The organism is Macrococcus epidermidis (assembly GCF_003259695.1).
Classification (GTDB): domain Bacteria; phylum Bacillota; class Bacilli; order Staphylococcales; family Staphylococcaceae; genus Macrococcoides; species Macrococcoides epidermidis.
The window spans coordinates 692,059-749,729 of sequence record NZ_PZJH01000001.1 but is presented as its reverse complement, the minus strand read 5'-3'; the positions used below and the strand labels follow the sequence as shown (position 1 = coordinate 749,729).

Here is a 57,671-nt window from a genome sequence, read left to right as displayed (position 1 = left end):
TTGTAAGCTTGCAGGTAAGGCTTCACGTGCTTCACTTGTTTTTAGTTCATAGTTTGGAATAACCACCATAATCGGCCATTCAATGACAGGAACCTGCAATGTTCTTGTAGTATTGTGATGTGCATTATAATAGCCTACCACAACACCACCCAATACACTTGGTGCAACATTGTCAGGATGACCTTCAATTTCAGATAATAGACTTACTTTTTCCTCTTTCGACAAATCCAGCCCATAAAAATAATCAATGATTTCAAGGCTCGCAATTAAAGCTGAACCTGAACTACCTAAACCTCTTGCTAAAGGAATATCTGTATGCATAACAACAGTAAAGGATTTTGTTTGTAAATTAAATTTTTCCATAAAATATGAACAGTATTTACGTATATAATGTTCCTCATTATTTTCTAAACCAGCAAGTTCCTCACCAAAATGCTGGATATTCCACGCGTCACTTTCTGAAACTTCTAATTCTAAATAAAGATTAACTGCCATCCCCAATGAATCAAATCCTGGTCCTAAATTCGATGTAGATGCAGGTACTTTTATATATAACATTTAAATCACCGACTCAATATATTTTATGATAGCTTCTTCTTCATTTTTTAATACTTTAGGTTGTACTTCTATAGTATCTATCGCTGTTTGTGGATCTTTTAGTCCGTTACCTGTTAATACTGCGACGATTCTTTTGCCTTTCGGGAGTTTACCAGCTTTATGCGTCTTAATTAAACCTGCGATGCTTGCGTTACTACCTGGTTCAGCAAATACACCTTCTTTACTCGTAATGAGTTGATAAGCTTCTAAAATTTCTTCATCAGTTACTGCATCTATTAATCCTGAAGATTCATCTCGTGCATTTTCAGCGAGTTTCCAGCTTGCAGGATTTCCGATACGAATCGCTGTAGCAATTGTTTCCGGTTTGTCAATCACATGACCTTTTACAATAGGTGCCGCACCTTCAGCCTGAAAACCAAACATTTGAGGTAATGAAGTATTATGCTTTTCTGCATACTCTTTAAAACCTTTCCAGTATGCAGAAATATTTCCGGCATTCCCTACTGGAATTGCTAAAATATCTGGAGATGCACCAAGTTGTTCTATCACTTCAAAAGCTGCAGTTTTTTGTCCTTCAAGACGATATGGATTAACTGAATTTACGAGTGCGATATCATCTCTTATTTCACTCACTTTTCTAACGATATTTAACGCTTCATCAAAGTTGCCTTCAATCGATACAATTTCAGCGCCATAAATAATTGCCTGTGCAAGTTTCCCCATCGCAATCTTTCCTTCCGGAATGACAACGACAGTCTTTAATCCAGCACGGGCTGCATAAGCTGCAGCAGATGCTGAAGTATTACCAGTAGATGCACAGATAACGATTTCCTTACCTTCTTCTTTTGCTTTAGCAACAGCCATCACCATACCTCTATCTTTAAAAGAACCTGTAGGATTTGCACCCTCAACTTTTACATACACTTCATTTTCCAGTAATTCAGAAAGAAATGGCATATGAATTAATGGTGTTCCTCCTTCATTCAATGTAAGTGATGGTGTATTTTCATTTATCGGTAAATAGGCTTTATATTCTTCTAGTAATCCATTCCATCTTTTCATGCTAAACACCTTCGATTCTGTATATTTTGTATATTTCATTTAATTGATTTAAATAATCCTTAATCGTCTCATAATCCTGTGCATTTAATTCATTACATTCAAGTGCAACAATGCCGTCCTGAACGATATATCGAGAATGTTTGATATCCTTTAACAATGTATCGACCTTACTATCAGCAAATAAATCAATCATTAGCAGCATATTGTGAGAGTGATTAGATTGTACTGATTTAGTATTTACTTCAAGATGAAGCGGTAAATTATGGTTATCAGTGTCAAACATTTCAATAATATGCAGTAAATCACTAACTACTGCACTACCAGTGGCAAGACTACCAGCACCTTTACCATAATACATCGTATCGCCTACAGCGTTACCATCAATATAGATTGCGTTATATTCATTTTCAACATGAGCTAACTGGTGCGTTTGTGGAATAGCAGTTGGTGCAACAGATAACTTAGCTTGTTTTCCATCATATAAACCGTTACCGATTAATTTTATGCGATATCCAAGCTGTTTTGCCAGCTCTATATGACTTAATCGCACATCTCGAATACCTTCAACCGCACAATCCTGTAATTTGTTGAACTGATTAAACGCTAAGTAGCTCATAATCACTACTTTTCTTTGCGCATCGATACCATCAACATCTGCTGTTGGATCTGCTTCGGCATATCCTAATTCAGTAGCAATTTTCAAAGCTTCTTCATAAGACTGACCTTCATTGCTCATCTTACTTAAAATAAAATTACTTGTACCATTAAATATACCCATAAAATGTGTAATACCATTAGCACTTAAGCCATAGTTCAACGCATTGATAATCGGAATACCTCCAGCTACTGCTGCTTCGTATTTTAATGAAACGCCAGATTTACGGGATGCATTTTCTAATACTTCTAATCGCTCTGCAAGTAAATCTTTATTTGCGGTAATCACATGAATTTTATTCTGTAATGCTGCTTTAATTAATACATAAGTGTCATCTATTCCACCCATCACTTCAATAAGAATATCAATGTCGCTATTCACGATTGATTTTAAATCTGTTGTTAAGTGATATTGTTCTACATCTATATCACGTTTTTTATTTATATTATGAACACCGATTGCGGTGATAAGTAATTCTGTATTAAGCTTTTCTTTAATTTGTTCTTTATTTTCTTCTATGATACGAACAACACCTGTTCCTACTGTTCCTAGTCCGAGTAAGCCAATCTTTAATTGTTTCATAGCAACCTCCTGTTTTTCTCATAAATACAAATGTACTCTTGAAAAAGATTTATATTTATAGTATAACTAAGTCATTAATAAAGTAAAGCTTAAAATACAAAAAGAAGAGAGTGTTGTTAATGATCGTATGTAAATTTGGAGGCAGCAGTGTTGCAAATGCGCAGCAAATAAGGAAAATCCTAAATATAATAAATCAAAATGATCAACGAAAAATTGTAATTGTTTCAGCACCAGGGAAACGATATGCTGAAGATGTCAAAGTAACTGACTTATTAATTCAATTATACGATAAAGTACTGCTAAGTGAAAAATATGACAATAAATTAAATGATATTCTTCACCGTTTTGAAAGTATAGAAGATGAATTAGGATTAACGACATCATTAACCCCTCTTTTCAAGACACAACTTCTGGACTTTATACAAAAATATAATAATCAGCCATTACGATTACTTGATGCACTAAAAAGTTCAGGTGAAGATTTTAATGCACAGCTCATTGCAGCATATAATAATCAAAATGGTATAAAAACAACTTATCTATCTCCGAAAGCATTAAATATGATTGTGTCAGACGAACCAGGTAACGCGATTATACTAGATGATAGCTATGAAAAAATTTATAAGGTTATTCAAAATATCGAAGGAAAAATAATTATTCCAGGATTTTTTGGCGTAAATGAAAACGGAGATCGCGTCACTTTCTCCAGAGGCGGAAGTGATATAACAGGAGCAATTATTTCAAGAAGTGTTCATGCTGAAATTTATGAAAACTTCACGGATGTCTCAGGAATTTTTGCCGCCAACCCTAATATAGTGGAAAATCCAGCTTCCATACACAACTTAACATATGCAGAAATGCGCGAACTTTCATATGCCGGATTCAATGTTTTTCATGATGAAGCATTAATGCCATTATACAAAGAAGGTATTCCCGTCAATATTAAAAATACAAACGATCCAGACCATCCTGGAACGATGATTACTAAAACTAGAGCTTCAAGCGGTGTTGTCGGTGTAAGTTGTGATTCTGGCTTTGTTAGTATTAATATGACTAAGTATTTAATGAATAGAGAAATAGGTTTTACAAGAAAGTTATTAACGATACTTGAAAGCAATAATATTTCTTATGAACATATGCCATCTGGTATTGATGATATCAGTTTAATCATTAGAAAAAATCAGTTCAACGATAATTTGTATGCACTGATCACTGAAATAAAAAATCAACTCAATGTTGATGATATTTCTGTAGAAGAGAATATAGCAATTCTCATGATTGTTGGACTAGGTATGAAAACTCAGGTTGGTACAGCAAATAAAGCGACAGAAGCATTCAGACGGAATAATATTAACTTGAAGATGATCAATCAGGGGTCTTCAGAAATTAGTATGATGTTTGGGATAGATGAAACAGATGAAAGAAAAGCAGTACAAGCCATATATGATGCATATTTTACGGCATAAAAAAACAGCGCAAAACGCGCTGTTTTTTATTGCTCAATTTAAAATATCACTTTTTGATTATGTAACCAATCAATGGTCAATGTATTTAAATCAAAATGTGCTAGTTTTTGACGTTGTAATTTACCCTCAACAAATGAATCCAGATAGATATCATTATTAAAAATTTGATGATGAACATGATATATTTCATGCGTTTGTGAAAAATCACTAATGATTTCCATTAACTGTTGCTTTTTATCATCTGACCAATTTTTGGTCACATGAATATGAAATAAAATAACAGCTTCATCTTCTGGTAATGTCGCAAGTACATCTGGTAAAAGCGTAAGCTCATCGCCTTCTAATATTTCAACAGGATGTTCCAGAAATACTTTGCGTGCTTTCATAAAATGTTTACGTCGCTTCGTCTCTTCCGGATAATAAAGACTCATCAGCCAGAAATATTCATCATCCAGCGTTAAATCAATCTTATTTTTTGTGATACCCACTTTTTTATGTGGATGTGCAAGATTTGATATATCAAACCCTTCGTCATAGCCATTTAATTTAACTTTAATATTAAAATCTTTCGTATTACCAATTTCTATTTTTTTATTGAAAGTATAGCCATACCAATCATAATTAAGTAATAATCCACCCTTTGAACCAAGTTCTACAACATTAAATTGTTCCTGTCCACTTAACTTAATAATATGCTGAAAGACAGGAACTAACACAGAAGAGCGTTCAACAATATTCTTCTTCAAGTTAAATCGTTCAATGTCACCTAATAAATCAGAGAAATGTGATTCCTGAAAAGCAAGAAATGCTTTTATCATCTCTTTTGAAGGTTTCCTTGGATCATTCGTAAAGTTTAGATAATAATCACGTAATTGATCCTCGTAAATATATAGATGTTTTAACACAGAAGACAAGTATAAAGAAATAAAATGTGCATTAAAAAAATGAGGCTTAATCTTTATCATTAATTGTTCTTCTTCTGCGATTTGCTTAGTGATGTAACTATACAGCGGGCTGTCTTCTTTGACAGCTTCTGAATATGCAATAAATTGCTTTTTAATTTTTTCTGGCATCTTGCTGCCTCCATTTATTTATTTATAAACTATTAATTCTATATTTTTCATAATAAATATAAATAATAATTAGCCACATTCAACATATTCTATATTAATCTATGGATAGTTTCAATATGTATATACCCTTTTTAATCATTTTTAATAATATTATTATTTTTTTATAATTATCATACTATTTAATTGTAAATTTTATGTAAATACGACACATTAAGTGTAAAACAACATACCTTTTTTATATATTTACATTGTAAACAATAATTATTCTTTAAAGGAGCGTATAATTCTAAAAATTATTATCCATTAAATATAAAGGACGAAAAAGAAACGGATGTCACTTTAAATGAAGATGAAATATTAAATATACAAAATGCTGTGAAGGTAAAAATTGAAAAAAAGTAATAAAAAATAAACCGCCAACTTTTGTTGGCGGTTTAATCTATATTAATAATGCTTTAAGTACTGCTCAATTTCCCATTCACTTACTTGTAGGCGGTACATATCCCACTCGATACCTTTACATCTTACGAATTGACGGTAAATATGTTCACCTAATGCTTCTTTCATTAAGCCATCTTCACGCATTGCTTTAATTGCAGTGTATAAAGTTGATGGTAAATCTTCGATACCTACAGCTTCACGTTCTTCACGGTTCATTTCATAAATATTTTGATCCACTGGTGCTGGTGCTTCTAATTTATTTTTAATACCATCTAATCCAGCTTGTAAAATTACTGCTAACGCCATGTATGGGTTTGCTGCCGGGTCAACTGAACGTACTTCAACACGCGTAGATAAACCACGAGATGATGGAATACGAATTAATGGAGAACGGTTTTGGCCACTCCATGCAACGTAAACTGGTGCTTCATATCCAGGTACTAAACGTTTGTATGAGTTAACTAATGGGTTACATACCGCAGTAAATCCTCTTGCGTGTTTCATAATACCAGCGATGAAGTGACGTGCATCATCAGATAACTGCATATCACCACTTTCATCAAAGAACGCATTTTCTTTTGGTCCTTTGAATAATGACACGTTAAAGTGCATTCCTGATCCACTTAAACCGAATAATGGTTTCGGCATAAATGTCGCATGTAAATTATGTTTACGAGCAATTGTCTTAACTACTAATTTGAATGTTTGGATATTATCGCATGCTGTAATCGCATCTGCATATTTAAAGTCGATTTCATGTTGACCAGGTGCAACTTCATGGTGAGATGCTTCGATATCAAAGCCCATATCTTCTAATTCAAGTACGATATCACGACGGCAGTTTTCTCCTAAATCTGTTGGTGCTAAGTCAAAATAACCACCTTGGTCATTTAATTCTAAAGTTGGTTCGCCTTTTTCATCTAATTTGAAAAGGAAGAATTCCGGCTCAGGCCCTAAGTTGAAATCTGAAAATCCTAAATCTTGCATTTCTTTTAATACACGTTTTAAGTTAGAGCGTGGGTCACCAGCAAATGGTGTACCGTCTGGTTTATAAATATCACAAATTAAACGTGCCACCTTACCTTTATCAGATGTCCAAGGGAAAATAACCCAAGTATCTAAGTCAGGATATAATTTCATATCAGATTCTTCAATACGTACGAATCCTTCAATTGATGAACCATCAAACATCATTTCATTATCTAATGCTTTGTCTAACTGACTGATTGGAATCTCAACGTTTTTAATTGCGCCTAAAATATCAGTAAATTGTAATCTTAAATAACGTACGTTTTGTTCCTCAGCAAATCTTTTAATATCTTCCTTAGTGTATTTAGCCATAATAGCCTCCAATAAATTTATTTGAAAAATCTTGATAAATCTCCACGGTTAATAGGTATATCTGTCTTACTGTTTAGTTCACTCACATCATAATATAAAGACTCTTTCACTTCAAATGATGTCTTAATTGCACTTTCTTTCTCATATAATAATGTTTTGATACGTTTCATATTAAATCCTTTTTCAAGTAATAATTTAATATCTAGTAATGTATCAAGGTCATTCATTGAGAATAAGCGTTGATTGCCTTCAGTGCGTTCTGGTTTTATTAATTGTTGTTCTTCATAGTAACGAATTTGTCTCGCCGTTAGCTCTGTTAATTTCATTACTACACCTATAGGAAATACCGGCATGTTTCTTCTTACTTTATCACTTGCCAATTTTGCACCTCCACTAAGAACTATTTATAAATTAACATACTTTTTTTTAAAAAACAAATCCATGTAAGGAAACCTTACATGGATAATTTTATAATTTAATAACTTGCTTTTCAACTAAATTTTCAATCGCTTTAATGATGGCCAGTTTCACATGTTCATATGTTAATCCACCTTGAATATAAGCTTCATAAGGGGCACGAACAGGCCCATCTGCCGTTAATTCAATGGATGCACCTTGAATAAATGTTCCTGCTGCCATAATTACGTCATCTGTGTATCCCGGCATATATGCTGGCAACGGTAAGAATTGAGAATTAATCGGTGAAGCACTTTGTATCGCCTGACAGAATAATATCATCTTTTCTTTATCATTAAATGTAACCGATTGTATCAAGTCAGTACGATAATCATCAAATCGTGGTGTAGTTTCCATACCTAATTGTGATAGTATTGCACTTGTAAACACCGCACCTTTTAATGCCTGACTGACTACGTGCGGACTTAAGAAGAAACCTTGATACATTTCTAGCAGACTGTATAATGATGCACCAGCTTCTTTTCCGATGCCCGGCGCTGTTAAACGATAACCAATACGTTCTATTAAATCTTTTCGACCGGATATATAACCCCCTATTTTACATATACCACCACCAGGATTTTTGATTAAACTGCCTGCTATTAAATCTGCACCAACTTCTATAGGCTCCCTATCTTCAACAAATTCACCATAACAATTATCGACAAATATAATTACATTTGGATATTGCGCTTTAATCGCTTGAATGGCAGATTCAATTTGTGCGATGGTAAGCGACGGTCTTGAACTGTAACCTTTTGAACGTTGTATTGCAATCAACTTCGTATTTACACTCATCGCATCTAATACTGAAGGAATATCTATCTGATTTTCTTTCAATTCAATATGTTGATATTTTACACCCTGTTCAATCAAAGAACCTATACCGTTCCCTTCAACACCGATCACTTCAAGTAACGTATCATAAGGTTTCCCGGTAATATAGATCAGTTCATCTCCATGCATTAAGTTCGCTTGAAGTGCAAGTGTGATGGCATGCGTCCCAGAGATTACTTGAGGCCTAACAATCGTGTCTTCAGCTTTAAATACATGACTGTACACTGCTTCAAGATTGTCTCGTCCCATATCGTCATACCCATATCCGTTTGATCCTACTAAATCTCCCTCAGATATTTTCAAGGCACTGAAAGCGTCCAGTACTTTTTTCTGATTAAACAGTGCGCTTTGTTCAATTCGTTTCAATTGTTCAGCTATTTTTATATCTGTTTGTTCGATTAAATGCTGTAAAGCATCATTTTTAGTTATCTTCATTTTTACCCTCTGTTTCTGTAAATATTGTTTCAACTGCTTTGTGATTCATCAATTGTTCAGTTACACCATTTTCAGGATTTTCATATCCTTTAATTTCATATAACTGACTCATTTCATTAAATTCTAAATTTTCTACGAGCGTCGTTTCTTTTAGTGTAGAAATAGTTTGTCCATCATAATCCAGCATCTTAATATGATATGACTGCATTTCTGTTTTTATTAAATTGACCAATGCTGCTTTAAAGCGTGATACATCTTCAGGGTCGTTAACCGACACAACGAGTTGATGTGGACCAGTTGTATCAACAGACATTTCAAGTAAATCTTTTTTATTATATAAAGTGAGCATCGGGATATTTTTCATATCAAGTTCTGCAAGAATATTTTCGACCGTTTTAATATGATTCATATAATCAGGATGACTACGATCGACCACATGGACAATCACATCTGCATACTTTGCTTCCTCAAGCGTCGAACTAAATGCTTCAACAAGATGCGTCGGTAACTGCTGAATAAATCCCACGGTATCACTTAATAAAATATTAAAGCCATCATTTACCTTCATAATTTTACTTTTTGGATCAAGTGTTGCAAATAGTTTATCTTCCATAAATGTATTACTTTCGGTCAACTTGTTAAACCATGTTGATTTTCCTGCGTTTGTATAACCAACGAGCGCCACCTGGAACATTTGTTTTTTCTGTCTATTTTCTCGATATCTTTTACGATGTTCCTTTATTACTTCAAGCTGCGTTTTGATATCGTGAATTTTATTACGAATATGTCGTCTATTCATTTCAAGCTTTGTTTCACCTGGTCCACGTGTTCCAATACCACCACCAAGTCGGGATAACGATTGACCATGACCACTTAAACGTGGTAATAAATATTCCAGCTGAGCAAGTTCTACTTGTAGCTTACCTTCTCTGCTTTTTGCGCGTTGTGCAAATATATCTAGTATGACTTGCGTCCTATCAATAATTTTACAATCCAGCATTTCATTTAAACGCTTTGATTGTGAATTCGTTAATTCATCATTTACGACAACGACATCAAATTCCAGATCAACGCGTTCTTTTAATTCGATAATCTCCTCAATCTTTCCTTTACCGAGGTAAAATGAATGATCAGGACGATCTTTATTTTGTATTACAGTATTGACTACTTCAAGCCCAGCTGTTTCACATAATGATTTTATTTCTGAAACACTCGCCTGAAAGTCAAAATCTGATTCTTTTTTTAAGTGAACTGCTATAATAAGAGCACGTTCAATATTTATATATGTATCGTTCAAAATATCACCTCTTACAATAGTTTGCGGTAAAACAATAAAATAAACAAGTAGAAAGGAAGAAACAACATGTCAATTTATGATATTAATGTTACAAACACCAAACATGAAACATACCCATTATCACAATACAAAGGTAAAGCGATGTTAATTGTTAATACTGCCAGTGAATGTGGTTTTACTAAACAGTTCGATGGTTTGGAGAAAATTTATCAACAATATAAAGATCAAGATTTTATCGTATTAGGTTTTCCATGCAATCAATTTGGAAACCAGGAACCTGGTGATGGTGCTGAAGCAGAACAAAACTGCCGTTTAAATTTCGGCGTAACCTTCCCAATGCATGATAAGATTGAGGTCAATGGTGACAATGCACATCCATTATTTAAATATTTAAAACAGGAAACAAAAGGATTACTTGGTGATGGTATCAAATGGAATTTCACGAAATTTCTTGTAGATAAAAATGGAAATGTTGTAAACCGATACGCACCAACAAAGACGCCTGAATCATTAACTGAAGATATCGAAAATTTGCTTTAAGATATCACTTATTTAATGGAATAATAAATAATACTTAATAATAAACAAAAAAAGAACAAATCCATCTCTGGATTTGTTCTATTATTTTGTTTGCATCACATTATTCTACAAAAGTACTAATTGCATGTTTATAAATAAGGTTTTCTTTTTCTCCAACATTAAGTAAAATTACATACTTGTCAAAGTCTAATACTGTACCTTTCATTTGAAAGCCATTTGTTAAGAAAACAGTCAGTTCTGTTCCGCTTGTCTTGTACTTGTCTAAAAATGCATCCTGCAGATTACCTGAATTTGTCATAATAATTCCCCTCTATATTTGTCATTATTTGATCACCCATTTCCTGAATGGATAAATCACTACTGTCAAACCATTCAATCGACATTTGATTGTTAAACCATGTCAACTGACGCTTTGCGAAATTCCTAGAATTTTGCTGCAAACTTTCTACCGCTTGATTCAATGAAACTTCTCCATCTATATAAGGAATTATCTCTTTATACCCTATTGCAGTCATGCTTTGTTTATCTCTATAGCCACTGTCTATTAAGTTACTCACTTCTTGTACCAATCCCTGGTCAATCATAAGTAATACACGATGGTTGATTCGATTATATAATGTAGGACGCGGCATATTAAGTCCTATAATAACTGTATCATATTTTTCGTTGATTGTCTGACTTTTTTTTTGCGATGTAATTGATTTTTTATGCATTTCAAAATAAATAATCGCTCTAATTATACGCTGTTTATTATTTGGATGAATAACAGATGCCGCTTCAGCATCTATTTCCGTCAGTATTTGATAGAGTTCGTCTAGATTCATTGGATTATATTTTTCCTGCAATTGCATCTTTACAAGCTGATCTTCTTCAACAAATTCATATTGATACAATAAACTCTGAATATATAGTCCAGTACCTCCAACAACCATAGGTGTTTTTCCGCGTACATAGATATCTTCAATTATTGCTTCCGCATGTATTTTAAACTGTGCTGCTGAATATGGTTCATCAGGCTCTAAAATATCAATTAAATGATGTGGAATGCCATCCATTTCTTCTTCGGTAATCTTAGCACTGCCGATATCCATGCCCCGATAAACTTGTATGGCATCACCGCTAATGATTTCACCGTCAACGCGTTTCGCAATTTCTATACTTAATGCTGTTTTGCCAACTGCAGTTGGCCCTACAATTACGATTAAAGGTATCTTATTCATTTCGGTTTAACCACTTTCCAATATTATTTAATACTTCTTGTTGATTTTTTTCAAACAATACTTCATGTCTTGCATTTTCATAGAGCTGAACATATACATGATGAATGCCACACTTATGAAATAACTTCCCTGTTTTATCTACACCTTTTCCGAAATTTGAGAAAGGGTCATCGTGGCCAGCTACCAGAAGAATCTTAAGATTTTTATTCATGCGTTTAACATTCTTCTTACTACTTGTAAACTTTAATGATTCATTAATTGAATTTAAAGCACCTATCGACATATTAAATCCTGCATCAGGATCTGAGACAAAAGCATTGACATTATCCTCATTCAAACTGATCCAGTCACTCTCTGTTCGTAATGGTCTGAACTTACGATTAAAATCGTTCAGAGTCAATTTATTGACGAAATCTAGCTTTTTATTAGCGGGATGCAACTTTAATAATAGTTTAAGCAATAGCGCAGCTGCCTCAAATTTCTTATTATAGAAACTAGTACCTGACAATATAAGTCTATCGAATAAACCCGGATAATTAATAACATATTTTCTAGCGACGATACTTCCCATAGAATGTCCGAACAAAATAAATTCTCCTTTAAAATCAAATGTTTCAAATATTTCATATGCATCTTCAATTAATGTATCGATTGATGGAAAATGACCTTTTTCAGAAGGACTGATATGCTTTCCATGTCCTCTGTGATCATGAATCAAAACATCGTAACCCATACTACAAAAATATTGACAAACTGCATCATAACGATCCATGTGCTCAGCCATGCCATGAAGCATCTGAATGACACCCTTACTTTTTTCTTGTCTATATAATTTAAATGCAATACGTGTGTTATCCTTTAACGTAATAAACTTATTCGTAATTTCCATCATTCTTCACCTCTTCTATATTATAACGAAAGTATTTATTTTCGTCATAATCTTATCCTCAAATTAAATATAGTAAAACCATCCAAATAAAATTATTTGGATGGTTTTATTCACAATTGTTATTCGTCTTTATTTATTCTACAGAAACTTGAACTGAAGGAGATTTTGCTTCATGAATCTTTTGTTCAAGCTCACGTGTGTAATCTTCTCGTTGTCCGTTGTCATAATTGAGCAAATTAGCCATCGTATCTATAACCGCTTCCTTACGCTGTTCAACTTTATGAATATCAAAATAGAGGTCACCTGTTCTACGTGTCAAGAAGTCAGTTGGTTTAACGACCATTTCTTCCTGTATTGAATACACAAGTTGTGCGTAATAAACTAATGGCAATCCGTTCACTTCAGCAGTATGTTTGGTATGTGCAATGTTAAATAATTTCTCTACATTTGAACCATACTTTTTAATCAAAAATCTTTGTTCCTCTTCCGGAAGATAACTGTAGAGTTCAGGTTTCAGTGACTTTTCAATAAAGTGCTCGAAATTAGCACTGCCTCCTACATCTCCGCCAGAAATTGTTGTATGCTTAGTGTTGCTTTCTTTAAAGTTAATCTTATATTCTTCTTTTAAACGTTTTGCAACAAGATCAACAATATCCTGAGCCATATGGCGATACCCTGTTAATTTACCACCGGCAATCGTCAGAAGGCCAGATTTACCTTCCCAAATTTCATCCTTACGTGAAATTTCAGATGGATCTTTCCCTTTTTCTAAGATTAGAGGACGAATACCTGCCCAAGTTGATTCAATATCCTCGTCTGTAACTTTTACAGTCGGGAACATATAGTTGATTGCATCAATGATATAATCTCGATCTTCCTGTGTTACTTTCGGACTTGTTTTATCATTATTGTAGAATGTATCTGTAGTTCCGACATACGTTTTGCCATCACGAGGAATCGCAAAGATCATACGTTTATCGCTTTCAGTATCAAAGTATACTGCCTGTTTTAAAGGAAAAACACTTTCATCAAAGACAAGATGAATCCCTTTAGTCAGACGGAGTTGCTTATTATTTTTCGAATAATCTTTTCCACGCACTTCATCAACCCATGGTCCAGATGCATTAACAACTTTACGACCTTTAATTTTAAACTTTGTATTAGAGATAGTATCTATAGCTTCAATACCATTTACTTTCTTTTTCTTATTATAAGTAAAGCCTGTTGCTTTCGTATAGTTTAATATATCTGCACCAAATTCTGCCGCACGTTTCATCACTTCAATCGTCATACGCGCATCATCTGTTTTGTATTCAACATAATAGCCCCCACCCTTAAGGCCATTTTCTTTCACTAGGGGCTCTTTTGCTAATGTTTCTTTAGCTGATAACATCGTTCTGCGTTCAGATTTTTTTACACCTGCCAGGTAATCATAAACTTTTAATGCAAGAGATGTTGTTGTCGGGCCAAATGTACCCCCTTTATGCATCGGTAAGAGCATCCATTCAGGTGTTGTTACATGAGGTCCATTTTCATAAACAATCGCTCTTTCTTTCCCAGTCTCACTTACAACGCCAATTTGCAGCTGTTTTAAGTAACGTAATCCACCATGAACAAGCTTTGTTGAACGTGAAGAAGTTCCGCTTGCAAAGTCTTGCATTTCAACGAGTGCGACTTTCATACCGCGCTGTGCTGCATCAAATGCGATACCTGCACCGGTGATACCACCACCAACCACTACGATATCATAATATTCTTCCTTCATTTTGTTCAATGTTTGATTTCTATTCAGACTTGAAAGTTGCATTATTATTCCTCCATAAAAACTTATTTTTTAAATACTTGTGTAGCTTTAACCGCTGTCTGCCATCCTTTATATAAATCATTTCTTTTTTCTTCGTCCATCTTTGGATCAAATTGCTGATCCAATTTAAAGTTTTCTTTAATTTCATCTTTAGATTTCCAGTAACCTACAGCAATACCTGCTAAATAAGCAGCACCTAAAGCTGTTGTTTCATTGTTTTCAGGTCTTTCAACTGGTACATCGAGAATATCTGATTGGAATTGCATTAGAAAATCATTCTTCACTGCTCCCCCATCAACACGTAATTTTTTAAGTACAATATCGGAATCTTTTTCCATCGCATCAATAACATCACGCGTTTGATAAGCTAAGCTTTCTAGCGTTGCTCGAATAAAATGTTCTTTTTCAGTACCACGTGTAATGCCAAATACTGCCCCACGTGCTTCTGAATCCCAATATGGTGTACCTAAACCTACAAATGCAGGCACTACATATACACCATCTGTTGATTCAATACTTGCTGCATAACTTTCAGATTGCGGAGCATCTTTAATCATACGCATACCATCTCGTAACCATTGAATGGCACTACCGGCAACAAAAATTGAGCCTTCTAATGCATAATTAACTTTACCGTCGATACCATATGCTAAAGTCGTCAGTAAACCACTTTCTGATTTCACAGCTTTCTCACCTGTGTTCATTAACATAAAGCAACCTGTGCCGTATGTATTTTTCGCTTCACCAGCATTGAAGCATGCTTGACCAAATAGCGCAGCCTGTTGATCGCCTGCAATACCGGCAATAGGAATCTGTAATCCAAAGAAATGCGTTGCATCTGTATGACCGTATACTTCACTTGAAGGTTTAACTTCAGGTAACATTGACTGTGGTACAGTTAAATATTCAAGTAAATCATCATCCCATTTTAAATCATAAATATTATACATTAACGTTCGACTAGCATTTGAGTAATCTGTTACGTGCGCATTACCACGTGTCAATTTCCAGACAATCCATGTATCAATCGTACCAAACAGTAAATCTCCGGCATCAGCTTTATCTCTGGCACCTTCAACATTATCTAAGATCCATTTTACTTTAGTACCTGAAAAATACGGGTCTAACAACAATCCTGTTTTATCTTTAAACGTTTGCTCTAAGTCCCTATTTTTTAACTCATTACAAATTTCCTGAGTTTGACGTGACTGCCAGACAATTGCATGATAAATCGGTCTGCCCGAATGCTTATCCCACACAACAGCCGTTTCACGTTGATTTGTTATACCAATTCCCTCAATTTGCTCAGCTTTAACATCATTTTCTATTAATACACTTGAAATACAGGAAAGTACTGAAGACCAAATTTCATTGGCATCATGTTCTACCCAACCACTATGTGGGAAATGCTGTTTGAATTCCCTTTGTGATACGCCTTTAATATCACCTTCATGATTAACTAACATTGCACGCGTACTTGTCGTACCCTGATCAATACTTAAAATAAATTTATCCATATTTCTATCCCCTTTATTCTATATTCTTTATTGAACAAATCATCGCAATTCAGCTCGGTACATTAAATAATCGGTGAAGTTTTCTCTTTTAATATTGCTTTATTTAATACAACACCTAATACTAATACGCCAATCATTACGATGACTGAAATGAAATCGATTGTTGCAAACTGACCTTTAAATAATAGACGATAAAGCGTTGCACCAAACATCCCTCCTGCTATTGGTCCTAATATGGGTACGATAGCGTATGCGAAATTAGAACTACCTTTACCCGGAATCGGTAAAAGGAAATGTGCAAGTCTTGGTCCAAAATCACGTGCAGGATTAATCGCATATCCAGTTACACCACCAAGACTAATTCCGATGGCAATGATTAATAGTCCTACAATTACTGGTTTCAAACCATTGGTAAAATCGCCTCCCAAAAACAATAATCCCATCATTAAAATCACAGTGCCGATAATCTCAGATAAAAAGTTTGAGAAATAGTTTGGAAAGGCCGGACCTGTTGCAAAGACACCAAGCTTTGCTCCTGCATCTTCTTCTGCTTTGAACAGTGGCAGGAAATGCAGCCATACAATTGCAGCACCCACCATCGCACCTAAAATTTGTGCAAAAATATAGCCCGGTACTTTTGCCCATTCAAAATCACCATTCACTGCTAAACCAATTGAAACAGCTGGATTTAAATGTGCACCTGAAAAGGCACCAACTGCATATACACCTAATGTTACTGCAAGTCCCCATCCAACAGCAATTACTATCCAGTCAGCACCACGTGCAAAGCTCCCCTTTAAATTCACATTTGCACACACACCTGCACCAAATAATATTAAGATTGCCGTTCCTACAAATTCCGCTACATACTCATTCATAAATTCACCCCTATATGATATTAAGTTAAAAAAGACAAAAAGACCCCTTTATCTAATGATAAAAAGGTCTCTTTAACTCGTCCCAAAATATTAACTTGAAATAATCTTATAATAAAATGTAAACGTTGTCAATTTTTATTAATCGGATTGTAGTGCTCCCATAACTTCTGATTGCTCGTAGTTATATGAGATGCTCCGTTTGCTAATGCGATTTCCGCTTCTTCAATCGTTTCAATGAGCCCTCCAGCTACAATCTTTCTCTCTGTGTGACCACTCATTTCTTTGATAACTTTTGTTGCAATGCCTGGTAATACTTCAACATAATCAGGTTCACATGCTTCTATAAAACGATAACTTTTCTTTAAAGCACTCGAATCGATGATAAAAGTACGTAATATTGTCTGTGCTCCGAGTAACTTTGCTTTTTTTATAAGCTTTGTTTTCGTCGTAACAATACCATAAACTTTAAATTTCTGAATTAAATATTCAACGGCGGCTTCATCTATCGCAAGTCCTTTAATGAGATCGACATGAAAAAAAGCTGATTTACCGTTTAATTTCAACATATTTAATATGTGCTCAAGTTGACTGATATGCAAATCAAGAATGACGCAATAGTCATAATTTGTTTGAATAAATTTTTCTAAATCTTTCATACTTCTGATGGCCGGTAATATCATTACATCACTCTCTTAAACAGTTTTTCTAATTCATAGGTTGTAAATTGAATGGTAATCGGACGTCCATGTGGACATGTAAAAGGTTCGTTCGTTTGTGCCAGCTCATTTATTAATCGCATCATATCATCTTTCTTTAAATAATGATTTGCTTTGATTGATTTCTTGCAGCTCATCATAATTGCAGTCTCTTCTCTGAATTTATTTAAATTCACTTGCTGATGTTCAAATAAATATTCAATTAAATCTTCAATCGTTGATTTTGCGTCTTCAGGAAACCAGACAGGCACTTCATTAACGACATAATCTCGTCCACCAAAGTGTTCAAGCGTAACACCAATTTCTGATAATTTTTCCTGAAGCATTGAAAACTTCATTGCTTCATCTTGTGTTAATTGTATATTAACCGGAAATAATAAAGACTGTAATTCGTGGCTCACTTCACCGATTTTATTTTTAAAGTATTCATATTTAATGCGTTCCTGGGCGGCATGCTGATCAATCATAAACATCCCCGAATCATTTTGACAGACAATATAAGTCCCATGTACTTGTCCGACAACCTCTAGATACGGAAGTTTTCGGGGTTGAATGTGCGCTGCTTCTTGCTGTGGTGAATCTTCAGGCATCTTTACAATTTCTGTTTCAAAGGTAACAGCGTCTTTAATAATATCTTGTTTCGTCTCGAATAGTTGGTCATGTTCAAGTTTTTTTTCACCAGAACTATCGTCTATATCACTTTCATGAGTAGATGCTATAAAAGTGTCATTACTATGTACATAATCATTATTATTTTGTACAACTTCTGAAGCTTTGTCAAAAGCGTTAGACTTTTCAATACTAAAGCCACGATTGACATTAAAATCGGGACTTTGATTTTCCTTCACAACTTGCTCAGAATTACGATGTTCATATTCAAACTTTTGTTGTTCAAATTGTTCGAGTACTTTTTTCTTTGTCGTAACTTTCGGTATTAGATTTTGTCCAAGGAGCTTCTCTTTGATTAACTGTTCAATTAATTGCATTAATTGCGGTTCTTTTGACAATCTAACTTCCTGCTTTGTTGGATGTACATTCACATCAACAAGACTTGGATCCATAGAAATGTGTATACTTACAATCGGGTATCTGCCGATTGGTAATAACGTATGATAGCCATTGATAATTGCTTTCGAAAGCATAAAGTTTTTAATATAACGACCATTGATAAATATCGACATGTAGTGGCGATTGCTTCTTGTATGTTCTGGTTTAGCAATATAGCCATTCACTTTATAATCGCCTGTTTCACCATTTATTTCTACAATATCTTTTGCAATCTTCATGCCATATATAACGGCCATTGCTTCATTTAATTTACCATTGCCAGTGGATTGAACAACGACTTTTTCATCGCTTATTAAAGTAAACTGTATTTCCGGAAAACTCATTATAAATCGATTTATAATATCCGTTATTTTACCAAGCTCTGTCTGCAAACTTTTTACGTATTTCAGCCGAGCAGGTGTATTATAAAATAAATCTTCGACAATCATTTCAGTTCCTATACGCGCTGCATGTAGATTACGACTGACAATTTGACTATTTTCAACTTTAATTTGATGTCCAACTTTACCGTCATTACACGTATTAACTGTCACACGACTTACTGAAGCAATTGAAGCTAATGCTTCTCCTCTAAAACCCAACGTGCGAATATGGAATAAATCATGATCATCTGAAATCTTACTCGTTGCATGTCTTAAAAACATCAACGCCAAATCATCTTCATCTATACCTGAACCATTATCAGTTATTTTAATTCTTTTTAAACCTGCTTCTTCTACTGCAACAGTTATCTTTGTAGCACGAGCATCTATTGCATTCTCCACTAATTCTTTAACAACAGATTGCGGACGTTCAATCACTTCTCCAGCTGCAATTTTATTACTTAATGAGGCATCTAATGTTTTTATGATTCCCATTTATTCACCTACTTTATTTGAGACTTCAATTGTTGTAACTTGAGTAATGCTTCAATTGGTGTCATAGATTCTATCGTTAAATTTTTTAGTTCAGTAATAATTTCATTATTTTCACTTTCTCCGAAAAGATCAAACGATGGTTGTAACACATGCTCTTGCTCTTTTATAATCTCATTTTTATTACCATCATCTATATTTTGCGCTATAATTTCATAACGTTCTTCTTTTTCGTCATTTCTCTTTACAAAATTTAAATCTTTAATACTATAGTTTTCAAATGTTTCTAACAAATGTCCTGCGCGATTAATAATTTCTTCAGGTAAATTTGCTAGTTTTGCAACATGTATACCATAACTGTTTTCTACAGCTCCTGGCATAATTTTATGCAGAAAGATGAGTTCGCCATTATATTCTTTTGCTGCAACGTGTATATTGTTTAATCCATCAAGCGAATCATCTAAACCTACTAATTCATGATAATGCGTTGAAAAAAGCGTTTTCGCACCGATATGATTATGAACATATTCTATCATTGATTGCGCAAGTGATAACCCGTCATATGTAGACGTACCACGTCCAATTTCATCAAAGATAATCAAACTATTTTCAGTCGCATTTACTAAAGCATTTTTCGCCTCTAACATTTCCACCATAAATGTACTTTGACCACTGACTAAATCATCTGCAGCTCCGATACGTGTAAAGATTTGATCGAATATCGGTAATTCTGCACGACTAGCTGGTACAAACGACCCCATCTGCGCCATAATACTAATCAATGCTACTTGGCGCATGTATGTCGATTTACCACTCATATTTGGTCCTGTGATTAAGTAAATAAAACCATTATCATCTAACAAACAATCATTTGGTACATATTGATCACGTTCCATCACCTGCTCTACTACAGGGTGTCTTGCATCTTTAATATCGAGCACACGACGGCTTGAAATTACTGGTTCTGTATAATTATTATTCGTTGCGACTTCACTAAAATTTTGCAGGCAGTCAAGTTCAGCAATGCGTTTTGCCTGGCGTTTTAAATTAGGAATATAAGTTTTCACCTGTTCACGTAATTCGATAAATGCTTCGTATTCCAAATCTATCGCCTTTTCTTCAGCGCCCAAAATCAATGCTTCTTTTTCTTTCAGTTCCTCAGTAATAAAACGCTCTGCATTACTTAATGTTTGCTTACGATCATATCCGAAATTAGCAATATCAATATTGACGAGATTCGCTTTTGAAATTTCGATATAATATCCAAATACTTTGTTATAGCTTATTTTAAGTGATTTAACACCTGTACGTTCACGTTCTTTTGCCTGTAGTTCCGCAAGCCATGCTTTACCATTTTTCTGGGCATCACGGTATTCATCAAGTGTAACATTATAGCCATCTTTAAAAATACCACCCTCTTTTATCGTAACTGGTGGTTCATCGACGATACTATCTTCCAGCATCTGATATAACGGTGCTAAACTTTGTATCCCGTCAAGCCCGCTAACAATATGTTGAAAAGGTTGCAGTAATTCATTAATTCTAGGCAATTGTTCTAATGAATATTTTAACTGTATCAAATCTTTCGCATTAACATTACCAAACTGGACTCTTCCCGCTAAGCGTTCAATATCATAGACGTGCGTTAATGCTTCCCGTAAATTATGTCTTAGTATAAATTCATCATTAAATAAACGAACAACTGATAATCGCGCTTCAATTTGTTCCTTATTTACTAATGGTCGTTCAATCCAGTCCTTTAATCTGCGATTCCCCATCGGTGTCCTGCATTGATTATATATGGATAGAAGCGTACCTTTTTTTGTTTTTAAACGGATACTTTCTGTAAGTTCTAGGTTGCGCTTTGCATACATATCCAGCCTCATATGACCCAGCGCTTCATATGCAATTGGTTTATCGATATGGTTTAATGCTTTCATCTGCGTATCTTTAATATAGCTTAGTAGCAAATTAACTGCTGGTTGTAATTCAGCATCAAGTTCATCGACCAGATTAAAAGTGTCATGCGACTCATAGAAAGATACAACATTTGTCATCAGACGAATTTGCTGATCCATTATTTGTGGCAATTCAAAATTTACTATAATCTCTTTCGGTGAAATACTACTTAATTCATTCATCATCGTTGTTTCATCGCACTGTGTAACTTTCAATTCACCTGTTGAAACATCACTATAAGCGATAATATAATCATGTTCAATTTTATAAAGACAAGCTAGATAATTACTTTCATTCTCACTGATCATATCATCCATCACTGTTCCAGGTGTGATAATCTGAACGACTTCACGCTTGACCATCCCTTTAGTCAGTTTAGGATCTTCCATTTGTTCAGCAATGGCTACTTTATAACCTTTTTCAATCAATCGTTCAATATAATTTTTCGCTGAATGATGCGGTACACCGCACATCGGAATTGCATTTTTCTTATCTCGACGCGTTAACGTAATTTCCAGTTCTTTCGCTGCGAGTATCGCATCGTCATAGAACATCTCATAGAAATCACCAAGCCGAAAGAACAGAATCGTATCTTTATATAGTTCTTTCATCTGTAAATATTGCGCCATCATTGGTGTGGGTTTGGACATCTTTAACCATTCCTTTTAGTTAATAAATTTCTTTTATTTAATAATACTAATAGTATATACGCAATAATACTGCCGATTAAGCTACTCAATAAGAAAGCATAAAATATCGGCATAAATCCTTTCATATCAATTTGCATCATCCACATTAATGGTATTGTACAAACACTACCAATTAAACCTGTACCAATCCATTCTCCTATTGATGCGACTTCAATTCTCTTGAATTTGCGATACAATAATGATGCGAGTAACACACCGATCATACTACCTGGAAAAGCAAATAATGAACCTGTACCAAAAAAATTTCTAAGGGCTGAACTAATAAATGCTTGTGCTAAACCGTACCACGGTCCAACAAATACTGCACATAATACATTGATAAAATGTTGCATTGGAAAAGCTTTTATCGGTCCGACTGGAATATAGATCATTTGACTTAAAACAACATTCATCGCAATAAAAATACTCGTTAATGTTAATTTTTTAGTATCGTTTCTCATATATCCTCCTATTTAATAAAATAATGCCGATTCAAAAGAACCGACATTATTTACATTTTATAAAATTAACTACATTTACCTGGAGTGCTATTCGCTGCAGCTGCACCCGTTTCACCAGATAATAAATCGCCACCCGTTGAAACAATGATTTCATCCGTTACAGTTTGACTAATTGCATGAGATACCATTTGAAGTAATGCATTGACTTCACCTTGTGCCTCTTTAAATTGATCCACAATCGGCATTTCATCAAGTTCAGCTTCAACATTCGCAATCTTCTCTTCTACCATACCTAATGCTTTTTCTTTACCATAATTCTGGAAGTTAACCGCTTGTTTTTGTAAAGATTTTAATGATGCCATTTTTTCACGAACATTTTGATTTTCATGAATTTGTGCTTCAGCACGTTTAAAGAAATCTACCGCTTCTGTTTCTGCCATCATCTTACCTAATTCTTTTGCTTTTGCTAATATCTCATCATTTGTATACATTAATTTTCCACCTCAACTGGTTCTAATATTTCTACTAATTCTCCGTTTAATGAATATCGCATCGTTTCAGTAATTCTTACTTTAACTAATTTACCGATCGCTTCGCTTGGTCCAGGGAAGTTCACTAACTTACTTTTATCCGTGTAACCAGCAAGAATAGCTTCATTCTTCTTTGAAGGTCCTTCACATAAGACAACAACTTCCTGATCCTGATATTGCTTTAATGCACTTTCTGTATGGTGTTCAACAACTTTATTTAAGCGTCTTAAACGATCTTTCTTATCTTCAGTTGATACGTTATCTTTCATTTTTGCAGCTGGCGTACCTTCACGTGGTGAATATAGATAAGTATATGCGTGTTCAAATCCAACGCGTTCATATAAGTCTATTGTATCTAAAAACTGTTCTTCAGTCTCATTCGGATAACCGACAATAATATCAGTTGTTAATGCAACATCAGGAATAGCAGTTTTAATTTTATCAACTAACGCTAAATAACTTTCGCGTGTATATTTTCGACCCATAATTTTCAACACTTCATTATTACCGCTTTGAACTGGTAAATGGATATGTGGGACGATATTGCCACCTTGTGCTAATACTTCAATTAAACGATCATCAAAGTCCCACGGATGACTCGTCATAAACCTTACACGTGGAATATCAATCTTCTGAATATCAGCCATTAAATCACCTAATCCGTAATTTAATCCTTCAATATCTTTTCCATAAGCATTAACATTCTGTCCAAGTAAACAAATCTCTTTATAACCACGACGTGCTAAATCTCTTACTTCAGCAATAATCTCTTCTGGAAGACGGCTACGCTCTTTACCTCGTGTAAATGGTACGATACAGTACGTACAGAATTTATCACAACCGTACATAATATTAACCCATGCTTTCGTTTCACCCATACGGACCTTAGGAAGGTTCTCAATTACATCCCCTTCTTTAGACCATACTTCAACGACCATCGCTTTAGACATGTATGCTTCATCTAAAATGGCTGGTAAGCGGTGAATATTATGCGTACCAAAAATCATATCAACATTTTGATATGATTTCATTATTTTATTGACAACTGATTCTTCCTGAGACATACATCCACAGACACCAATTAATACTTCTGGCTTGGCAAGTTTAATATGTTTTAAATTACCTATTTCACCAAATACTTTGTTCTCGGCATTTTCACGAATTGCACACGTGTTTAATAAAATAACATCTGCTTCATTCACATCGTTTGTAGCTGTATATTCTAACGCTTCAAATATTCCTGCCATTACTTCTGTATCATGCTCGTTCATCTGACAACCGTAGGTACGGATAAAGAATTTACGACCACGCCCTAATCCTTTATATTTATCATCAATTGTAAATGCATGATGCTCGACAGTTTCTTTACCACGTTTTTTTGCATCTTTCAAACTTGGCGGCTGGTAAACTTTTTCGAAATATTTACTGTAATCTTTCTCTGGTGCGGTCTTACCACGCACTTGAGAAGCATCTAATCTGCTTTCTTCATTCATTTCATAATAACCCCATTTTCAACTTAATCATTCATATAGTATAACTTTTTAAAGTCTCTTTTTCAAAGTATTTTTACTTTACAGTTATCATTTTCAAAATGGAAATATATAGCATATAATAAGAAGTATCATTATTTAAAGGAGTGAGTAGTTTGGAAAGAGCTGATGGGTGCGTAAAATGCGGAACGAAAGAAACTACAGTTAAGAATGTTTCGATGGCAGGTTCTGGTTTATCAAAAATATTTGACATTGAACATAATAACTTTGTTGCAATCTCATGTAACAATTGTGGTTATACAGAGTTCTATAAAGATAAGGGTAACAGTACAGCAAATATTATCGATCTTTTCTTCAGTTAAAAAAGCGCCGAAGCGCTTTTTTTTATTGTATCGCATATTGTTCCATAAATTGATCTGTTATCTCATTGACTCTCTTTAATGTGTTTGAACCTGGATTATCGAAATACATACGCTTTAAATTTCGTTCAGTGTCATAATCTAAACCTTCAAAATACATTCCATTCATCATCGCCATTGAAATGCCATATGGATATTCATGGATATAAGCTGTCATAACAATAATTCATTGCATCTTGAGACGTAAGCGGTCGTTCATCTTTCATCCTTGTTATCTGTTCATACATCGCCTGATATAGATTAAATTTATATATGAATGAATACCTTTTAGTAGAAATGGATCAATATCCTCCTTTGAACCCAAGTAATAATAATTCGTATTCATAATTTCCGATTCCATTAAATTGATAAGTCTGTTATAGCGATTTTTAGTAATTGTAGAAATATCAACAGTTGTCATAATAGACTCCAATTGTAATAATATCCTATTTTAAATTTATCAAATTCATGCAATAAATAAAAATATAACGTGGACAATATTTATCACTAAAAAAGACACTTCTTGATTGAAGTGTCTTAATGCTTTCTATATTTAAATAATGACAAAATACAAATGATAATCCCGATAGCAGTTACGATATACGGCATTTGATATAAGTAAAAGTGCCAGTACTTATTATCACTCAGATTTAGATGCATATTGAAATCATTCATTACTAATAAGTAATGGAAGCTAAATGCGAATAAAAGAAATGCGCCACCGACACTTGCTAATATCACATAAGAAAGTGGATTTTTAATACCGAATATTAACATTAATCCATTCATGATAAGACTTATACCGTACATCAGCATAATACCGTGAAATTTAAAGAAATCATCATTAATCGCATAATATAAACAGGTAAAAATAAATAACAATATATGAGGCACAATCACCAGTATGAAATTTGAAAAATGTATATCCTTTATAGAAACTGGTAAACTATCGTACCATGCTGTTAAATTATATTTTCTTAAACTATTATATTTCTGTGTAAGTATATAAAATACACATGTAATAAGAAATATAAATACTGTATCAGAAATATTAAAAGTTAAAGTATTTTGATCTAATTTAGTAAATGAATCGTTACCTACAAAAATCTTCAGCACTATAGTTAATATAGATAAACCAAGCATAATTAAAGGTAAATATCTTAACAATTTAATATCTGTTACTAAAGTCTTTTTCATATTAATCACTCCATAATAGATGTTTTGAATGTGACTTTTTAATCGTGTTTTGAATAAATAATTTACCTATAATATAGGATAGAATTAACGTAATAAAAGGTAAAATACTAAATAACGGTTGTTTAACAATATCATTATTTTTTACATAATCGAATTGTAAATTCGTAAAGATGAAAATAATTCCTATATATAATAAAGGAAATATTGCTTTAATCACTTTGTGATAATATTTATTATTCATGTAGTAGCAAAAAATGATTAATGCATTTAATACAATTGAAATACTGTAAACGTACAATAAAGGCAACATTGAAATCGTCATTTTAGAAAGTATTAATTCTAATGACCAAAACAAAAAACTAATTAAATTAAAAATTAAAATGAGTCTCCATTCGTTGATTATTAATTTCTTTTTTTCAATGTTTTGAAGGTAGTATATTTCTCTAGATCGTGTACTATTAATACTATATCTAAATACACTTAATGCAAACATTAACATAATATAAAAAGTCATATTATAAGGTGAAAATGCAGAGACTTCATCATTTCTTATTACAAAAAGAAATATATCGAATGCAATCGTAGCTATAAATAATCCTGCATACACCCATTTGTATCTATTGAACACTATTAACAACTTCAACTGATTGATCATGATGCACACGCTCCCTTTTCTTAAAGTACATCAGCTCATCGATATTTACTTTTCGAATTGATACTTCATTACCAAATAATTCTTCCATTGCCTGAGCTTCTTTTGTTAATGCTGTAAAGCTATCTTCAAAATATTCTGTTCCGATCAATAATCCATTAATCTCATCATCTAATATATATGCTGGTCCTCTTACAATTTTATAATCATCTAATATCACATCTTTTTCATCCATCATTAGTAGTTTTCCTTTTTCAATATATGCAATATAATCTGCAATTGATTCAAGGTCAGACGTGATATGCGTCGAAAATAATATCGTCATTTCTTCATCGAGCATTAAATCCTGAAATATCTTTAATAATTCCACTCTAAACGTCGGATCAAGATTTGATGTTGGTTCATCTAAGATAAGCAACTTAGCTTGATGACTGAGTGCAGTTGCTAAACTGAGTTTCACCTTCATCCCTTGTGATAAATGTTTAATCTTAGTTTTAACAGGTACTTCGAAGCGGTCTAAATAGTTATAGTATGCACTGCTGTCCCAATGCTCAAAATACATCTTCATAATCGTTTCCAGTTTTTTTGCATTCATCCACTCAGGAAAGTGGTTTTCACTGAATACAATACCTATTTCTGAAAGTATCCCTGCTCTATCTTCATAATAAGTTTGATCAAATATCTTTATTTCTCCACTATCTGGTGTAGTAAGATTTAATAGTTGATAGATAAGCGTCGTTTTCCCTGCACCGTTTTCACCGATAAGTCCTGTAATGTAGCCCATTGGTATATGAAGACTTGGTATATCTAGTACAAATTTATTTTGTTTAAACTTTAAATTAGAAATTTCGATTACATGCTTTGTCATGTTTATTCCTCCCATAAGTCTTTTGACAAATCTATAAAATCTGTTTTATCGAAGTTTAGTTGTTTTGCAAGTTGTATTGCACTAATGATCATTTTTTCTAATTCTTTATTGGATTGTTCTTCGATCATTGCGATATTTCCTTCTGAGACAAATGTTCCTTTACCAGGTATTGTATATAGATATCCTAAATCTTCTAAATCTTTATACGCTCTCTTCGTCGTAATAACACTAATGCCCAGCATCTTTGCAAGTGCACGCATCGACATTAAAGATTCTCCTTCTTTTAATTCCTTTGACATAATCAGCCGAATAATTTCAGATTTTAATTGTTCATAAATTGGTAAATCACTTTTTGGATCAAAATGAATGTTCAATATGTCACCTTCTTTAACGTTATACTGTATATATACAATATACACAGTATATACGATTTTGTAAAGTGATTTAGTGCGCAAATATAAATTATTTTTATTATTTTTATTGTTTTTATTAGGTATATTATGTTTATTACAAACTATTTTTATATAGAAAAAGAACCGATAAACCATTGTTTATCGGTTCTAAATTTCACATTTTATTCCAGTAATTCAAGGTCATCATCTGAATTCAGCATGTCATAGTACACACCACGTGATGCGATTAAATCACTTTGTTTACCCGCTTCTATGACTTCTCCTTGATTTAATACGACTATCTTATCTGCTTTTTTCACTGTATTTAATCGATGCGCAATGATAATACTAGTTCTTCCATGCATAAGTTTTTCAATCGCTTCCTGTAACTTCATCTCAGTTACAGTATCAATATTACTTGTTGCTTCATCGAGCAAAAGTATTTTAGGATTTAATACGAGTGCACGCGATATATTGATTAATTGTTTCTCACCTTGTGATAGATGTGTTGATTCAAAAGTAATTTCTGTATCAAATCCATGTTCAAGTCTCATAATAAAGTCATATGCATTGGCATCTTTAGCAGCCTGAATCATCACTTCATCACTAATGTCCTGATTTTTATATTTAATATTTTCTCTTATCGTCCCATCAAATATAAATGGATCCTGTAATACATATGCCATCTGGTTACGAAGGGTTGACTTTGGTATATCTTTAATATCGATGTCATCAATCTTTATAATGCCACCTTGTATTTCATAAAATCTGGCAAGCAGTTGAATGATCGTCGTCTTTCCTGCACCTGTTGCTCCGACAAGCGCTAAAGATTCACCAGTTTTCACTTCAAATGATACGTTATTAATTGTTGGTTTCGTCTGTTCTTCATTATATTTGAATACTACATTTTCTAGTAGTATATCACCTTTTATTTCAAGGTTACGATTCGCATTATCTACGTCTATTTCTTCTTCAGTATCGATAATTTCAAATACACGTTCAGCACCACTTAATGCACTTAACACTGTATTAAACTGGTTTGCTAGATCATTTAATGGTCGCGTAAATTGACGTGCATATTCTGCAAATATAACGATTGTTCCAACTGTTATACCGTATCCTTTTAACGCTAAAATACCACCGATACCGGCAACTATTGCAAATGAGATATTATTAAATAAGTTCATCACTTTCGGAATGAAACCAGAATACGTCACAGACCAGAAACTATTGTCACGTACATTGCTATTTTTTTCATTAAATCCACTAATGACTTCTTGTTCCTGTGAGAATACTTTTACAACAACTTGTCCTGAAATAATTTCTTCAATATAACCATTCATTTCCCCAATTGCTTTTTGTCTGCGTTTATAAAGTGGTCCAGTTCTTCTTGTAATCCACTGCATCGCAATAAACATCAGCGGAATAATAATCATCGTCAGTAATGTGAGTAATGGTGACAACATCAGCATCACGATAATCGTTCCAATGATTGTGATAACAGATGATGTAAACTGTATAAATGATGAATTTAATACTTGTGATATTGTATCAATATCATTTGTCATACGGCTCATCAGTTCACCATGTTGTCGTTTATCGAAGAAAGGTATCGGTAACTTCTGCATATGTGAAAATAATTGCATTCTTAGTTTATATACAGTATCCTGCGCGATTGTGACCATGATAATTGCTGCAATATATGATGTTACAGATAATAATATAAATATGATAAGTAAAATCCACAAATCCTGTGTCAGACCATCAAACTTTTTTGGAATGATTTTATGATCAATAATTTTACCAATCATATATGGCCCAAGCAATCCTAATAAGGAGGAAATAATCACACACATAATTACGACAAATAGTTTAAAATGTGCATCATCCATCAACTGCCATATTCTCTTCATTGAATATTGCCAGTTCTTCGCATTCGGTATTGTGTTCCCTCGTTGATCAGTTTTTTGTTTTTTCTTCCTTAAATCTTCTTTCGTTAATATAAATTCATGTCCCAGAATTGATTTAGGCACCTACCTCACCTCTTTCCTGAGAATCATTGATTTGTTGATACAGCTCCGATGTCTTCAGTAAAGTTGCATGGTCTCCGAAGCCAACTACTTTACCTTGATCAAGCAGTAAAATATGATCAGCTGTTTTTGCAGTTTCAATTTTTTGACTTACGATAATACGAGTCATCGGTAGTTGCTGTAAAGTATTAAATAGTTTTGATTCTGTATGTATATCTAAAGCTGAAGTCGAATCATCGAGTATTAAAATATTCGGCTCACGAATAATTGCACGCGCTATTGCGATACGTTGCTTTTGGCCACCAGATAAATTAACACCTTCCTGGCCAACACGTGTTTTATACTGCTGATCAAAATCCATAATATTATCGTGAATTTGTGCAATTTCAGTTGCTCTCATCACTTCACTTTCGCTCGCCAGTTGATTGCCAAATATAATATTGTCGAATACTGTACCTGTAAACAGTGTATTCTTCTGAGGAACATAGCCAATCATTTCTCTTAAATAGCTTTCCTGATATTCTTTTATATCTTTTCCATCAATGCGTATCTGACCTTTTGTTGGTTCATACATTCTAGGGATTAAACTTAACATCGCAGATTTTCCTGACCCTGTCGCCCCCATAACGACAAACTTTTCTCCGGCATTCACTTTAAAATTGATATTCTCCAGTACATTTCGATGTGATAAAGGATATTTAAAGTCTACATCTATAAACTCTACACTTGCGCCACCAGCATGAGGCTGAATATTAGTTTCTAAAAGATCTTCATCAACAGGAGTTTCAAGGACTTCAGTCATACGATCACTACTTGCTTTTGCACGTGAGAAAGCAATGATAATAAAAGCAAACATTGAAAATCCGCCTTGCATACGCAATGCATAATTGATTACAGCGACAAGTGCTCCAACATTTAACGCATTTTGCGTAACGTCTTTTGCACCCATATAAATCACTATTAAAAGTGCAATATTCATAACTATTAATAAGAACGGTAAAATGCGTTCCATCAATTTAAGTGCTTTAACAGTGTCATTCTTTAGTAATGATGAAGTGTTTTCAAATTTTGAAGTTTCGTATGCTCCACTTAAATTTGCACGGATCATTCTTACTGAAGATAAATTCTGTTGAATGGTACGATTGACACCGTCCAGCTCTTTTTGAACACGTTTAAAGAGTTTCATGCCACTTCTTGCTGATATGTATAAAAAGATAAAGATAATCGGACTTCCTATAAGTAAGTAAATTGCTAAATGAGGGGCAACCATAAAACTCATAATAATACTACCGATGACGAGTAATGGTGCGCGTAACATAATTCTTAAACTCATGAATAGCACCATTTCACATGCAATCACATCACTTGTAAGACGAGTTATAATACTCGAAGTACTAAATTGCTCAAGTGTTGCTAAAGAAAACTTTTGAATATGCTGAAACAAAGCTTCTCTTAAGTCAAATGAAAACCCATGACATACATGACTTGCCACAAATGAATTAATGATACCACAAATAAATGCTACAATACTCATTACAAGTAAAAGACCTAAATAAAAGAACGTTTGATTCAAATCATTCTTTAATATCCCTTCATTGATAATCTGGGATAAGATGACAGGCAAACTTAACTCAACAGCTAGTTCCAGTAACATCAGGATTAAAGCAAAGATGATATAACCTGAATATGGCTTCGTAAACTTTAATATCATATTCCCACCCTCTTTCTTATTCATATTATGCCATTAAATAAATTAATTAAAAATAAATATACTTACTCTTTGGCAAGTCAGATATACTAGCGTATAATAGATTAGAAAAAACAAATGAATTGGAGCTAATTAAATGTCAATACTTACTCAATTAATGGATTTTATATTACATATCGACGAACATCTCGTTAATATCGTAAAAGAATACGGCACACTTACATATGCAATATTATTTGGTATCGTATTCGTAGAAACAGGTTTAGTCATCATGCCATTCTTGCCCGGTGATTCTATGTTATTTGCAGCAGGAGCATTAGCACCACAAGGCGCATTAAATATTTGGTTTTTATTTATATTATTATCACTCGCAGCGATTATTGGTGATACCCTAAACTACCATATCGGTAAATGGGTAGGATACGGTATCGTGAATCATCCAAAAATCGGCAGATTAATCAAACAGGATCACATGTTAAAAGCAGAAAACTTCTTCAATACATATGGTGGAAAAACAATCGTTATTGCAAGGTTTATGCCATTTATCAGAACTTTTATCCCATTCGTAGCCGGAGCAAGTTCTATGAAATACAGCTACTTTATTCTATATAACATCATCGGTGCTGTTGCATGGGTTGGAATTTGTCTTGCGGGTGGGTACTTCTTCGGAAATATACCGATTGTAAAAAATAATTTTGAAATTGTACTTATTCTTATTATCTTAGTTTCAATCCTACCTGCAGTTATAAGCGTTATTAAGAACCTACGAAACAAATAAGGAGTTAAGTGAATGAAGCAATTAATTTTATTTTTATGCAGTTTAATCATTATACTCGCTGCATGCGATAATAATCAAAAAGAAGAAAACAAAACTGTGAATACTACACAGAAACAAGAAAATATATCTTTACCACCCGTTAAAAGCATGAAAGATTTTCCTTTAAATTTCAAAGTGCGCTCACTTTCACAAAAGCAAGCTGGAGATGAAACTCAGTTTATCGTAAAGTATCGATTTACAGAACAGCTGGCAAAGTATCTATCAAAAGAGAAACCATCTTTAAGCTATAGGTTAGAACTTCCGAAATCACTTTATACGGTTAACGGTACGAATACAAATGATCAGCCATTTATCACACCTACCAATAATAATGGTAAGATTAATACTGATGGTACTATTACTTTTAGTTTTAATACACAGACACATCCTGATTTAACTAAACAATATATAAGAAACGATGCAATTAAACTGCATGTATTAAACGCAAATGAACGTGAATTCTTTACCATTGCAGATCTCGGTTCAAACGCAGAACAATATCATATTAGTAAATAAATATTTAAGTAATTAAGTAAATTTTGTGAATTACAAAAAGGAGAGACAATTGTCTCTCCTTTTTGCTTTGCTGCCTACTTATCTTAATTGATCGAACAATTTTAATTTCAACGTTTGTTTTTCCGATTCATTCTGAATTGCTTGAGTTTCATAAATTTGAGTTATCGTTGCTGGTTTACCATTGAGTACGATAATACGGTCAGACATTGAAATCGCTTCTTCAATGCTATGCGTGATCATAAGTACAGTCTTACCTGTTTCTTTAATCAATCCCTTTAGCCACTGCTGCATATCCACACGTGTAATTTCATCTAATGCAGAAAATGGTTCATCGAGTAACAATACTTGATGGTTTGTATTTAATGCACGTAAGAAAGACACGCGCTGTTTCATACCTCCAGATAAACTGGCTGGATATTGATCTTTAATACCAGTAAAACCCGCACGCTCTAATAATGATAAACTTTGATCTTGGTTATTTTCTTTTCCAATTTCAGTAGCAAGCTTTATATTATCTTCTACAGTACGCCATGGCATTAAAGAACTCGTTTGAGGCATAAATGAAACATGCCCGGTAGTCATCACTTTCTTATCGTTAATATAGACTTCTCCAGATGTTTGTTCTAATAGTCCACCTATAATATTAATAAGCGTTGACTTTCCAGATCCACTCGGCCCTAGAATTGCAATAATTTCATTCTGCTGTACTGTAAGATTGATATCAGTTAATACTTGTTTGTCTCCATATTGATGTGAAACATTTTGTATTGTTATTAAGTTATTCATGATTCCACCTCAATACGAAACGTTTTATCGCTTCTATTACTATATATATTATTAATGCGAATATAATGATCCAGACAATCGCAACGAAAACCTGATCGACTTGAAATGCACGTTGTGCAAGTATCATAAATTTACCTAAACCTTTGTCACTTCCTAGCCATTCAGAAATAATCGCGCCCATTACTGAATATGTGCCAGCAATCTTCAAACCATTAAAGAAAAACGGCATACTGTTTGGCCATTCTAATTTTGTAAATAGTTCCATGCGTGAAGCACCCATCATCTGCATATATTTCTTTAAATCTTTATCTGTCTCGTGAAATCCTTCCAGCAAACTCACTGTTATGGGAAAGAAACAGATTAAAGTAATCACAATGAGTTTCGGTAGTAGACCAAATCCAAACCATATAACAAGTAACGGTGCAATAACAATAACAGGGATATTCTGACTCATAATGAGTAATGGATATATATAATCATTTAATACTGGTATTAAGTTAAGTATGACCGCAAATAATACACCACAAATAATTGAACAAAATAAACCTAATAACACAAGTTGTATCGTAGGTAACAGATGTGGAAAGTATTCAGGAAAATCTACTACAAATGACTTTGCAATAGCACTTGGCGCAGGTAGTGTATAGGGATCGACTTTTAACAACCATACAAGCCCTTCCCATACAAGCAACAAGCAAATCATAAACAATGAGAATTTTATTGCTTTAATCATCGATATTTCTCTACCAATGCATCCATAGATACTGTCTCGGCATGATAGAATTTCACCTGAGAAATAATAGAAGGACAACCTAATGCACGCATACGATGGTTCATTTGTTCAATTAATGGCAACAGTTCATGCATATCACCTTCAATACTTGTCTCAAGTGGTGATACGACAAATTTAAGTCCTGATTGTTCAATCACTTCAATCGCAGCATCGACATATGGTATTACATCCTGACCTTCGGGTGTTTTTGGGATGATTTGAATGCTCATTATTGTATTCGCCATTATTTACCCTCCACAAATTCATTTGTAAATGCATCTTTTGCTACAAAATCATTTTTAATAATTTTATTATCTTTTAAATACTTCGCATAATTGGCCCATACTTTCTCATCCTGAATACCCCAAGATTTTGCATCATCTTGATATTTCGGTGATAAATAGCTTTGAGATTTATAGACTAAATCTTTTTGTTTCTTTAATTCCGGTGCTGATTTAATTAAAATATTCGCACTTTCTTTTTCGTGTTTAATCGCATATTCATATCCTTCTTTTACGGCTGCCATAAACGCTTTAGCTGTATCCGGATTTGATTTTAAATATTTTTCATTGGCAATAATGATAGGTGTATAATAATCTAGATTTTTATCATAATCCGTTAAGTATTGCATGTTTACGTCAATATTTCTTGTTTCTGCTTCAATACCGGTCCACCCATAGTATACCCATGAGAAATCAATATTTTTCTTAGAAGCCGAGAAGAAGTCAGTATTCCCCATATTGACAATCTTTGTTTTATTGATATCAGCATTTTCTTTTTTCATTAATGTTTCAATAAAAGCCTTCTCAATTGGTGCACCCCAGCCACCGTACGTTTTACCTTCATAATCTTTTGGAGATTTAATATTTTTATCTTTTAAACTCATAAAACCACTTGTGTTATGCTGAATGATTGTACCGATTGATTTAATAGGTACACCTTCAGAACGAGATTGCGTCACCTGCTCCTGCGCACTAATACCAAATTGAACATCTTTCTTATTTGCAGCTATCATCTGATCAGCAGTAACATCACCAGGTGTTTTAATGTCAACATCCAGACCATGTTTCTTAAAGAAGCCTTTTTCTTTTGCCACATAAATACCCGTATGGTTCGTATTTGGTGTCCAGTCTAACATCATCGTAACTTTTTCAGTTTTGTTACTATTTGTCTTACTTGTTGATTGATTAGTATCCTTACTTTCTTCGCTACCACAACCAGCTAATAATACTGCACAACTCATACCTACTAATAAACTTTTTTTCATCTTATTTTCCTCCAAATAAAAAACACAACCTACATGTAAAGTTGTGTCAACAAGCGACACTTCCCTACGCTAGTTTTATCTAGATCAGGTGAATAAGGGTTTAGGACCAATGTCCATTCTCAGAATGACTCCCCTAGTGTTTTTAGTTATTTTATTTTCCTTTACAAGTATACCAAAGAAATACCTAGTATCAAATGTTTAAGACTTAATTGGTGCTCTCTTTAACAGAAATATTTTTTGATTATTCTACTTTAAATTTCTTATTAGAGATAGTTATTTAAATATTAAAATCCTCTATTATTTTCAAATTTTTAATTATATAATAAATTGAACCAATTGGAGGCGAAAAAATGAAAAGATTTCAAAATATCAATAAAAAAATGATTATCTCTGCATTATTACTATCAAGTATGGCTACAACGCAAGTTATGCCAGTCAATCACGCAGAGGCGGCTGTAAAAACTTATAAGAAATATACCTTTGATAGAGGAACTATTGTATATAGTAAACCATCAATATACAGTTACCAGGTGGCTAACCTATTACCTGCGACGAAAGTTCGCGGCTCAAATGTAGGATCTTACCTTAAACTAACGTATCCTGCTCAATATAAAGGAATGTACATCCACAGATCTAAGTTGACATCTACGGCACCTAATTCTAATAGTGGTTATACGTTATATCCGGGTTACAATGGGATAAAAGTTTATTATCTTCAACGTAAATTAGGTATACCTTATTCACCTTATACTTCGACAATGAACGAACGTACAGTTAATGCAGTGAAAGCTTATCAAAAAAGAAATGGATTAAAACCGACAGGTATTGTAACTAAAAGCCTTTGGACCAAAATGTTCGGTAATTCGGTTGCATTTAACATTGATGCTCGGAAAAAACCAAGTGTTGTAGCAACGAATGCAAATCATAAGACACGTATTAATGCGATGATTAACTATGCCAACATACAAGTCGGAAAGCCCTATATATGGGGAAGTACAGGAGAAGCCGGTTTTGATTGTTCAGGATTATTATTACAGGCGATGCGTGCTGGTGGATTTGATCCGAAAGGAATATCGAACTTCAGCAATGTTAGACCACAATCAGATTTAGCAAATGAATTATGGAAAAACAGAGCGTTTTCATATGTCAGTATTAATAATATTCAACGTGGAGATTTAATATTCTATATTAGAGGAAATGGTACAGCTGGACATGTTTCATTATATCTAGGTAACAACCAAATATTACATTCACTTGACAATAAAGTAAAAATCGTATCTGGTTATAAAAATCAATATGGTTACTATAAATTAGGTGTAAAAAGACCGTTTAAATAACTATTAAGTTGCAAAAAGCGCTTTAGCAAAATGTTCATTGCTAAAGCGCTTTTAATTATATTATTTAAATTCAGCCATTAAAGCTTCAAATTTAGATGGATCCATTTCAATCGACTCTTTGGCCAATGATTTTGAGTAACCATTTAATTGTTCTGCATAACTTGGTGTTTCAGTATCATGATAAATAATACCAGTTAATAATCCATTATGTTCTATTACAGTGTTTAATGCCTGTTTTTTGTCTTTATTGTCATAACCTTCGATATCGTTTAAAGAAACTAAGTTTTCTTTAAACCAGTCGTACGTATTTACTTTATTGTAAGTCACACATGGAGAGAATACATTAACGAATGCAAACCCTTTATGGTTAATCGCCGCTTCAATAATTGCTGTTAATTCTTTAATATCACTTGAGAAACTTTGTGCTACAAATGTAGCCCCTGAAGTGATTGCAAGTTCTAATGGTGATACATTTTTCTCAATAGAACCTAGTGGCGTTGTTTTTGTCACAAATCCATGTGCTGAACTTGGTGATGTTTGACCTTTTGTTAATCCATAAATCTGGTTATCCATTACGACATATGTTAAATCAATATTACGACGAATGGAGTGGATTGTATGTCCCATACCAATTGCGTATCCATCTCCGTCACCACCTGAAGCGATAACTGTAAGTTCCTGATTTGCCATTTTAACACCTTGTGCCATCGGTAATGCTCGGCCATGAATTGAGTGAACACCGTATGAATTAATATAACCTGATAAACGACCAGAACATCCGATTCCTGTAATAACTGCTAATTCTTCAGGTTCTAAACCTACGTTAGCACATGCTTTTTGTATTGCAGCCTGTACTGAGAAGTCACCACATCCTGGACACCAGTTGGGTTTCACACTATTTCTAAAATCTTTAAATGTTGCCATTTAGATGCGCTCCTTTACTTCTATTACTTCATTGATTTTTGCTTCAATTTCTTTCGGTAAGAATGGAGTTCCATCATATTTTGTGAAGTTCGTAATCTTACCTTCATGCATCGTATTCATCTTGATGATGCTTGATAACTGGCCTGCATAGTTATGTTCAGCGACAATAACTTTCTTCGCTTTATTAATAGCACCTTGTACTTCATCTGTCGGGAAAGGATGTAATTGTTTAATGTGCAGGTGGTTAACCTGGCCATCAATTCGTTCAATTGCTTCATCAATTGCACCATACGTTGATAAGTAGCCGATGACTAATACATCCGCTTCTGCATGATTTTCTTTATAATCAACAGGTTCTGATATTTTTAACTGTTCTATTTTACGCATACGTTTTTCCATTTGTTTCGCACGGTTTACCGGGCTTTCAGAAGGCTTACCTTCTTCTGTATGCTCTACTCCTGTAACGTGATGAATACCGTTTTTAACACCCGGAATCACACGAGGCGATACACCACTTTCAGTTACTTCATATCGTTTGAAGTATGATTTATCTTCACGTGGCTCAACTTCAGTAATTAAGTTACCACGATCAATTTTAATACGGTTAAAGTCTAAATGAGGCACTGTATGTTTACCCATAGAAAGTTGTAAGTCACTTAATAAAATAACTGGGCACTGATATTGCTCAGCTAAGTTAAATGCTTCTGCTGTTAAGTAGAATGCATCTTCAGCTGTTGTCGGTGCTAATACAATCTTCGGAATATCACCATGCGTACCGTAAATCATCTGCATTAAGTCTGATTGCTCTTGTTTCGTTGGTAAACCTGTTGATGGACCACCACGCATTGTGTTAATGACCACAAATGGTTGTTCTGTCATACCGCTTAATCCGATGGCTTCCATCATTAAAGATAAACCTGGACCAGCTGAAGCAGTAAATGCTCTAACGCCGCCATAGTTCACGCCAATTGCCATAACGGCCGCTGCAATTTCATCTTCAGTCTGAATAACCGTACCACCGAAATCAGGTAACTTATCAATCATGTACTCCATAATCTCACTCGCAGGCGTGATAGGATAAGCTGCCATAAAGCGTGCTCCACCAGTTATTGCACCTAATGAGATCGCGTCATTACCAATCATAAATAAATGCCCTTCTTCAGTTGACGGATTTAATGTAAACGTATGGAAATCTTCTTGTTCCATTAAATCAAAACCTGCATGTAAAGCCTGTTTGTTTAATGCACAAATCTTTTCTCCCTTTTTACCGAATATGTCATCAACTAATACTTCAAAATGTTTAAGGTCTACACCAATTAGACTTGCACTCGCACCAATTGCTACCATGTTCTTCATTAATGCAGTGCCAAGTTCTTTTGCAATTTCAGTAAATGCGATTGGGAAGAACTTACCTTCATAATCTTCAGGCTTTTCCGGATCAAACTTGCTATCTGCTAAAATAATGCCTGTTTCATTCATTTCATGATAGTTCACATCAATTGTTTCCTGATCAAATGCCACTAATATATCTAAATCATCGCTGATTGAATGTACTCGAGTTGTAGAGACACGAATTTTGTTATTCGTATGTCCACCTTTAATACGACTTGAGAAATGTCTATATCCATATAAATAATAACCTAATCGATTCAGCGCAGTTGAAAACATCTCCCCAGTACTTTCAATACCCTCACCTTGCTGTCCGCCGACTTTCCAAGAAATTTGAGATTTCATAAATACCCTCCTACTTTAATCACTTATTATAATATAACAAAGAACCACTTGTCTTAACATAGACAAGTAGTTCTTCAATAAAAAATCAGTCGAATGGCCGATACGATTAATCTAATTCAATTTCACCAAAATTATCTTCGTATTGATTGACTACATCATCCAGGATGTCTTTAAGATAAACTGCAAGTTCTGGATTAACAATAAATGCTTCATAATATACATCTTCAAAAGCAGTATCCTGTTCGAATTGTAATAGGAATGCGATTTGACTGAAAGCTACTTCAAAATCATGAATATATAATAATGTCTCATCTAATGATTGTATGTCATTATCATGTGTATTATAGAAATCTACATTATATTTATCAATTTCACCTTCAAATTTTTTGTAATCTTTTAGTGGTTCAATAAAAGTCTCAGCAATGACCTTTGCCACAATTCCTGACATAACAAGTTTTCTTTGTTTAACTGTGCCCGCTGGTGTAATTTGTTTGAATGTGAGTATAATATTTTTATCAAATAACATTGCTTCAGCATAATTATAAAAATCAAGTGAATCGTCTGTATAACTGATTTGATCTCTTTTATTTAAAAATGGTTTTTCATTTTTCTTACTAAACATTCTTACCTCTCCTATTTCAATGGGTTATCTTGATTAATTAATATTCTTTCTATCTTCTTCGTTGTCCCATCTGCTTTAAGCTCTACAAAAACGCCACTTAGCACGCCTCGTCCTTTTTCCGGGACGACGTGTTTAACCGGCATCGACGTTAAAAAGCGATGGATGACTTCATCTTTATTAATACCTAATATACCATCATAATAACCAGTCATGCCAACATCGGTGATAAAACCAGTACCTTTATCAAGAATTCGGTTATCACTTGTCTGAATATGTGTATGTGTACCTACAACAACACTTGCACGTCCATCCACATAATATCCAAATGCGCCTTTTTCACTTGTTGTCTCAGCATGAAAATCAACAAAGATATAATCTGTTTCTTTTTTAGCAGTTTCATAAAGAATATCGAACTTTTTAAATGGACAATCAATCTGCTGCATAAATGCGCGCCCCTGCAAATTGATGAAAGCAATCTTTTTGTCATTAAATTTGATAATCTGCATTCCTTTTCCAGGATTATCATCCGGATAGTTTGCGGGACGTATCATCTTTACATCACTATCTAATAATTCATAACTATCACGCTGGCCGTACGTATGATTGCCGAGCGTTACGCAGTCTACACCTAAAGTCATCATTTCCTTATAGATTTTTTCTGTAATCCCTCGACCATGTGCTGCATTTTCACCATTAACAATCGTTATATTCGGTCCATATTTTTTCTTCAGTTGTGGTAAATATTCTGCTAGCATCTCTCTACCGATAGCACCAACAACATCACCAATAAATAATATTCTCATAGCTTCCTCATTCTTTCATTCGTGTTGTTTTCAATCTTAAATAACATATATAACATAAAAATAGTGCTAGAATCAATGTGAGCAATGGATAAAATATAAAAAGATGAAAAATATAATGACTCAGATGCTGTTTCGGTAAAGTATTAAAACCAACTAAATTCATGCGATTATTCCACACACCATCTAAATCAATCGATTCAAGCGTCGTTTTACCAACTGTATTGTCATCATGACTTTGTAAACCGATATAACGAATATCTTCTTTATTTTGCTGCATTAACATTAATAATGTTTCACCAGTCGCTATTTTCTTTTCAAAGATTAAGGGAGTATTCACATAATGATTATTCAATTGTTGAATCGTTTTTATCTTCATATTAACTTCCTGTTTGTTAACCCGGATTTCTTTCACACGTTTTTTGCTAATATCCTCTGTGAGAATTAAAGCTTGATCGCCCAACTGATATTCACGAGAATAGGTTTTACTCTTTTTCATCAACCTTTGATATTCATCCATATTATGCGCAACTATTTCTTTCCCTTTATCATCAATAAATATATGTTCAACACTAATCATATCAACATTAATATTATCAGCTGCTTTCACTTCAGTAATATTCTTTTTATCAATCGTTAGTTCAGTTAATAATCTTTCGTTGTTTGCACCTTGTCTGTTTGAATGAAGTTTGTATGCTTCAAGGAGCGGTAATAAAGATAATAAAATTAATATTGCAGCTATACATAAATAAATCTTTACACGTTTTTCCATCGCTTCACTCCTTATACAATATGTATACCTATAATATTATCACCTGCAAAGGCGAATTGAATAGCAGTATATTTCCCGCAGAAAATAGAAGTTAAAATATCAATATTGCTTTTTTTGATAGGTGGTAAATGAATGAAGACCTCTCTTTTATTTTCACTAAGTTCACTTAATTGTTTATTTATTAGATTATCACGATGATTTTTAATCACTTCACTCTTTTGGTTTGCATCAAAAAAATATTTATTGATGATATTACTATTTTGCTCCATTTTACTTTGCATTGTCGTAACGCTATCATTATCGGTTATTTGCTGTAACATTGACTTTATCTTTGGTTGTTCATATAACTGAAGTAAATCTTGCAGAGGATGGCTAATGGATTTCATAGCATTCTTTTGCGCTTTAATTGATGTCTCCTTCATCCTGGAAAAAGCAGTGTATTCTTCATGAATGCAATATGATTCAAAGTGATCAGACATATCAGGTAAATTGATATTCGTTTGAATGCTTAATCCCAAATCATTTGGTAATGCGTCAAAAAACAATGCATATAGTGGTAATATGGTTTGTGTAATCTCCTCTTTATGATGTGTATCCATCAAATTCATCATCCTTTCAAGCATATGAATAATTTAATTATAATATATTTCCATTATAGATACTATTTACCTTCAAAAAATTAAAAAACAACGCTTAAAGCTTTATAGCTTTAAGCGTTGTTAATGTTGTTATAATTATTTCGCGTATTCAATCGCACGCATTTCTCTGACGACTGTCACTTTAATGTGACCAGGATATTGTAACTCTTCTTCAATCTGATTTTTAATATCTCTTGCAATACGATGTGCTTTTAAATCATCAACATCTTCTGGAGAAACGATAATTCTAATCTCGCGTCCAGCTTGAATCGCAAATGATTTTTCAACGCCATCATAACTTTCAGAGATTTGTTCCAATCGTTCAAGACGTCTTACATAATTCTCTAATGTTTCTCGTCTTGCTCCAGGTCTTGCTGCGCTTAACGCATCAGCTGCTGCAACAAGTACTGAGATTACACTATTCGGTTCAATATCACCATGATGTGAGTGAATCGCATTAATTACTGTAGGATGTTCACGATATTTCTTCGCTAAATCCACACCAATTTCAACATGTGATCCTTCAACTTCATGGTCAATCGCTTTACCGATATCATGTAATAATCCTGCACGTTTTGCTAAAGTAATATCTTCACCAAGTTCAGCTGCAAGCATTCCTGATAAATGTGCTACCTCAATAGAATGTTTCAGCACATTTTGTCCATAACTCGTACGGAACTTCATGCGTCCTAAAATCTTCACTAAGTCTGGATGTAAATTATGTATACCAAGTTCAAAAGTCGCTGCTTCCCCTGCTTCACGAATAATTTCGTCAACAGATTTACGCGCTTTTTCAACCATCTCTTCAATACGTCCAGGGTGAATTCTTCCATCTGAAACTAAAGCTTCTAATGCTGTTTTAGCAATTTCGCGTCTGATTGGGTCGAATCCAGATAAAATGACCGCTTCAGGTGTATCATCAATGATTAAATCAATACCTGTTAACGTTTCTAATGTACGAATATTTCGACCTTCACGACCGATAATTCTACCTTTCATTTCATCATTTGGAAGGTTAATTACTGATACAGTTGATTCTGAAGTATGTTCTGCTGCTAAACGTTGAACTGTTGTTGCAAGTACCATTTTGGCTTTTTTATCAACCTGCATTTTTGCTTCTTGTTCTTTTTCTTTCACCATAACAGCAATGTCATGTGTTAATTCATCTTCAACTTGATCAATGATTTCCTGTTTTGCTTCTTCTTGCGTCAGTCCGGAGATGCGTGTTAATTCTTGTTCATGTTTTACTATAATGTCTTGGACACTTTGCTCTAACGCATCTACATGTTGTTGTTTTTCTTCAATTTTAGATTCTTTTTGTTCTAAAAGTTCATCCTTTTTATCTAAAAGTTCACTTTTACGATCTAAGTTTTCTTCTTTTTGAAGTAGTCTTGCTTCTTGTCTTGCAAGGTCTGAACGACGTTCTTTATACTCTGCTTCTAAACGATCACTTCTTACTTGATTCTCTTCTTTTGCTTCAAGTAATTTTTCCTTTTTAAGACTTTCAGCTTCTTTGTTTGCTTCACTAATAATATGTTCAGCAGTTGTACGCGCTTGATTTTGCTGATTAGTTAAGCTGTTTTTTGCTAATACATACCCTACACCAACACCTAGAATTATTCCAAGCAAAATGTATAAGAGGGTTAATAGTTCCACATAAACACCTCCTTATTTGCTTTTTTTCATCTAGTTATACCATAAGACTTCCGTACAGAAATAAAATACCACTTATTTCATATACAAATTAATTGTACGTTTAATAAGTTAAGCGTGTCAAGATAAGTAGAAAATAATTTAACGTATATTTAATTAATTGTTGAAATATTACAAAAATCCGAATAACATGTTATTTTGTTTCATAACATATTATTCGGATTCGAAATATTATACTAATTCATCATCAAACAAATCATCTGCTGGTGGTGTATCTGGTGTTTCAGTTTTAATTGCATCTTTATCTTCACCGATGCCCATCGCTTTACGAATCTTCATATCAATTTCGTCGCGAACTTCCGGATTTTCACGTAAGTATGTTTTAATGTTCTCACGTCCCTGTCCGATACGCTCACCTTCATACGAATACCATGCGCCAGATTTTTGTAGTACTTCATACTCTGCACCTAAATCAACCATTTCACCTTCACGAGAAATACCTTGACCATACATAATATCCACTTCTGCAACTTTAAATGGTGGTGCTACTTTATTTTTAACAACTTTAATCTTAGTACGGTTACCTACAATATCTTGACCTTGCTTTAACTGTTCTGCACGACGTACTTCTAAACGTACTGAAGAGTAGAATTTAAGCGCACGACCACCTGGCGTTGTCTCAGGATTACCAAACATAACACCGATTTTTTCACGCACCTGGTTAATGAATATTGCAATCGTATTTGATTTAGAAACTGCACCTGAAAGTTTACGTAAAGCCTGAGACATTAAACGCGCCTGTAGACCCATATGAGAATCTCCCATTTCACCTTCGATCTCAGCTTTAGGCGTTAATGCAGCGACTGAATCGACTACGATAATATCGACAGCACCACTACGCACAAATGCTTCTGCGATTTCTAAACCTTGTTCACCGTGATCAGGTTGTGATAAATAAAGATTATCAATATCTACACCTAGTTTTTGGGCATAAACGGGATCAAGTGCATGCTCTGCATCGATAAATGCTGCAATACCACCTTGTTTCTGTACTTCAGCGATCGCATGTAAAGCAACTGTAGTTTTACCAGAACTCTCTGGTCCATATATTTCAATTATACGTCCTTTAGGATATCCGCCTATCCCTAAAGCATTATCCAGTGTAATTGATCCTGAAGAAACTGCTGACACATTACGTGTAGCATTTTCTCCCAGTTTCATTACCGCACCTTTACCAAAAGATTTTTCCATATTCTTAATTACTGTATCTAAAGCTTGTTGACGTTCACTCATATGTTCGAGTCCTCCTATAATTACAATCATTGGTTGTTGTTGTATGTTACTCATATACTACTCATATATCACTTACATTTATAACACTATTTCAAATATTTATATGGTAACCTCATTACTCACTACAAGTAATACTATACTGATTATTTATTAATTTAGCAAGCGAAAAGCGAACGCATGTTTGTATTTTTTTATATTTTCCTTAAAAATGGGAACACACACTATAATTTCTGTGATTATCCTTATTTATTTTTGAATAAAGTAAAATTTTAGAAAAAAAGAGCTAAGATATACTTAGCCCTTAATATTATTTAGAATTTTTAAAGACGTTTCTGCCATGATAAAAATATTCAATACCAGACAAAATAGTGAAAAATACAGCGATATACATCAATGGATAACCCAGCTTGAAACCAATCATCTGATTGAATGGCTCATTAAGCAATAATAATGTCATTGCTAACATCGTTACTGCCGTCTTAATCTTTCCTAATTGACCAGCAGCAGAAACAAACCCCTGCTCGATTTGTAATAAACGTAATCCTGTCACTGCAAATTCTCTTGCAATAATCACAATGGCCATCCATGATGGAATTAATCCAAGTTCTACTAAAGCAATCAATCCACTTGATACGAGTAATTTGTCAGCTAACGGATCTAAAAATTTCCCCATATTCGTTACAAGCTGCCATTTTCTTGCTAAATAGCCGTCAATCCAGTCTGTCAGTGATGCGAAGATAAAAATACATGCTGCAATAAATTGTTCAATACGCATCGTGTCACTACCTAAAAAGCTCATTTTCCCCATATTAAAATCTGCTAGTAAAAACACTAGAAATACAGGTATGAGCAAAACGCGCGCAACTGTAATTTGATTTGGTATATTCATGATTAACTTCCTTTACTTATTAGTTTAAATCAATAAATTATTGTATTACTTTAAAGAAATATGTTCTTGTAATTAAATTATCTGCTTCTTTTGGTACAGATACCTTCTTATCGTTAATGTATACTTCCATCGAAGTTGAATTCCCTGATATTAACGTGATACTTTTAACTTTTTCATCGATTTTGAATGTTTCTTTCTTCATTTCTTTATATGCATAATTTTTCTTTTTATCATCATAGATTTGTACCCATGTTGGTATTTTAGAATCTATCCTAAGCTTTAACGGTTCTGTCGATTCTAATTCATACGCTAAGTTTGCACCATCAAAGTTTTTATAGGTTAATTTAGTCGACGCTTCTACTTTTGCATTATCTTTTTCTTTTTGTTTATCGCTTGTTGATTGTTCGGTTTTAGATGCAATAGGTTTTTCTTCCGTCTTTTTTTCAACTTTAACATTACGGCTCTTATTGATATCTTCTGCCTGCCACTGACTATTTTTATCTGTGAAGATAAACTGTGAAAAAATAAGCCATATTAAAAACATTATAAGAATAATCCCTAACAGCCATGCAAGTAATTTATGAACACTTTGATCTGTACTTTGCGTAGTTTGAGTACTTTTAATCTGTTTGCTTGCTTCTTTAGCACTTAATTTTCGAGTTGGTAATTCATTTTGATGCTCGTTCAATAGATTTTCAGCATTTAAATTAACTGCTTTTGCATATTTTTCTATAAACCCTCGTGTATAGTCAGGATTGGGCAAACGATCAAATTCATTTTTCTCAATCATTTCTATGTATTTCTTTTGTATCTTCACTTTTTTCTCTAAATCTATTAACGTCATACCTAACGATTCACGTTTTGAACGTAATATTTGTCCGATTGGTTTCATAATTGCCCCCTTTACGGCTTAAAAGAACGCAAATTCGTCATTATCAAATAAACTGTTCTTTGATAACTTTTCGTACGTAATTTCCTGATCTTCTGTTTCACGTAATTCTATAATATAATCAAAATCTTCTAATGTGTAATCTGTTTTCTGTACAAATAAATCTGGATGCTCTATTACTTTTGTTGTTGGTAATGACATAACTTCTCTTACAAGATTAAGATGTTCAGCGTTCTGTTTGATTGTCAAAGCACCATCTATAATGAAGATATGTTTATCGTCATATTCGCCCTTATACAATTTATTACGAACGGTTTGTTTAATCATCGTAGAAGAAATAAATAACCACTTCTTATGCGCACAAACACTTGCAGCAACAACAGATTCTGTTTTTCCTACACGTGGCATCCCTCGCACACCAATCACCTGGTTACCATCCTGCTTAAATAACTCAGCCATTAAATCTACAAGAATACCTAGATCTTTACGCACAAATTTAAAGATATGCTTATTTTTATTATCTCTTTCAATATGCTGTCCATGTCGTACTGCCAGTCGATCCTGTAATAATGGTTTACGTAATTTAATAATCTCAATATCTTCTAACTGACTGATAATATTTTCAAAACGCGTCACTTTTTCAAGATCGTCCGTTTTAATTAGCAATCCACGGACACCTTGATCGACACCATTGATTGTAATGATACTGATTCCCAGTACACCGAGTAAACTTGAAACATCACCAAGTAAACCGGCTCTGTTAATCTTAATTTCATATTCAAGATACCATTCTTTCGTTTCCTGAAGTGCTGTCATTAACAAACCCCCTATATATACCAACCACCATTCACGCTTTGTACTGTACCCGTAATAGATTGTGATAAATCATCTAGTAAATACAATACAGCATGACTAATTTCTTTCGGTGAAATGAGTCTTTGTTGTGGTAATTGTGATAATAATAATTGTATATCTTCTTTATCTAATTGTAATGTCATTTTACCATTAACTACACCGGGTGTTACAACATTTGCTGTAATGTTTGTTTGTATAAGTTCTTTCGCAATAGATTTAATAAATCCAATTTGTGCTGCTTTCATACCACTATAGATGGATTCCGTTGCACTGCCTGTTTCTCCCCAAACCGAGCTGATTACAACAATGCGACCATGATCATTACTTTGCATGCCACTCAATACAAATTGAGTTAACTTTACAAGATTTGAAAAGTGAATATGATATTGAGCATCCATAGCCTCTGTTGTCACCTCTTGTATAGCTGCATAATAAGCAGTGCCTGCTGCATATATCATACCATCCAGGTAACTTGTCATCCAATTCTGTAATGGATTTTCATAAAGAGGTTTACTTAGATCAAATTGAACAAAACTTATTGTTTCATTTTGAAATTCATTTTGTAAAGCAGTAATGTCCGTATTATTATAATGCGCAATGACTTCATGTCCTTTAAATAATAAATCATGTGTTATTTGTTTGCCTATATCACCACTTGCTCCAATAACGAGATATTTACCCATTGCGCTTCACAATTCTACTATCCGTAATATGAGCATTATTTAATGTACTTTTATAAGTTTCAATGCACTCAGCTAAAGTCAGTTGTTCTAAAAGTGGCAGAATATCGAATAATATAACATCATTGAAGAAATATCGTGTAAACTGATTCGCAATATATTCAGGGCTATTCATGCTTGAAACATATTCACCGATGGTTTGACGGATAATTAAATCAAAGGCTTTTTGGTCGTTTAATAAGTCAAATTTATATAATTGACTGATTATACGTTGTTTTAATCTTTCAGCATCGCGAGTGGCACCAGCTATAAACATATGTGAGAAAGTTGGCTCTATCGTAAAATTAAATCCGAAAGAATCATCTATTAATTGGTCTTTCAATAGCGACTGATAAAAATCTGTTTGTTCTCCAAAAAGCATATCTAAAGCAAATAGTATCTTGAGTTCAGTTAATATTAAGTTATCTGTACTTTTAAAATTATCTGTTTTAATACCAAGCATTAATTTATCCATCTGCACATTATCAATCGACTTAACCTCATTAACTGCTACACCTTCAGGTTCTTCAAAAGGTAATATATTGACTGGCTGAAAAGTATTAAATGGTTTGATAATGCCGTTAATATATTCGGTCATTGCTTTCGGTTCAACATTCCCTACAATAAACATCACCATATTCTTTGGATGATAGAATGTATTATAGCAGTCATATAAAGTTTGATCAGTAATCTCATTGATACTTTCAACTGTACCTGCAATATCAACACGTACTGGATGTGTATGATACATTGCTTTTAAAGTCTGATAATACAGACGATAATTAGGCTGATCCTGGTACATTTTAATTTCTTCAGCAATGATACCTACTTCTTTTTCTACACTTTCTTTTGTAAAATATGGTGTTTGTAGCATATCTACTAATAATTTAATGTTTTCTTTTAATGATTCAACAGTAGTAAATAAATAACTTGTTCTGTCATATGAAGTGAATGCATTGGCCGAACTTCCATATTTTGAGAATGCGTTAAACATATCCCCATCTTCTTTCTCAAACATTTTATGTTCAAGAAAATGTGCAATACCTTTTGGCATATGTACTTTCGTTCCATCTTGTCTAACAAAATCATTATGTATAGAACCATACTTTGTTGTCATTGTGACATACGATTTCTGAAACCCTTTTTTTGGAATAATAAATAGCTGCATGCCATTATCTAAAACTGTTTCAAATAATGTTTCATCTATTGCTTTATAATAAGTTTGTTTCATTCTGTTCCCTCACTTGTTAAACAATACACAGTATGTAAAGCCCCAGTCTGTGCAACATCTATAATATCTTCTCTCGTTATTGACTGTATACCTTTTATCCATTCACCTTCATCAACGTGCGCACCAAACGTATTAGAAAACTCAATTTCTACAAAGCCTTTCGGTCGATCCATTGATTCTTTCTTCTGATTAATAATCATACGTTTCGCCGTATTCAATAGTTCATTATCGAAGTCACCTTGTCTAATCTTTTCAAATTCATCATTGATCGTGTCAATCGCCTGCTGACGTTTATCCTGGTTAACACCAGAGAGTACATATAACATACCGCTTCTTGCATCAATCTGACTATGTATTTGATAAGCTAAACTTAATTTTTCTCGAACATTTGTAAATAATAGGCTTGATGGATCACCGCCAAATATTTGATTGAGTAAAATAAATGCGTAGTAGCTTTTCTCTGGATGTTTAACATTTAACTTATAGCCCATATTAATACGTGCTTGCTTCGTCTCAATGTGTTCAACAACTGTCTGAGGTGTATGAATATCCTTTAATTTTATCGGTTTTAGATCAATTTTATTTTCAGGTAAATCCAGATATTCTTTTGCCAGTTTAGCAACTCTCGATTCATCTACATCTCCAACGATATAAAGGTGTGCTTCATCATCCTTTAACATAGCTTTATATGCTTGATAAACTTCTTCGCCTGTAACAAGTTCTAAATTTTGTATATCCCCAAAACTTGGATTACGCATCGACTCATCTTCAAACATTGTTTTTAATAACTGATAAAAACCATATTGGCCTAAATTCTCTTTTATAGCGTCATACTTATTTTTAAAGAGATGTTTTTCTGTAGTTAATAAATCTTCACGAAATGATCCATCTTCTACATTAGGTGCATATATGACCTCGTATAATAATTGAAATGCTTTTTCTAATAAGTCTTCATCATTCAGATATTTATCATTAACAATATCGATACCTACTGTTAATACATGGGCATTGTTTTGTTTTATAACATGACTATAAAGATGTGCTCCATATAAATATGCAAGATGATTTATCATTGCCTGTTCGTCAGCATATTTTGCAGTTGTCTTTTGAATAAGTTTAGATAAAATTGCTCTCCTGCTCATCGTTTCAATATCAAGAGGCGCTTTAAACTTAAGCACGATAGACACTGTCTTAAATTTGTCTGTGTTCAATAAATTAATTGTCATAGAATACTCCTAACTTTTCTTTGTATAACGAATTGTACCTGACTCGATTTAAAATAATTCAATGAATATAATACGGGCTCATCTTGAGCATTAAAATGAATTTGTTTAAATAATAATAAGCTTTCTTCTGGTGTGCATTGTAACGCATTAGAAATATATGGTTCATATGCAATTGATTCAATTTCACTTTCAGCATACACAATTTTAAGTCCATCGGTACGATCCATAATTTCTAATAATGAATGGGTTAATATATCGTGACCACCCTCTAAGGGTGCTGCAACAATCTTATCTAAGCAATATACGATAGGCTCATCATTTGCTGTTCTGATACGTTCGATAACTGTAATGTCACAATCATCACCTAAATTTAATACACGTTTATCATCAATAGAAGGTTGTTCAATATCATGACTGATCATCAATGTACCTGCCGATTGTCCTCCCTCTTCTATCATACTCGTTATACTTTTGAGTTCATCAATTGGATAGAAAAATATCGGCTTAGATTTTATATAGTAACCCTCCTGAAAATGTTCTGAAAGGATTTGTTCTGTTACTAATTCATGAAAGGCTAATTCTATATCATCTCTCGATCGATCAATCATTCGCGAGATTTCGTATTGCGATGGCAAAGGTCGGTGCAATTCAAATTTCCTTGAATTTATCTGTTCTAAAATCCAATCTTTAATAAAGACGACCTCTCTATTTACTGACATGTATTCCACCTCATTCTATAATTTCATTGTTTTCGATTAATACCGTTCTAGGTTTACTACCTGTACTTGGTCCTATAACACCATTTGCTTCAAGCTCATCAATTAATCTTGCAGCTCTATTATAACCAATTCTAAATTGTCGTTGTAACAGACTTGCTGATGCTTTTTGTTTTTCAACGACAAATTGATAAGCTTCTTGATAAAGTTCATCTTCAGATTCACCTTTTTGAGTATATTCTTCTGTTGGTTCCAGTGACTTAATATAGTTTGCTGATTGTTGTTTACAGACGAAGTTTACTACATCTTCAACTTCCTTATCCGAAAGAAAAGCACCCTGAATACGTTTAGGTTTTGATTCGCCATATGGCAAGTAAAGCATATCACCTTTACCAAGTAATTTTTCAGCACCCTGCATATCTAATATCGTTCTAGAATCAACTGCTGAACTAACGCTAAATGCAATACGAGAAGGAATATTCGCTTTTATCAGACCTGTAATGACATCAACAGATGGTCTTTGTGTCGCAATAATTAAATGAATGCCAGCTGCACGTGCCATTTGTGCGATACGCATAATTGCTGCTTCAACATCTTTACTTGCGACCATCATTAAATCTGCAAGCTCATCAACGATTACAACGATATAGGGTAGTTCTGCATTTTTCTCGCCAAGTTCTGCATTCTGGCGTCGTAAATATTGATTATATCCTTTTATATTACGTGTACCTGTATGACTAAAAAGATCATATCGTCTTTCCATCTCACCTACAATTTTCTGTAAAGCTTGAGCAGCTTTCTGTGGATTCGTTACGACTGGCGTTAATAGATGAGGGATACCATTGTATACATTTAATTCTACCATCTTAGGATCAATCATCATTAATTTCACTTCATGTGGTTTAGCATGCATCAAAATACTTGTGATAATACCATTAATACATACAGACTTACCACTACCTGTTGCTCCTGCAACAAGTAAATGTGGCATTTTATCAAGTTCAGCAGTAATTGCTTCACCACTGATATCTCGTCCGAGTACAACTTTCAACTTATTTTCTTCAACAGGTGAAGCTTCTATTACTTCTCTTAATGTTACCATTGATGTAGAACTATTCGGTACTTCAATACCTACAGCAGATTTACCAGGTATCGGTGCTTCTATTCTAATATCTTTTGCAGCAAGCGCTAAAGCAATATCATTATGAAGATTCACAATACGACTAACCTTTACACCCATCGCTGGTTGCACTTCATATTGTGTTACAGCTGGACCTATTCTGATTTGCGATACTTTAGCATTCACACCAAAATTCTTCAATGTTGTTTCCAGTAATTGACCACGCTTTTTTACTGCCTGCATATTTGATTTTGCTTTGTCAGTTGCCGGAGAAAGTAATGTTATAGGAGGCAGATCATAATCTTCGTTCTCCATTTCACTTGTTTCACTTTGTTCAGTGACGTCAGTTTGTGTTGAAAATTCATCTTGACTCGTATCAAAAGTTACAGATTCAGAATTACTATTTTGACGTACTGCTTCAACATGTTCCTGATCATTTTGAAGTGTTACTGCTTGATTGCCGTCATATATTGGTATTTCTACTTCAGGATAGTGCTCAGATTCAGCTTCAATTGCAGTAATTTCTGGTAAATCAGAAACATCTTTAACCGTCTGTTCCATTTTTCTTTGTTTTCTTTGTGCTAATTGAACTTTTGCCTGCCTTGAAAGATCTTTCGTTTTATCAACTTGATAAAGCAGAAATTTCTGCGCTGTATTACGTATAGATCGTCCTAATATCAAAAGAATACTTAAAATAATCATAATAATAGATAATATAAATGCACCAAAAACACTTAATAGCGTAGAAAAGACTGAATCAAACAGAAAACCAATCATACCGCCTCCAAAAAAATGAAGCCCCGACTTAGATTGTAATTCAAAGATTTTATCAAAAACAGGTGTAACTGATTTTCCGTGTAAAAAGTGCTGAACCACCTGCATAAAGGATGGTGTACTAATTAATAGCAATAACCAGCCGTTAACACGACGATTGATAGGAATCCATTTATTATTTACAGCATAATAAATTGTTATGAGTATGAGTAGAATATATGCATAAAAACGAGCTGAACCGAAAATATACGTCATTACACTATCTATGCCTACACCTAATAACCCAAACTGAAAAACACCTAATAACAGCATCGCGATAAACAAAATAGAAATAATAAAACGGTATGGTTCATTACTTTTATTTTTATTTGTTTTTTTCTTTCTGGTCGTTTTCTTCTTAACTGCCATTCATTTCACCTGCTTTATATAAACAAATAAACAAGCTAAAGTTAGCTTGTTCATTTGTTTATTATCTTTAAATTTCTGAGATAACCGGAATAATCATTGGACGACGTTTCGTATTTTCATATAGGAATTTACCTAATTTATCACGCATTTCCTGCTTAATATCAGACCATTCAATACGATTTTGCATTAAGCCTAGCTCAACAATTTCACGTACTTTTTCTTCAGCTTCACGCATTAAATCTTCACTTTCGCGTACATAAACAAATCCACGTGACTGAATCTGTGGTCCAGCTACGATACGTCTATTTTTAGGGTCAAGTGTTACAACAGCGATGAAAATACCATCTTCACTTAATAATCGTCGATCACGTAAAACGATATTACCTACATCGCCCACACCGATACCATCTATCAGAACATTTCCTGCTGGTACTTTCTCATTGGCTATCATACGTTCTCCGTCATAATTGATGACATCACCTTTTTCAAGTAAGAAAATATGTTCTGGTAGCACGCCCGCTTCAGCAGCAAGTTTTGCATGCGCAATCTGCATTTTAAATTCACCTTGTACCGGTACGAAGTATGTCGGTTTCATTAAGTTCAGCATTAATTTTAGCTCTTCCATACATCCATGTCCTGATGCATGGATCTTCTTATTCGTTGGAATCACTTTTGCACCTGCTTTAACTAGGTGATTGATTGTTGATCCTAAAATAACTTCCATATTTGAAGATGGTGTCGTTGTAATAAATACAGTATCACCTTCTTCAATATTTAAAATGCTGTGTTTTTGTAAAGCCATCTGAGCTAATCCTTCAATCGGTTCACCTTGAGAGCCAGTAGAAATAATGATTAGTTCATTTTTCGGATATTTCTCAACATCTTTTATTGGTATTAATAGTTGTTCTTTAATATCAAAATACCCAAGTTTACGTGCAATATTAAATGATGATTCTAAAGATTTACCTAAAAATGAAACTTTACGGTTTAATCGCGCTGCAGCATTTAGTACTTGTTGAATTCGTATGAAGTTTGAAGCATAACACGATACGATAATACGTCCTTGTGCTTTAGCAAATTCATCAACAATGTGACTTTCAATAACATTTTCCGGTGTATTATAACCAGGTTTCTCTGCTTCAGTTGAATCACTGATTAACATTAATACACCTTTGTTTCCAATTTGACCCATCTTCGTAATGTCTGGTGCATAGCTACCAGTCATACTTTGATCAAATTTAAATTCACCAGTATATACAACAGCGCCTTGTGACGTATGAATCACAATACCAAGCGCATCCGGAATACTATGCGTTGTACTAAAGAATGACACATTCACATTTTTAAAACGCATAATTGAATTGTTATTTACTGTATAGTATTTAATTTTCTTTGTTACTTTTGCTTCACGCATCTGATCTTTAACTAGTGCGATCGTTAAACGTGAACCGTAAATTGGTGCATCTACTCGATCAATAATATAACGCAACGCACCAATAGCATCTTGATGTCCATGACTCAAAAAGATACCCTTTAATTTATCTTTATTTTCAATTACATAATTAATATCCGGAATTACGACATCAATCCCTAACATCTCATCTTCAGGAAACATTAACCCTGCATCCAGCATAAACATTTCATCGTCAACTTCTACGATATACATGTTCTTTGCAATTTCACCGACACCGCCTAAAGGTATCATTCTTATATGTTGATTTTCTTTTTTAACTAAGTTCAAAATATTTCCTCCTAAATTCATTCGCCCGTACAATTCATACTTCTTTATTATAAGCTATTTGCAGATTAATTAACAATAAAAAAAGCGAACAGAATATTCTGCTCGCAATTAATTATTTTTGTAATTCCATCTTAAAATCCCCACCAGCTACAGTGTAGTGTGTCAATTTTAAATCCTTTGAATGGTAACGGTCTGTTTCACCTTTGAAAAGAACCACTTCTACAGGCTCGCTTGTCGCTTCAATTTGTTTGAATAATAAACCGACATCACCATTCGCAGTTGAAATTTTTAATAGTTCTTCATCTACTGAAAAGCGACCATCTGTTTCAAATTCCTGACCATTCACGTGAATTTTGTCAAATACCATTACTTTTCATCTCCTTGTATACGTTTACATTTTTATTATACCGTTAAATTTATTACTTGCCAATCATTGCGGTCGTAATTGATATGACGCACTCGTAGATTTAAATATTTGAAGAGCCTTGTTTGCTTGTTCTAATGTTACTGCACTGATTTGAGCTTCTATTGAAGTAATATCGATTATTTTGTCATAGAGCAGCATACTTTTCCCCATATGTTCTAAAATTGCACCATCATAATCAAGATTCATATGCAGATTAGTAATTAAATATTGTTTAGTTTTATCTAAAATTTCCTGATCAATACCGTTAACAAGTGTTGCATGGATTTCATCAATAATCGATAAACATTTCTGTGTATTATCATTATCCGTCGCAAAATAAGTGTAAAGTACGCCACCAGAGTAATAACTATCTACAGAAGAATATAAACTATAGCATAATCCCTCTTCTTCTCGTAGCTTTCTAAACAACATACTTGTCATTGATCCACCATATAAATTATTGATAATTTCAAACACGGGTTGAGCTACATCACGATACCCAACAGCCGGATGTGCTAATATGACATGGGCTTGTTCGAGTCCAGATTTATAATGGGTTAATGTGCAGGGATTCATATTAAATGGGTGAACATTTTGCTTTTCAGTTGGTTGCCCTTCTATTTGAAAGGCTTCAGATAAATGTTCAATATCGTTCCCAACATATGACAGGATCATGTTATCCGGCTGGTAGAAAGCTTGATAG

54 protein-coding genes, 1 pseudogene and 1 riboswitch (2 of these 56 only partly in view) are annotated in these 57,671 nt (G+C 33.7%); of the genes and pseudogenes, 6 read left to right on the top strand and 49 right to left on the bottom strand.

Annotation, left to right across the window (positions count from 1 at the left end):
• The 3 genes in view from thrB to BHU61_RS03870 are tightly spaced (at most 1 nt apart) and all read right to left on the bottom strand, a layout consistent with a single transcriptional unit that may run on beyond the window.
• Positions 1 to 558, bottom strand: partial view of a homoserine kinase gene (gene thrB, locus BHU61_RS03880; protein WP_111714769.1) — the 5' portion only. It extends 327 nt beyond the left edge of the window; the window shows 558 of its 885 coding nt (coding positions 1–558); its start codon is at positions 556 to 558; its stop codon lies beyond the left edge, outside the window.
• On the bottom strand, positions 559 to 1,620 hold the full coding sequence (thrC, locus tag BHU61_RS03875) for a threonine synthase (protein WP_111714767.1): 1,062 nt from the start codon (positions 1,618 to 1,620) through the stop codon (positions 559 to 561). It lies immediately after the preceding gene.
• A gap of 1 nt (position 1,621) precedes the next feature.
• A complete protein-coding gene (locus tag BHU61_RS03870) occupies positions 1,622 to 2,857 on the bottom strand; it encodes a homoserine dehydrogenase (protein ID WP_111714765.1) in 1,236 nt (411 codons plus the stop codon).
• A 119-nt stretch (positions 2,858 to 2,976) separates the two neighbouring features.
• On the opposite strand from BHU61_RS03870, the gene BHU61_RS03865 reads away from it, so the two are divergent.
• Entirely contained in the window at positions 2,977 to 4,323 is a 1,347-nt protein-coding gene (locus BHU61_RS03865) for an aspartate kinase (protein WP_111714763.1), read from the top strand.
• 38 nt (positions 4,324 to 4,361) lie between these two features.
• Here the strand turns inward: BHU61_RS03865 and BHU61_RS03860 are convergent, their stop codons facing one another.
• The 5 genes from BHU61_RS03860 to hflX all read right to left on the bottom strand — a co-directional run bounded on the left by BHU61_RS03860 (position 4,362) and on the right by hflX (position 10,203).
• Complete coding sequence (locus BHU61_RS03860) at positions 4,362 to 5,396, bottom strand: DUF2332 family protein (RefSeq protein WP_111714761.1); 1,035 nt, start codon at positions 5,394 to 5,396, stop codon at positions 4,362 to 4,364.
• A gap of 444 nt (positions 5,397 to 5,840) precedes the next feature.
• A complete protein-coding gene (gene glnA, locus BHU61_RS03855) occupies positions 5,841 to 7,178 on the bottom strand; it encodes a type I glutamate--ammonia ligase (protein ID WP_111714760.1) in 1,338 nt (445 codons plus the stop codon).
• A 17-nt stretch (positions 7,179 to 7,195) separates the two neighbouring features.
• The gene (locus BHU61_RS03850) at positions 7,196 to 7,531 is read right to left on the bottom strand and encodes a MerR family transcriptional regulator (protein WP_111715520.1); all 336 of its coding nucleotides are present in this window, start codon (positions 7,529 to 7,531) and stop codon (positions 7,196 to 7,198) included.
• 115 nt (positions 7,532 to 7,646) lie between these two features.
• Positions 7,647 to 8,906 carry a methionine gamma-lyase family protein gene (locus BHU61_RS03845; RefSeq protein ID WP_111714758.1) on the bottom strand — a complete coding sequence of 420 codons (1,260 nt, stop codon included), beginning with the start codon at positions 8,904 to 8,906 and terminating at the stop codon, positions 7,647 to 7,649.
• Entirely contained in the window at positions 8,893 to 10,203 is a 1,311-nt protein-coding gene (gene hflX / locus BHU61_RS03840) for a GTPase HflX (protein WP_111714757.1), read from the bottom strand. The genes BHU61_RS03845 and hflX overlap by 14 nt, the downstream gene beginning before the upstream one ends.
• 66 nt (positions 10,204 to 10,269) lie before the next feature.
• Between hflX and BHU61_RS03835 the strand changes: the two genes are divergently transcribed.
• Entirely contained in the window at positions 10,270 to 10,743 is a 474-nt protein-coding gene (locus BHU61_RS03835) for a glutathione peroxidase (protein ID WP_111714755.1), read from the top strand.
• Positions 10,744 to 10,843: 100 nt separating this feature from the next.
• On the opposite strand, the gene hfq is transcribed toward BHU61_RS03835, so the two are convergent.
• From hfq to miaB, 12 genes are all read right to left on the bottom strand, one after another.
• Positions 10,844 to 11,041: an RNA chaperone Hfq gene (gene hfq / locus BHU61_RS03830; RefSeq protein WP_111714754.1), complete on the bottom strand. Its 198-nt coding sequence runs from the start codon at positions 11,039 to 11,041 to the stop codon at positions 10,844 to 10,846.
• Positions 11,025 to 11,963, bottom strand: a complete 939-nt coding sequence (gene miaA / locus BHU61_RS03825) for a tRNA (adenosine(37)-N6)-dimethylallyltransferase MiaA (protein WP_111714752.1) — start codon at positions 11,961 to 11,963, stop codon at positions 11,025 to 11,027. The genes hfq and miaA overlap by 17 nt, the downstream gene beginning before the upstream one ends.
• Positions 11,956 to 12,855: an alpha/beta fold hydrolase gene (locus tag BHU61_RS03820; protein WP_111714747.1), complete on the bottom strand. Its 900-nt coding sequence runs from the start codon at positions 12,853 to 12,855 to the stop codon at positions 11,956 to 11,958. The genes miaA and BHU61_RS03820 overlap by 8 nt, the downstream gene beginning before the upstream one ends.
• Positions 12,856 to 12,985: 130 nt before the next feature.
• The gene (locus BHU61_RS03815) at positions 12,986 to 14,659 is read right to left on the bottom strand and encodes a glycerol-3-phosphate dehydrogenase/oxidase (protein ID WP_111714745.1); all 1,674 of its coding nucleotides are present in this window, start codon (positions 14,657 to 14,659) and stop codon (positions 12,986 to 12,988) included.
• Between the two features lie 20 nt (positions 14,660 to 14,679).
• A complete protein-coding gene (glpK, locus tag BHU61_RS03810; RefSeq protein WP_111714743.1) occupies positions 14,680 to 16,173 on the bottom strand; it encodes a glycerol kinase GlpK in 1,494 nt (497 codons plus the stop codon).
• A 62-nt stretch (positions 16,174 to 16,235) separates the two neighbouring features.
• Positions 16,236 to 17,051: an MIP/aquaporin family protein gene (locus BHU61_RS03805; protein WP_111714742.1), complete on the bottom strand. Its 816-nt coding sequence runs from the start codon at positions 17,049 to 17,051 to the stop codon at positions 16,236 to 16,238.
• 128 nt (positions 17,052 to 17,179) lie between these two features.
• Entirely contained in the window at positions 17,180 to 17,731 is a 552-nt protein-coding gene (locus tag BHU61_RS03800; protein ID WP_111714740.1) for a glycerol-3-phosphate responsive antiterminator, read from the bottom strand.
• A complete protein-coding gene (mutL, locus tag BHU61_RS03795) occupies positions 17,731 to 19,692 on the bottom strand; it encodes a DNA mismatch repair endonuclease MutL (RefSeq protein WP_111714739.1) in 1,962 nt (653 codons plus the stop codon). The genes BHU61_RS03800 and mutL overlap by 1 nt, the downstream gene beginning before the upstream one ends.
• Positions 19,693 to 19,700: 8 nt before the next feature.
• The gene (gene mutS, locus BHU61_RS03790) at positions 19,701 to 22,298 is read right to left on the bottom strand and encodes a DNA mismatch repair protein MutS (protein ID WP_111714737.1); all 2,598 of its coding nucleotides are present in this window, start codon (positions 22,296 to 22,298) and stop codon (positions 19,701 to 19,703) included.
• 2 nt (positions 22,299 to 22,300) lie between these two features.
• Positions 22,301 to 22,798, bottom strand: a complete 498-nt coding sequence (thiW, locus tag BHU61_RS03785) for an energy coupling factor transporter S component ThiW (protein ID WP_111714735.1) — start codon at positions 22,796 to 22,798, stop codon at positions 22,301 to 22,303.
• A 65-nt stretch (positions 22,799 to 22,863) separates the two neighbouring features.
• The gene (locus BHU61_RS03780) at positions 22,864 to 23,289 is read right to left on the bottom strand and encodes a YlbF/YmcA family competence regulator (RefSeq protein ID WP_099577800.1); all 426 of its coding nucleotides are present in this window, start codon (positions 23,287 to 23,289) and stop codon (positions 22,864 to 22,866) included.
• Positions 23,289 to 24,821, bottom strand: a complete 1,533-nt coding sequence (gene miaB, locus BHU61_RS03775; protein WP_111714734.1) for a tRNA (N6-isopentenyl adenosine(37)-C2)-methylthiotransferase MiaB — start codon at positions 24,819 to 24,821, stop codon at positions 23,289 to 23,291. Before miaB ends, BHU61_RS03780 begins: the two co-directional genes overlap by 1 nt.
• A 152-nt stretch (positions 24,822 to 24,973) precedes the next feature.
• Here miaB and BHU61_RS03770 point away from each other — a divergent pair, with 152 nt between their 5' ends.
• Entirely contained in the window at positions 24,974 to 25,180 is a 207-nt protein-coding gene (locus tag BHU61_RS03770; protein ID WP_111714732.1) for a zinc ribbon domain-containing protein, read from the top strand.
• 22 nt (positions 25,181 to 25,202) lie between these two features.
• On the opposite strand, the gene BHU61_RS03765 is transcribed toward BHU61_RS03770, so the two are convergent.
• The 6 genes from BHU61_RS03765 to BHU61_RS03735 all read right to left on the bottom strand — a co-directional run bounded on the left by BHU61_RS03765 (position 25,203) and on the right by BHU61_RS03735 (position 32,066).
• Complete coding sequence (locus tag BHU61_RS03765; protein ID WP_111714730.1) at positions 25,203 to 25,394, bottom strand: hypothetical protein; 192 nt, start codon at positions 25,392 to 25,394, stop codon at positions 25,203 to 25,205.
• A gap of 359 nt (positions 25,395 to 25,753) precedes the next feature.
• The gene (locus BHU61_RS03760; RefSeq protein ID WP_111714729.1) at positions 25,754 to 26,413 is read right to left on the bottom strand and encodes a hypothetical protein; all 660 of its coding nucleotides are present in this window, start codon (positions 26,411 to 26,413) and stop codon (positions 25,754 to 25,756) included.
• A gap of 617 nt (positions 26,414 to 27,030) precedes the next feature.
• A complete protein-coding gene (locus tag BHU61_RS03750) occupies positions 27,031 to 27,933 on the bottom strand; it encodes an ABC transporter ATP-binding protein (RefSeq protein WP_170122442.1) in 903 nt (300 codons plus the stop codon).
• Between the two features lie 2 nt (positions 27,934 to 27,935).
• Positions 27,936 to 28,307 carry a GntR family transcriptional regulator gene (locus BHU61_RS03745; RefSeq protein ID WP_242444214.1) on the bottom strand — a complete coding sequence of 124 codons (372 nt, stop codon included), beginning with the start codon at positions 28,305 to 28,307 and terminating at the stop codon, positions 27,936 to 27,938.
• Between the two features lie 200 nt (positions 28,308 to 28,507).
• Entirely contained in the window at positions 28,508 to 30,358 is a 1,851-nt protein-coding gene (locus BHU61_RS03740) for an ABC transporter ATP-binding protein (protein ID WP_111714722.1), read from the bottom strand.
• Complete coding sequence (locus tag BHU61_RS03735; protein ID WP_111714721.1) at positions 30,351 to 32,066, bottom strand: ABC transporter ATP-binding protein; 1,716 nt, start codon at positions 32,064 to 32,066, stop codon at positions 30,351 to 30,353. Before BHU61_RS03735 ends, BHU61_RS03740 begins: the two co-directional genes overlap by 8 nt.
• Positions 32,067 to 32,199: 133 nt before the next feature.
• Between BHU61_RS03735 and BHU61_RS03730 the strand changes: the two genes are divergently transcribed.
• Both BHU61_RS03730 and BHU61_RS03725 read left to right on the top strand, forming a co-directional pair.
• Positions 32,200 to 32,841, top strand: a complete 642-nt coding sequence (locus BHU61_RS03730) for a VTT domain-containing protein (protein ID WP_111714719.1) — start codon at positions 32,200 to 32,202, stop codon at positions 32,839 to 32,841.
• Positions 32,842 to 32,853: 12 nt separating this feature from the next.
• Positions 32,854 to 33,396, top strand: a complete 543-nt coding sequence (locus BHU61_RS03725; RefSeq protein WP_111714717.1) for a hypothetical protein — start codon at positions 32,854 to 32,856, stop codon at positions 33,394 to 33,396.
• A gap of 78 nt (positions 33,397 to 33,474) precedes the next feature.
• Here BHU61_RS03725 and BHU61_RS03720 read toward each other — a convergent pair whose 3' ends face one another.
• Genes BHU61_RS03720 through BHU61_RS03705 form a run of 4 tightly spaced genes read right to left on the bottom strand, consistent with a single transcriptional unit; the run spans position 33,475 to position 36,221 of the window.
• A complete protein-coding gene (locus tag BHU61_RS03720) occupies positions 33,475 to 34,182 on the bottom strand; it encodes an ABC transporter ATP-binding protein (RefSeq protein ID WP_111714716.1) in 708 nt (235 codons plus the stop codon).
• Positions 34,175 to 34,915, bottom strand: a complete 741-nt coding sequence (locus BHU61_RS03715; RefSeq protein WP_111714714.1) for an ABC transporter permease — start codon at positions 34,913 to 34,915, stop codon at positions 34,175 to 34,177. Before BHU61_RS03715 ends, BHU61_RS03720 begins: the two co-directional genes overlap by 8 nt.
• Positions 34,912 to 35,199 carry a thiamine-binding protein gene (locus tag BHU61_RS03710; protein WP_111714712.1) on the bottom strand — a complete coding sequence of 96 codons (288 nt, stop codon included), beginning with the start codon at positions 35,197 to 35,199 and terminating at the stop codon, positions 34,912 to 34,914. The genes BHU61_RS03715 and BHU61_RS03710 overlap by 4 nt, the downstream gene beginning before the upstream one ends.
• The gene (locus BHU61_RS03705; protein ID WP_111714711.1) at positions 35,199 to 36,221 is read right to left on the bottom strand and encodes an ABC transporter substrate-binding protein; all 1,023 of its coding nucleotides are present in this window, start codon (positions 36,219 to 36,221) and stop codon (positions 35,199 to 35,201) included. The genes BHU61_RS03710 and BHU61_RS03705 overlap by 1 nt, the downstream gene beginning before the upstream one ends.
• 44 nt (positions 36,222 to 36,265) lie before the next feature.
• Positions 36,266 to 36,366: riboswitch (TPP riboswitch) on the bottom strand.
• A 205-nt stretch (positions 36,367 to 36,571) separates the two neighbouring features.
• Between BHU61_RS03705 and BHU61_RS03700 the strand changes: the two genes are divergently transcribed.
• A complete protein-coding gene (locus BHU61_RS03700) occupies positions 36,572 to 37,558 on the top strand; it encodes an NlpC/P60 family protein (protein ID WP_111714709.1) in 987 nt (328 codons plus the stop codon).
• A gap of 60 nt (positions 37,559 to 37,618) precedes the next feature.
• On the opposite strand, the gene BHU61_RS03695 is transcribed toward BHU61_RS03700, so the two are convergent.
• The 19 genes and pseudogenes from BHU61_RS03695 to BHU61_RS03605 form a co-directional block, all read right to left on the bottom strand.
• Positions 37,619 to 38,482: a 2-oxoacid:ferredoxin oxidoreductase subunit beta gene (locus BHU61_RS03695; RefSeq protein ID WP_111714707.1), complete on the bottom strand. Its 864-nt coding sequence runs from the start codon at positions 38,480 to 38,482 to the stop codon at positions 37,619 to 37,621.
• The gene (locus tag BHU61_RS03690; protein WP_111714705.1) at positions 38,483 to 40,216 is read right to left on the bottom strand and encodes a 2-oxoacid:acceptor oxidoreductase subunit alpha; all 1,734 of its coding nucleotides are present in this window, start codon (positions 40,214 to 40,216) and stop codon (positions 38,483 to 38,485) included.
• A gap of 106 nt (positions 40,217 to 40,322) precedes the next feature.
• Positions 40,323 to 40,838 carry a hypothetical protein gene (locus BHU61_RS03685; RefSeq protein ID WP_111714704.1) on the bottom strand — a complete coding sequence of 172 codons (516 nt, stop codon included), beginning with the start codon at positions 40,836 to 40,838 and terminating at the stop codon, positions 40,323 to 40,325.
• Positions 40,839 to 40,849: 11 nt separating this feature from the next.
• Positions 40,850 to 41,641, bottom strand: a complete 792-nt coding sequence (locus BHU61_RS03680; RefSeq protein ID WP_111714702.1) for a TIGR00282 family metallophosphoesterase — start codon at positions 41,639 to 41,641, stop codon at positions 40,850 to 40,852.
• A gap of 7 nt (positions 41,642 to 41,648) precedes the next feature.
• Positions 41,649 to 42,410: a hypothetical protein gene (locus BHU61_RS03675; protein ID WP_111714701.1), complete on the bottom strand. Its 762-nt coding sequence runs from the start codon at positions 42,408 to 42,410 to the stop codon at positions 41,649 to 41,651.
• An 11-nt stretch (positions 42,411 to 42,421) separates the two neighbouring features.
• Positions 42,422 to 43,009, bottom strand: coding sequence for a hypothetical protein (locus BHU61_RS03670; protein ID WP_111714699.1), 588 nt, complete (start codon positions 43,007 to 43,009; stop codon positions 42,422 to 42,424).
• Positions 43,010 to 43,144: 135 nt separating this feature from the next.
• The gene (gene rny, locus BHU61_RS03665) at positions 43,145 to 44,704 is read right to left on the bottom strand and encodes a ribonuclease Y (RefSeq protein ID WP_096076664.1); all 1,560 of its coding nucleotides are present in this window, start codon (positions 44,702 to 44,704) and stop codon (positions 43,145 to 43,147) included.
• 228 nt (positions 44,705 to 44,932) lie between these two features.
• The gene (gene recA / locus BHU61_RS03660; protein ID WP_111714698.1) at positions 44,933 to 45,994 is read right to left on the bottom strand and encodes a recombinase RecA; all 1,062 of its coding nucleotides are present in this window, start codon (positions 45,992 to 45,994) and stop codon (positions 44,933 to 44,935) included.
• Positions 45,995 to 46,301: 307 nt separating this feature from the next.
• Positions 46,302 to 46,883 (bottom strand): CDP-diacylglycerol--glycerol-3-phosphate 3-phosphatidyltransferase, encoded by a 582-nt coding sequence (gene pgsA, locus BHU61_RS03655; RefSeq protein WP_096076666.1) that lies wholly within the window; start codon positions 46,881 to 46,883, stop codon positions 46,302 to 46,304.
• Positions 46,884 to 46,920: 37 nt separating this feature from the next.
• Entirely contained in the window at positions 46,921 to 47,775 is an 855-nt protein-coding gene (locus BHU61_RS03650; protein ID WP_111714696.1) for a helix-turn-helix domain-containing protein, read from the bottom strand.
• Between the two features lie 18 nt (positions 47,776 to 47,793).
• The gene (locus BHU61_RS03645; protein ID WP_111714694.1) at positions 47,794 to 48,588 is read right to left on the bottom strand and encodes a DUF3388 domain-containing protein; all 795 of its coding nucleotides are present in this window, start codon (positions 48,586 to 48,588) and stop codon (positions 47,794 to 47,796) included.
• 11 nt (positions 48,589 to 48,599) lie between these two features.
• The gene (gene ymfI / locus BHU61_RS03640; RefSeq protein WP_111714693.1) at positions 48,600 to 49,310 is read right to left on the bottom strand and encodes an elongation factor P 5-aminopentanone reductase; all 711 of its coding nucleotides are present in this window, start codon (positions 49,308 to 49,310) and stop codon (positions 48,600 to 48,602) included.
• Positions 49,303 to 50,577 carry an EF-P 5-aminopentanol modification-associated protein YfmH gene (gene yfmH / locus BHU61_RS03635; protein ID WP_111714691.1) on the bottom strand — a complete coding sequence of 425 codons (1,275 nt, stop codon included), beginning with the start codon at positions 50,575 to 50,577 and terminating at the stop codon, positions 49,303 to 49,305. The genes ymfI and yfmH overlap by 8 nt, the downstream gene beginning before the upstream one ends.
• A complete protein-coding gene (yfmF, locus tag BHU61_RS03630) occupies positions 50,574 to 51,803 on the bottom strand; it encodes an EF-P 5-aminopentanol modification-associated protein YfmF (RefSeq protein ID WP_111714690.1) in 1,230 nt (409 codons plus the stop codon). Before yfmF ends, yfmH begins: the two co-directional genes overlap by 4 nt.
• Positions 51,800 to 52,522 (bottom strand): GntR family transcriptional regulator, encoded by a 723-nt coding sequence (locus tag BHU61_RS03625; protein WP_111714688.1) that lies wholly within the window; start codon positions 52,520 to 52,522, stop codon positions 51,800 to 51,802. Before BHU61_RS03625 ends, yfmF begins: the two co-directional genes overlap by 4 nt.
• Positions 52,523 to 52,532: 10 nt before the next feature.
• A pseudogene (locus tag BHU61_RS03620) lies at positions 52,533 to 54,188 on the bottom strand (DNA translocase FtsK); the annotation flags it as partial.
• Between the two features lie 700 nt (positions 54,189 to 54,888).
• Complete coding sequence (gene rnjB / locus BHU61_RS03615) at positions 54,889 to 56,562, bottom strand: ribonuclease J2 (RefSeq protein ID WP_111714685.1); 1,674 nt, start codon at positions 56,560 to 56,562, stop codon at positions 54,889 to 54,891.
• Positions 56,563 to 56,674: 112 nt separating this feature from the next.
• The gene (locus BHU61_RS03610) at positions 56,675 to 56,929 is read right to left on the bottom strand and encodes a hypothetical protein (RefSeq protein WP_111714683.1); all 255 of its coding nucleotides are present in this window, start codon (positions 56,927 to 56,929) and stop codon (positions 56,675 to 56,677) included.
• A gap of 63 nt (positions 56,930 to 56,992) precedes the next feature.
• A protein-coding gene (locus BHU61_RS03605) for a M16 family metallopeptidase (RefSeq protein WP_111714681.1) crosses the window boundary here: on the bottom strand, positions 56,993 to 57,671 show its 3' portion. The gene runs 515 nt beyond the window's last position; the window shows 679 of its 1,194 coding nt (coding positions 516–1,194); its start codon lies beyond the right edge, outside the window — the gene reads right to left on this strand; it ends in the stop codon at positions 56,993 to 56,995.

Bases quoted from the DNA above. Each gene is read 5' to 3' on its own strand.
- pgsA (WP_096076666.1), bottom strand. From the start codon at position 46,883: ATGAATATACCAAATCAAATTACAGTTGCGCGCGTTTTGCTCATACCT.
- thrC (WP_111714767.1), bottom strand. From the start codon at position 1,620: ATGAAAAGATGGAATGGATTACTAGAAGAATATAAAGCCTATTTACCG.
- mutS (WP_111714737.1), bottom strand. From the start codon at position 22,298: ATGTCCAAACCCACACCAATGATGGCGCAATATTTACAGATGAAAGAA.
- hfq (WP_111714754.1), bottom strand. From the start codon at position 11,041: ATGACAAATTCAGGTAATCTGCAGGATGCATTTTTAGACAAGTACAAG.
- BHU61_RS03870 (WP_111714765.1), bottom strand. From the start codon at position 2,857: ATGAAACAATTAAAGATTGGCTTACTCGGACTAGGAACAGTAGGAACA.
- BHU61_RS03700 (WP_111714709.1), top strand. From the start codon at position 36,572: ATGAAAAGATTTCAAAATATCAATAAAAAAATGATTATCTCTGCATTA.
- recA (WP_111714698.1), bottom strand. From the start codon at position 45,994: ATGAGTGAACGTCAACAAGCTTTAGATACAGTAATTAAGAATATGGAA.
- glpK (WP_111714743.1), bottom strand. From the start codon at position 16,173: ATGGATAAATTTATTTTAAGTATTGATCAGGGTACGACAAGTACGCGT.
- BHU61_RS03685 (WP_111714704.1), bottom strand. From the start codon at position 40,838: ATGTTTAGTAAGAAAAATGAAAAACCATTTTTAAATAAAAGAGATCAA.
- BHU61_RS03680 (WP_111714702.1), bottom strand. From the start codon at position 41,641: ATGAGAATATTATTTATTGGTGATGTTGTTGGTGCTATCGGTAGAGAG.
- BHU61_RS03705 (WP_111714711.1), bottom strand. From the start codon at position 36,221: ATGAAAAAAAGTTTATTAGTAGGTATGAGTTGTGCAGTATTATTAGCT.
- BHU61_RS03675 (WP_111714701.1), bottom strand. From the start codon at position 42,410: ATGGAAAAACGTGTAAAGATTTATTTATGTATAGCTGCAATATTAATT.
- BHU61_RS03820 (WP_111714747.1), bottom strand. From the start codon at position 12,855: ATGATGGAAATTACGAATAAGTTTATTACGTTAAAGGATAACACACGT.
- BHU61_RS03690 (WP_111714705.1), bottom strand. From the start codon at position 40,216: ATGAAATCTCAAATTTCTTGGAAAGTCGGCGGACAGCAAGGTGAGGGT.
- yfmF (WP_111714690.1), bottom strand. From the start codon at position 51,803: ATGACAATTAATTTATTGAACACAGACAAATTTAAGACAGTGTCTATC.
- BHU61_RS03650 (WP_111714696.1), bottom strand. From the start codon at position 47,775: ATGAAACCAATCGGACAAATATTACGTTCAAAACGTGAATCGTTAGGT.
- BHU61_RS03670 (WP_111714699.1), bottom strand. From the start codon at position 43,009: ATGGATACACATCATAAAGAGGAGATTACACAAACCATATTACCACTA.
- BHU61_RS03730 (WP_111714719.1), top strand. From the start codon at position 32,200: ATGTCAATACTTACTCAATTAATGGATTTTATATTACATATCGACGAA.
- thiW (WP_111714735.1), bottom strand. From the start codon at position 22,798: ATGAGAAACGATACTAAAAAATTAACATTAACGAGTATTTTTATTGCG.
- BHU61_RS03695 (WP_111714707.1), bottom strand. From the start codon at position 38,482: ATGGCAACATTTAAAGATTTTAGAAATAGTGTGAAACCCAACTGGTGT.
- ymfI (WP_111714693.1), bottom strand. From the start codon at position 49,310: ATGGGTAAATATCTCGTTATTGGAGCAAGTGGTGATATAGGCAAACAA.
- BHU61_RS03750 (WP_170122442.1), bottom strand. From the start codon at position 27,933: ATGACAAAGCATGTAATCGAAATTTCTAATTTAAAGTTTAAACAAAAT.
- BHU61_RS03805 (WP_111714742.1), bottom strand. From the start codon at position 17,051: ATGAATGAGTATGTAGCGGAATTTGTAGGAACGGCAATCTTAATATTA.
- mutL (WP_111714739.1), bottom strand. From the start codon at position 19,692: ATGGGAATCATAAAAACATTAGATGCCTCATTAAGTAATAAAATTGCA.
- BHU61_RS03610 (WP_111714683.1), bottom strand. From the start codon at position 56,929: ATGGTATTTGACAAAATTCACGTGAATGGTCAGGAATTTGAAACAGAT.
- BHU61_RS03720 (WP_111714716.1), bottom strand. From the start codon at position 34,182: ATGAATAACTTAATAACAATACAAAATGTTTCACATCAATATGGAGAC.
- BHU61_RS03765 (WP_111714730.1), bottom strand. From the start codon at position 25,394: ATGACAGCTTATATCCATGAATATCCATATGGCATTTCAATGGCGATG.
- BHU61_RS03715 (WP_111714714.1), bottom strand. From the start codon at position 34,915: ATGATTAAAGCAATAAAATTCTCATTGTTTATGATTTGCTTGTTGCTT.
- BHU61_RS03710 (WP_111714712.1), bottom strand. From the start codon at position 35,199: ATGGCGAATACAATAATGAGCATTCAAATCATCCCAAAAACACCCGAA.
- BHU61_RS03735 (WP_111714721.1), bottom strand. From the start codon at position 32,066: ATGATATTAAAGTTTACGAAGCCATATTCAGGTTATATCATCTTTGCT.
- yfmH (WP_111714691.1), bottom strand. From the start codon at position 50,577: ATGAAACAAACTTATTATAAAGCAATAGATGAAACATTATTTGAAACA.
- BHU61_RS03645 (WP_111714694.1), bottom strand. From the start codon at position 48,588: ATGACAGCACTTCAGGAAACGAAAGAATGGTATCTTGAATATGAAATT.
- BHU61_RS03780 (WP_099577800.1), bottom strand. From the start codon at position 23,289: ATGTATACAAATGATGAGATATTAGCAAAAGCAAAAGAATTAGGTAAG.
- BHU61_RS03625 (WP_111714688.1), bottom strand. From the start codon at position 52,522: ATGTCAGTAAATAGAGAGGTCGTCTTTATTAAAGATTGGATTTTAGAA.
- BHU61_RS03760 (WP_111714729.1), bottom strand. From the start codon at position 26,413: ATGAAAAAGACTTTAGTAACAGATATTAAATTGTTAAGATATTTACCT.
- glnA (WP_111714760.1), bottom strand. From the start codon at position 7,178: ATGGCTAAATACACTAAGGAAGATATTAAAAGATTTGCTGAGGAACAA.
- miaA (WP_111714752.1), bottom strand. From the start codon at position 11,963: ATGAATAAGATACCTTTAATCGTAATTGTAGGGCCAACTGCAGTTGGC.
- BHU61_RS03725 (WP_111714717.1), top strand. From the start codon at position 32,854: ATGAAGCAATTAATTTTATTTTTATGCAGTTTAATCATTATACTCGCT.
- BHU61_RS03845 (WP_111714758.1), bottom strand. From the start codon at position 8,906: ATGAAGATAACTAAAAATGATGCTTTACAGCATTTAATCGAACAAACA.
- BHU61_RS03865 (WP_111714763.1), top strand. From the start codon at position 2,977: ATGATCGTATGTAAATTTGGAGGCAGCAGTGTTGCAAATGCGCAGCAA.
- BHU61_RS03860 (WP_111714761.1), bottom strand. From the start codon at position 5,396: ATGCCAGAAAAAATTAAAAAGCAATTTATTGCATATTCAGAAGCTGTC.
- miaB (WP_111714734.1), bottom strand. From the start codon at position 24,821: ATGAATGAAGAAAGCAGATTAGATGCTTCTCAAGTGCGTGGTAAGACC.
- BHU61_RS03815 (WP_111714745.1), bottom strand. From the start codon at position 14,659: ATGCAACTTTCAAGTCTGAATAGAAATCAAACATTGAACAAAATGAAG.
- BHU61_RS03850 (WP_111715520.1), bottom strand. From the start codon at position 7,531: ATGCCGGTATTTCCTATAGGTGTAGTAATGAAATTAACAGAGCTAACG.
- BHU61_RS03800 (WP_111714740.1), bottom strand. From the start codon at position 17,731: ATGATATTACCGGCCATCAGAAGTATGAAAGATTTAGAAAAATTTATT.
- BHU61_RS03835 (WP_111714755.1), top strand. From the start codon at position 10,270: ATGTCAATTTATGATATTAATGTTACAAACACCAAACATGAAACATAC.